46 protein-coding genes (2 of these 46 only partly in view) are annotated in these 57671 nt (G+C 42.5%); 24 read left to right on the forward strand and 22 right to left on the reverse strand.

The annotated features are described in order from the left end of the window. The 4 genes from mdxK to VR862_RS02105 all read right to left on the reverse strand — a co-directional run. Positions 1 to 17, reverse strand: partial view of a maltose phosphorylase MdxK gene (gene mdxK, locus VR862_RS02090; RefSeq protein WP_324719286.1) — the 5' portion only. Its footprint begins 2290 nt before the window's first position; the window shows 17 of its 2307 coding nt (coding positions 1-17); the start codon lies at positions 15 to 17; the stop codon falls past the left edge of the window. 4 nt (positions 18 to 21) lie between these two features. After that, positions 22 to 681 (reverse strand): beta-phosphoglucomutase, encoded by a 660-nt coding sequence (pgmB, locus tag VR862_RS02095; protein ID WP_324719287.1) that lies wholly within the window; start codon positions 679 to 681, stop codon positions 22 to 24. A gap of 4 nt (positions 682 to 685) precedes the next feature. After that, on the reverse strand, positions 686 to 2044 hold the full coding sequence (locus VR862_RS02100) for an MFS transporter (protein WP_324719288.1): 1359 nt from the start codon (positions 2042 to 2044) through the stop codon (positions 686 to 688). Positions 2045 to 2150: 106 nt separating this feature from the next. Further along, entirely contained in the window at positions 2151 to 3188 is a 1038-nt protein-coding gene (locus VR862_RS02105; RefSeq protein ID WP_324719290.1) for a LacI family DNA-binding transcriptional regulator, read from the reverse strand. Between the two features lie 214 nt (positions 3189 to 3402). Between VR862_RS02105 and VR862_RS02110 the strand changes: the two genes are divergently transcribed. From VR862_RS02110 to VR862_RS02125, 4 genes are read left to right on the forward strand one after another with little or no spacing between them, the layout of a single operon-like run. Further along, on the forward strand, positions 3403 to 6327 hold the full coding sequence (locus tag VR862_RS02110) for a SusC/RagA family TonB-linked outer membrane protein (protein WP_324719291.1): 2925 nt from the start codon (positions 3403 to 3405) through the stop codon (positions 6325 to 6327). Positions 6328 to 6345: 18 nt separating this feature from the next. Then, positions 6346 to 7941, forward strand: coding sequence for a RagB/SusD family nutrient uptake outer membrane protein (locus tag VR862_RS02115; protein ID WP_324719292.1), 1596 nt, complete (start codon positions 6346 to 6348; stop codon positions 7939 to 7941). A gap of 18 nt (positions 7942 to 7959) precedes the next feature. Further along, the gene (locus VR862_RS02120) at positions 7960 to 9102 is read left to right on the forward strand and encodes a SusE domain-containing protein (RefSeq protein WP_324719293.1); all 1143 of its coding nucleotides are present in this window, start codon (positions 7960 to 7962) and stop codon (positions 9100 to 9102) included. 60 nt (positions 9103 to 9162) lie between these two features. Beyond that, entirely contained in the window at positions 9163 to 10611 is a 1449-nt protein-coding gene (locus VR862_RS02125) for an alpha-amylase (RefSeq protein ID WP_324719295.1), read from the forward strand. Positions 10612 to 10665: 54 nt separating this feature from the next. Here the strand turns inward: VR862_RS02125 and VR862_RS02130 are convergent, their stop codons facing one another. From VR862_RS02130 to VR862_RS02140, 3 genes are all read right to left on the reverse strand, one after another. Beyond that, a complete protein-coding gene (locus VR862_RS02130) occupies positions 10666 to 13266 on the reverse strand; it encodes a glycoside hydrolase family 5 protein (RefSeq protein WP_324719296.1) in 2601 nt (866 codons plus the stop codon). A gap of 5 nt (positions 13267 to 13271) precedes the next feature. Further along, positions 13272 to 15644, reverse strand: coding sequence for a glycoside hydrolase family 2 protein (locus VR862_RS02135; RefSeq protein ID WP_324719297.1), 2373 nt, complete (start codon positions 15642 to 15644; stop codon positions 13272 to 13274). Positions 15645 to 15726: 82 nt separating this feature from the next. Then, complete coding sequence (locus VR862_RS02140; protein ID WP_324719298.1) at positions 15727 to 16449, reverse strand: NUDIX hydrolase; 723 nt, start codon at positions 16447 to 16449, stop codon at positions 15727 to 15729. A gap of 100 nt (positions 16450 to 16549) precedes the next feature. Between VR862_RS02140 and galK the strand changes: the two genes are divergently transcribed. Next, positions 16550 to 17710, forward strand: a complete 1161-nt coding sequence (gene galK / locus VR862_RS02145) for a galactokinase (protein WP_324719299.1) — start codon at positions 16550 to 16552, stop codon at positions 17708 to 17710. 2 nt (positions 17711 to 17712) lie between these two features. Beyond that, positions 17713 to 18753 (forward strand): UDP-glucose--hexose-1-phosphate uridylyltransferase, encoded by a 1041-nt coding sequence (locus tag VR862_RS02150; RefSeq protein ID WP_324719634.1) that lies wholly within the window; start codon positions 17713 to 17715, stop codon positions 18751 to 18753. A gap of 157 nt (positions 18754 to 18910) precedes the next feature. Here VR862_RS02150 and VR862_RS02155 read toward each other — a convergent pair whose 3' ends face one another. The 8 genes from VR862_RS02155 to VR862_RS02190 form a co-directional block, all read right to left on the reverse strand. Beyond that, on the reverse strand, positions 18911 to 20587 hold the full coding sequence (locus VR862_RS02155; RefSeq protein ID WP_324719300.1) for a sodium/sugar symporter: 1677 nt from the start codon (positions 20585 to 20587) through the stop codon (positions 18911 to 18913). A 114-nt stretch (positions 20588 to 20701) separates the two neighbouring features. Beyond that, on the reverse strand, positions 20702 to 21682 hold the full coding sequence (locus VR862_RS02160; RefSeq protein ID WP_324719301.1) for an aldose epimerase family protein: 981 nt from the start codon (positions 21680 to 21682) through the stop codon (positions 20702 to 20704). After that, complete coding sequence (locus tag VR862_RS02165; RefSeq protein ID WP_324719302.1) at positions 21679 to 23511, reverse strand: DUF885 domain-containing protein; 1833 nt, start codon at positions 23509 to 23511, stop codon at positions 21679 to 21681. Before VR862_RS02165 ends, VR862_RS02160 begins: the two co-directional genes overlap by 4 nt. Before the next feature lie 117 nt (positions 23512 to 23628). Next, complete coding sequence (locus VR862_RS02170; RefSeq protein ID WP_324719303.1) at positions 23629 to 25497, reverse strand: CocE/NonD family hydrolase; 1869 nt, start codon at positions 25495 to 25497, stop codon at positions 23629 to 23631. A gap of 67 nt (positions 25498 to 25564) precedes the next feature. Further along, on the reverse strand, positions 25565 to 27574 hold the full coding sequence (locus tag VR862_RS02175; protein ID WP_324719304.1) for a protein-disulfide reductase DsbD family protein: 2010 nt from the start codon (positions 27572 to 27574) through the stop codon (positions 25565 to 25567). Further along, positions 27571 to 28881: a tRNA lysidine(34) synthetase TilS gene (gene tilS, locus VR862_RS02180; RefSeq protein WP_324719305.1), complete on the reverse strand. Its 1311-nt coding sequence runs from the start codon at positions 28879 to 28881 to the stop codon at positions 27571 to 27573. The genes VR862_RS02175 and tilS overlap by 4 nt, the downstream gene beginning before the upstream one ends. A 253-nt stretch (positions 28882 to 29134) precedes the next feature. Beyond that, positions 29135 to 30439 (reverse strand): anthranilate synthase component I family protein, encoded by a 1305-nt coding sequence (locus VR862_RS02185; RefSeq protein WP_324719306.1) that lies wholly within the window; start codon positions 30437 to 30439, stop codon positions 29135 to 29137. Continuing rightward, on the reverse strand, positions 30439 to 30978 hold the full coding sequence (locus tag VR862_RS02190; RefSeq protein WP_324719307.1) for an NADPH-dependent FMN reductase: 540 nt from the start codon (positions 30976 to 30978) through the stop codon (positions 30439 to 30441). The genes VR862_RS02185 and VR862_RS02190 overlap by 1 nt, the downstream gene beginning before the upstream one ends. Before the next feature lie 126 nt (positions 30979 to 31104). Between VR862_RS02190 and VR862_RS02195 the strand changes: the two genes are divergently transcribed. The 3 genes from VR862_RS02195 to VR862_RS02205 all read left to right on the forward strand — a co-directional run bounded on the left by VR862_RS02195 (position 31105) and on the right by VR862_RS02205 (position 36902). Then, complete coding sequence (locus tag VR862_RS02195; RefSeq protein WP_324719308.1) at positions 31105 to 32454, forward strand: DEAD/DEAH box helicase; 1350 nt, start codon at positions 31105 to 31107, stop codon at positions 32452 to 32454. Between the two features lie 434 nt (positions 32455 to 32888). Then, positions 32889 to 35261: a PAS domain-containing sensor histidine kinase gene (locus VR862_RS02200; RefSeq protein WP_324719309.1), complete on the forward strand. Its 2373-nt coding sequence runs from the start codon at positions 32889 to 32891 to the stop codon at positions 35259 to 35261. A 108-nt stretch (positions 35262 to 35369) separates the two neighbouring features. After that, positions 35370 to 36902, forward strand: a complete 1533-nt coding sequence (locus VR862_RS02205) for a GH3 auxin-responsive promoter family protein (protein WP_324719310.1) — start codon at positions 35370 to 35372, stop codon at positions 36900 to 36902. Here VR862_RS02205 and VR862_RS02210 read toward each other — a convergent pair. Beyond that, entirely contained in the window at positions 36899 to 37462 is a 564-nt protein-coding gene (locus VR862_RS02210) for a TlpA family protein disulfide reductase (RefSeq protein WP_324719311.1), read from the reverse strand. The genes VR862_RS02205 and VR862_RS02210 overlap by 4 nt on opposite strands. A 122-nt stretch (positions 37463 to 37584) precedes the next feature. Here VR862_RS02210 and VR862_RS02215 point away from each other — a divergent pair, with 122 nt between their 5' ends. Continuing rightward, positions 37585 to 39774, forward strand: a complete 2190-nt coding sequence (locus VR862_RS02215; RefSeq protein WP_324719312.1) for a M3 family metallopeptidase — start codon at positions 37585 to 37587, stop codon at positions 39772 to 39774. Between the two features lie 50 nt (positions 39775 to 39824). Here the strand turns inward: VR862_RS02215 and VR862_RS02220 are convergent, their stop codons facing one another. The 4 genes from VR862_RS02220 to VR862_RS02235 form a co-directional block, all read right to left on the reverse strand. Continuing rightward, entirely contained in the window at positions 39825 to 41258 is a 1434-nt protein-coding gene (locus VR862_RS02220) for a phytoene desaturase family protein (protein ID WP_324719635.1), read from the reverse strand. Next, positions 41258 to 42127 carry an SDR family oxidoreductase gene (locus VR862_RS02225; RefSeq protein WP_324719313.1) on the reverse strand — a complete coding sequence of 290 codons (870 nt, stop codon included), beginning with the start codon at positions 42125 to 42127 and terminating at the stop codon, positions 41258 to 41260. The genes VR862_RS02220 and VR862_RS02225 overlap by 1 nt, the downstream gene beginning before the upstream one ends. A 74-nt stretch (positions 42128 to 42201) precedes the next feature. Next, positions 42202 to 42420, reverse strand: coding sequence for a hypothetical protein (locus VR862_RS02230; RefSeq protein ID WP_324719314.1), 219 nt, complete (start codon positions 42418 to 42420; stop codon positions 42202 to 42204). Between the two features lie 197 nt (positions 42421 to 42617). Further along, positions 42618 to 42761: a hypothetical protein gene (locus tag VR862_RS02235; RefSeq protein ID WP_324719315.1), complete on the reverse strand. Its 144-nt coding sequence runs from the start codon at positions 42759 to 42761 to the stop codon at positions 42618 to 42620. 229 nt (positions 42762 to 42990) lie between these two features. On the opposite strand from VR862_RS02235, the gene VR862_RS02240 reads away from it, so the two are divergent. Together VR862_RS02240 and VR862_RS02245 are read left to right on the forward strand one after the other, a co-directional pair. Then, a complete protein-coding gene (locus tag VR862_RS02240) occupies positions 42991 to 44391 on the forward strand; it encodes an MATE family efflux transporter (RefSeq protein ID WP_324719316.1) in 1401 nt (466 codons plus the stop codon). A gap of 115 nt (positions 44392 to 44506) precedes the next feature. Then, entirely contained in the window at positions 44507 to 44794 is a 288-nt protein-coding gene (locus VR862_RS02245; RefSeq protein WP_324719317.1) for a hypothetical protein, read from the forward strand. Positions 44795 to 45126: 332 nt separating this feature from the next. On the opposite strand, the gene lpdA is transcribed toward VR862_RS02245, so the two are convergent. Next, positions 45127 to 46533, reverse strand: coding sequence for a dihydrolipoyl dehydrogenase (gene lpdA / locus VR862_RS02250; protein ID WP_324719318.1), 1407 nt, complete (start codon positions 46531 to 46533; stop codon positions 45127 to 45129). 135 nt (positions 46534 to 46668) lie between these two features. Next, complete coding sequence (locus tag VR862_RS02255; protein ID WP_324719319.1) at positions 46669 to 47127, reverse strand: Lrp/AsnC family transcriptional regulator; 459 nt, start codon at positions 47125 to 47127, stop codon at positions 46669 to 46671. A 158-nt stretch (positions 47128 to 47285) separates the two neighbouring features. On the opposite strand from VR862_RS02255, the gene VR862_RS02260 reads away from it, so the two are divergent. The 12 genes from VR862_RS02260 to VR862_RS02315 all read left to right on the forward strand — a co-directional run. Further along, positions 47286 to 48509 carry an aminotransferase class I/II-fold pyridoxal phosphate-dependent enzyme gene (locus VR862_RS02260; RefSeq protein WP_324719320.1) on the forward strand — a complete coding sequence of 408 codons (1224 nt, stop codon included), beginning with the start codon at positions 47286 to 47288 and terminating at the stop codon, positions 48507 to 48509. Positions 48510 to 48749: 240 nt separating this feature from the next. Beyond that, complete coding sequence (gene deoC, locus VR862_RS02265; RefSeq protein ID WP_324719636.1) at positions 48750 to 49400, forward strand: deoxyribose-phosphate aldolase; 651 nt, start codon at positions 48750 to 48752, stop codon at positions 49398 to 49400. After that, complete coding sequence (gene deoD / locus VR862_RS02270) at positions 49397 to 50095, forward strand: purine-nucleoside phosphorylase (RefSeq protein WP_324719321.1); 699 nt, start codon at positions 49397 to 49399, stop codon at positions 50093 to 50095. The genes deoC and deoD overlap by 4 nt, the downstream gene beginning before the upstream one ends. A gap of 200 nt (positions 50096 to 50295) precedes the next feature. Then, positions 50296 to 51774: a Na+/H+ antiporter NhaC gene (gene nhaC, locus VR862_RS02275; RefSeq protein WP_324719322.1), complete on the forward strand. Its 1479-nt coding sequence runs from the start codon at positions 50296 to 50298 to the stop codon at positions 51772 to 51774. A 145-nt stretch (positions 51775 to 51919) separates the two neighbouring features. Further along, positions 51920 to 52558 (forward strand): peroxiredoxin, encoded by a 639-nt coding sequence (locus VR862_RS02280; protein ID WP_324719323.1) that lies wholly within the window; start codon positions 51920 to 51922, stop codon positions 52556 to 52558. A gap of 12 nt (positions 52559 to 52570) precedes the next feature. Beyond that, entirely contained in the window at positions 52571 to 52882 is a 312-nt protein-coding gene (locus tag VR862_RS02285; protein ID WP_324719324.1) for a thioredoxin family protein, read from the forward strand. Further along, a complete protein-coding gene (locus VR862_RS02290) occupies positions 52863 to 53111 on the forward strand; it encodes a DUF6952 family protein (protein WP_029033525.1) in 249 nt (82 codons plus the stop codon). Before VR862_RS02285 ends, VR862_RS02290 begins: the two co-directional genes overlap by 20 nt. 128 nt (positions 53112 to 53239) lie before the next feature. Next, positions 53240 to 53740 (forward strand): thiol peroxidase, encoded by a 501-nt coding sequence (tpx, locus tag VR862_RS02295; protein ID WP_324719325.1) that lies wholly within the window; start codon positions 53240 to 53242, stop codon positions 53738 to 53740. After that, the gene (locus tag VR862_RS02300; protein WP_324719326.1) at positions 53740 to 54108 is read left to right on the forward strand and encodes a diacylglycerol kinase family protein; all 369 of its coding nucleotides are present in this window, start codon (positions 53740 to 53742) and stop codon (positions 54106 to 54108) included. Before tpx ends, VR862_RS02300 begins: the two co-directional genes overlap by 1 nt. A 105-nt stretch (positions 54109 to 54213) precedes the next feature. After that, positions 54214 to 56583: a DNA translocase FtsK gene (locus VR862_RS02305; RefSeq protein ID WP_324719327.1), complete on the forward strand. Its 2370-nt coding sequence runs from the start codon at positions 54214 to 54216 to the stop codon at positions 56581 to 56583. Positions 56584 to 56598: 15 nt separating this feature from the next. Further along, positions 56599 to 57243: an outer membrane lipoprotein periplasmic chaperone LolA1 gene (lolA1, locus tag VR862_RS02310; protein WP_324719328.1), complete on the forward strand. Its 645-nt coding sequence runs from the start codon at positions 56599 to 56601 to the stop codon at positions 57241 to 57243. Positions 57244 to 57246: 3 nt separating this feature from the next. Next, positions 57247 to 57671, forward strand: partial view of an LptF/LptG family permease gene (locus tag VR862_RS02315; protein WP_324719329.1) — the 5' portion only. The gene runs 1027 nt beyond the window's last position; the window shows 425 of its 1452 coding nt (coding positions 1-425); the start codon lies at positions 57247 to 57249; the stop codon falls past the right edge of the window.

The raw sequence follows: 57671 nt of genomic DNA on the forward strand, positions 1-57671 counted from the left end.
ATATAATCCTGATTCATTTATTTATTTTCTAACTATTTGTTCTAAAAATTTATCATCTATTTCGGTAAAATCGGCAAAATTGTAATCTGCCTCTTTCAGTATTTCCTTGTCTCCTATACCAACGCTTACCATTCCTGCAGCATTTGCCGCCTCAATACCAGCAACAGAATCTTCAAACACTACACATTCCTGCGGCGGAATTCCCAGCTTTTCAGCAGCAATTAAAAAAACCTCGGGATCTGGTTTGGCTTTGGAAACATCATTACCATCGACAATAGCCTTGAACCGCTGTTCGATCTTTAGTCCCTTTAGTATAGGACGAGCATTTTTACTGGCAGATCCCAGGGCAAAAGGCACGTTATTTTGGGTGAGATAATCCAGACTCTTTTTTACACCGGGTAAAAGATCATCGTCATCCATGTGGGCGATTCGGGCCAGGTAATCATCATTCTTGGATGACATGAGTTCTTCAAATTCAGTTTCTGTAACTGTCTTGTTTCCCCAGCCTAATATTTGTTGAAGAGAATTTACGCGGCTTACACCTTTAAGCTTCTCATTTTGCTCTAATGTTATATCAAAACCCAGATCATTGGCCATCTTTCTCCATGCCAAATAATGAAATTTAGCAGTATCCACAATGACCCCGTCCAGGTCGAATATTATTCCTTTTGTTCTATTCATTTTATTAAGAATTTTTTACTACAACCGGTTCATCAACATCATAGATCCTCACACACAAAGCAGCAGCTATAAGAAAGGCCACGCCGCTGGTCACTAATGCATATATGGGATTTCCTCCATATAAGTATTTCACCATAGGGCCACCTATAAGGGCGTTGATAATTTGAGGGATGACAATAAAGAAGTTGAAGATTCCCATGTACACGCCCATCTTCCTTGGAGGAATTGAACCTGCCAGAATAGCATAGGGCATGGCAAGTATACTAGCCCAGCCAATTCCAATTCCAACCATTGAAAGCAATAGCCAGTATTCATTGGGGGCAATATATATGGACAGTAATCCAAGCCCTCCCAGGATCAATGACAACATATGAGTACTTTTCCTTCCAATTTTCAGAGCGATTGCAGGCAAGAAAAAAGCAAAGACAGCAGATACCGCATTATAAACTCCAAAGAGCACCCCTACCCAATCTCCTGCATCCTGGTAGGTTTCACTGCTGTTATCTGTAAGTGGTAACCCATAAATGTGATGGGCAATTGCCGGAGTAGAAAAAACCCACATCCCAAACAGCCCAAACCAGGAGAAGAACTGTACCCATGCCAGTTGGCGCATAGTAAACGGCATGTTTTTAAAGTCGGTAAAAATGTCGAGGAGACTGGACTTCTTTTGATCTTCCAGCGCCTTATCCTCGATATGGTCATCCATTTGGGCAAGTTCCTCGGGAGTATATTCCTTTGTGGTAAGAATCGTCACGAGAATACTTATTACCAGGATCGCAGCTCCAATTACAAAGGAGAGTAACAAGTTCAACGGAACTTCTCCGGCCACAGTCCGGTTACTAATATTGAACCAGTTGGCAAGTACGTACGGCAGCCAGGAACCTACCACAGCTCCAATTCCTATTAATACTGTTTGAACACTAAACCCCAGGGTACGCTGGTCTGATGGTAAATTATCTGCCACCAAAGCCCTGAAAGGTTCCATTGCAATATTAAAGGATGCATCCATTACAAAGAGCATCCCTGCACCTATCCAAAGTGAAGGCAGGATGGCAATGAAGAGATCGGCGTTTGGCATTAGGATCAATCCGGCGGCAGCCATAAGAGCTCCTACCAGGAAGAAAGGCCGTCGCCGTCCTAACCTGGTCCAGGTTCTGTCACTATAATATCCAATGATGGGCTGGACTATAAGCCCGGTAATAGGTGCAACCAGCCAGAACCACGAAAGTTCGTGAACGTCGGCGCCAAATATTTGAAGAATTCTGCTGGCATTGGCATTTTGAAGGGCAAAGCCAAGTTGAATACCCAGAAATCCAAAACTCATGTTCCAGATCTCCCAAAAACTCAAAGTGCGTTTTTGCATTATCGTAGTATTAAATTACGATAAGCTGTTTAGACTTATCAAAACTATTAAAGGGAAGTAGAAATATAAGTTTTGATAAAAATCCTGTCAAATATATAAAATAAAGTTAAACCAGAGACTTTTTTCTTTTCTGGCTGGACTCTCTTTCAACTAAACTTGTTTTGACTACGGCTGTTTGGAAGTTTTCATCTGCTACGGCCTTTTCTATACGATCTATTAGAAGCTCAGCTGCTTTTGCACCCATTTCGGCACCGTGTTGGTTTACTGTGCTAAGACTGGGGATGAACCTTCTGGAGAGTTCTCCGTCAGAAAAACTAAAGACAAGGACATCATTGGGCACAGAGATCCCCTGGTCAAACAAGGCCTTTACTGCACTTGTCGCGAATTGCTCGTTGACTGCAAAAACCCCGTCTATTTCTTTATCCTGTATGAAACCGGCAATTTCTTCCTGACTGTTATCCATATCCTCGATCTTAAGAATAAGGTCTTGATCCACCTCCAGGTCATTATTCCGAAGCGCCCTTAGATAACCCTCTGTACGCAATTTACCTACACTTACGTAATCTACCGTTGTAATGATGGCTATTTTGCGACAGCCATTATCAATTAGCTGTTGAACAGCATTCCTGGCCCCATCGCTGTCATCTATTATCACTTTGTCACAAATAATATCATTTACAACCCGGTCTACCATTACAAGTGGCATCCCCTGGCTTATTACTTCCTCAAGGTGATGATAGTCCTCTTTTTGCTGGGTTTCCTTGGCTACAGAAAGAATAAAACCATCTGTACTGCCATTGGCCAGCATTTCCATGTTAATGACCTCTCTGTCAAAGGAATTGTTCGATAAACAGATGAGAACGTTATACCCTCTTTTATTGGCCACTTCCTCTACCCCGCTAATGACTGTAGCAAAAAAATCATGAACGATCTCGGGAAGTACTAACCCGATAGTACGGGTTTTACGATTCTTTAAACTAAGCGCAATGTTGTTCGGTTTATAGTTATAGAGCTTTGCAAAAGCCTGGATCTTTTGCCTCGTATCGTCACTAATTTCGGGGCTGTCGCGTAAAGCTTTGGAGACCGTGGAAACAGATACATCCAGTTCACGTGCGATTTGCTTAAGGGTGAGTTTTGGCTTCATTAATAAAGGATCAAAATTTTAGACCTGTTAAAAATCGTAAATCTATTATATTTTCATGTTAAATTAGGATTATGATAAAGTTTTCAACACGAAAACGTTTTCGAGCCTCTCCCTACAGAGTTTAATACCTGTAGATCCTTTTAGTTTACCTAATTTTAATCCCGGAAAGTAGAAATATAAGGTTAAAACTAAGTAAAACCTAACATGCAATTTTATGAGAACATTTATTAAAAGCACATTGCTCATGTTATTGATGCCAATGAGCTTTTTTGCTCAATCTACTGTTAGCGGTATTGTCACCGAAAGGGACACCGGGATGCCCATCCCGGGAGCTAACATAGTAATTAGAGGTACCACAACAGGTACCACTACCAATTTTGATGGGGAGTATACCCTTGAAGGAGTTAACCTGGATGACGTTATTGTAGTGTCATATATAGGATTCGCTCCACAGGAGATCCCCTACACCGGGCAGGAAACCATAAACGTACAACTAGCCCCCGATACAGCAATCCTTGAAGAGGTAGTTCTTATTGGTTATGGTTCTACCAGAAGACAGGATGCCACAGGTGCTGTTCAACAGATCTCAACAGAAGATTTTAATGAGGGGTCAATAGTTTCGCCTGAACAATTAATCCAGGGTAAATCTGCCGGAGTTCGAATAACCTCTGGTGACGGTGCTCCGGGTGGTGGATCAGAAATTAGGATCCGTGGTGGTTCTTCTTTATCTGCAAACAACTCTCCTCTTATTGTAGTAGATGGTGTTCCACTTGACCAGCGGGGTGTACAGGGTGTAAGAAACCAGTTAAATGCTATTAACCCAAATGAAATCGATGATTTTGTGGTCCTTAAAGATGCTTCAGCTACCGCTATCTATGGTTCAAGGGCTTCTAACGGGGTGATCCTTATCACCACAAAAAAGGGTAAAAAGAATGCAGATCTTAAATTTGAATATGATCTTAAAACTTCCATAAGCGAAGTGGTTGAAACCGTGGATGTCTTAGATGCAGATGAGTTCAGAAACCTGATTGAAACAACCCCGGGAACCGATCTAAATCTTTTGGGAGATGCGAATACAGACTGGCAGGATGAGATCTATCAAACTGCAGAGGGTGCTATTCACAACTTCACTGTGTCTCAAGGGCTTGACAATTTCTATTACAGGGTAAACCTGAACCATACTTCACAAAAAGGTATTTTAAAAACAGATTTGTACCAGAGAAATGCAATAAATACTGCTCTTAACTGGGACTTATTGGACAATGATTTAAAATTGACTCTTACTGCAAAAGGAAGTATCGATCAAAATGACTTTGCAGACAATGGTGCTATAGGTGCAGCTGTAAATTTTGACCCCACCAAGCCGGTTTACGATCCCAACAGCCGTTATGGCGGATTCTACGAGTGGACCAACAATCAAGGTGTCGCTTTACAACAGGCAACCCGAAACCCTGTTGCTCTTCTTCTACAACGGGTCGATGAGGGAAAAACTGAACGTGTTATCACTAATTTCAACGTTGATTACCGGATTTCTTTGGTTGAAGATCTTAGATTTAACCTTAATGCGGGATTGGATTATTCCGAAAATAGCGGATACAATTCCCGTCCTACCTCATCTGCAGTAGTTCTACAGGACATCCCAGATGAAGAAGTGTACTGGGGAATGAACCGCAACCAGCTTTTGGACTTTTATTTCAATTATAAACCATACTTGGAATCCATAAGTACTAGCGTAGATCTTACTGCAGGACATTCTTACCAGGAGTTCTTTGTTTCAAGTCAGCAGAGATATACAGACCAGGAAGCGGAAGACAACTGGGTGTTAAATCCAATCGTCATTAACCGTAATGCATTGGAGTCATATTTCGCACGGGCAAGTTTTGATATTAATGACAAATATTTGATCTCCGGTAGCTACAGGATGGATGGTTCATCGAGGTTTAGTGAAGACAACCGCTGGAGTTCTTTCCCTGCTGTTTCAGTTGGTTGGAAGATAAACAATGAAGACTTTTTAAAAGATTCTGGTGTGTTATCTGAATTAAAGCTGAGAGCAGGTTACGGGGTAACAGGTAACCAGGAGATTGGTCCTGTTTATGGATATGTGGGTGTGTATACACCAAGCCAGAGAGGTGCTAGCTACCAGTTTGGCAACCAGTTCTATAACACGCTACGTCCCGAGGAGTATGATAAGGATTTGAAATGGGAAGAGTTACAGACCTATAACGTGGGTATGGACTTTGGATTTTTCAATGACCGACTTTCAGGAAGTGTAGATGCTTACCACCGAACTACCGAGAACCTATTGGCTGAAGTACCTGTTCCTGCCGGAGCTAACCTTTCGGACCGTTTGGTTACAAACGTAGGTGAAACAGTGAGCCGGGGATTGGAAATTGGTTTAAACGGAAATCTTGTACAAACAGACAAGGTAAATTGGGATCTTAACTATAACATTACTTTTCAGGATCTCGAGATCACCAAACTCTCTTTGGGAGATGATCCAAACTTTTTCATTCCTCAAGGAGGTATAAGTGGTGGTGTTGGTAATACGATTCAACTTTGGAAAACCGGAATTGATCCAACCACTTTCTTTGTGTACCGCCAGGTATATGATCCTAACGGGCAGCCTATCGAGGGAGCTTACGTAGACGTAAACGGTGACAACACCATTACAGAAATAGATCGCCAAGCTTATAAAAAGGCTTCACCAGATGTTTTTATGGGATTGAGCAACAATTTTAGCTATAAAGATTTCAATTTCAGCTTTACTTGGAGAGGAAGTTTTGGAGGTTATATCTATAACAACATGCAGTCTTCCACCGGGTTTAGAGGAGCAGGTACTGTTACACCGCAACCTTACTATTCTAACTTTAACGCAAACGTTCTTGAAACAGATTTTGATGAAAGTCAGTTCTTTTCAGATTACTACGTGCAAAGTTCAGATTTCGTAAAACTTGACAACATATCTGCAGGATACCTTTTCGCCGGAGACAAAGTGGATTTCAGAACTACTTTTACAGTAAGTAATGTTTTGACCATCACAGACTATGATGGTTTGGACCCTGAGATATTTAGCGGTATAGATAATAATTTCTATCCAAGACCCCGAACCTATACTTTAGGTCTGAATTTGACATTTTAGGCAATAAAAATTATGAATATGAACAATAAAATAAAATCATTCTTTCTCATTTTCCTTAGCTTAAGTATACTGAGCTCCTGTGAAAGTGAATTAGACCTACAACCTGAAGATAATAGGCAGGTGCCGGAACAAGCTCTTCAGGATCCGGCTGCTTACAAGCAGTTCTTAGCAAAACTATATGCCGGGCTGGCGGTAAGCGGCCAGGAAGGACCGGCAGGTGAACCAGATCTTCTGGGTCTCGATGAAGGATTCTCACAATACCTGCGTCTTTACTGGATGCTACAGGAACTTCCAACAGATGAGGCTATCATTGGATGGAACGATGGAACAATTGCCGACCTTCATGGACAGAACTGGACCTCAGGTAACGAATTTATTCGTACCATGTACTCCCGACTATTGTATCAAATTGCCCAGGCCAATGAATTTATTCGCCAGTCGAGTGATGAAAGCCTGAGTGCAAGAGGATTTAATGAGTCTCAAATAGCAGAGATCAAACAATTCAGATCTGAAGCCAGATTCCTTAGAGCCTTGAGCTACTATCATGCAATGGATCTTTTTGGAAATCCACCTTTTATTACCGAAGAAAGCCCCATTGGTGCTTTTCTTCCTGAACAGATCCAGAGAGCAGATCTTTTTGAGTATATAGAGAGCGAGCTACTGGATATTGAAGGCGAGATCGTGGCAGCTAATCAAAACGAATATGGCCGCGCCGACCAGGCTGCTGTTTGGACTCTATTGGCCAAACTCTACCTGAATTCTGAAGTCTATACCGGAACAGAGAGATATGCCGATGTACTTACTTACACTCAAAAAGTAATAGATGCAGGATATACTTTGGTGGATGATTATCAAAAACTTTTCCTTGCAGATAATGATGTAAACGGCGCTCAAAATGAGATCATCTTACCTATTAGGTTTGACGGTATCAATACCAACTCCTATGGAGGTTTAACCTTTGTTATTCATGCCTCTATTGGTGGAGATATGGATCCGGCTGAATTTGGAGTAAATTCCGGTTGGGCGGGATTAAGAACTACTCCGGAATTTGTGAACCTGTTTCCCGGTGGAGCCGACTCTGCAGATGAAAGAGAGATGTTCTATACCGAAGGACAAAGCCTGGAAGTAACCACAATCAGTGATTTTAGAGATGGTTATGCTGTAGGCAAATTCAAGAATGTTGATGTAAATGGAGAACAGGGAAGTGATGCAACCGGAGAACATGTGGATACAGATTTCCCGTTGTTCAGGCTTGGAGATATTTACCTGATGTATGCTGAAGCTGCTTTTAGAACAAATACCAACATGTCACAGGCTGTTAGTTATGTAAATGAACTAAGAGAAAGAGCTTATGGGGCTGGTAATGGCCAGGTTTCTCAAGGCGACATAAACCTTAACTTCTTAATAAATGAAAGAGGAAGGGAATTATACTGGGAAGCGCACCGAAGAACAGATCTTATTCGTTTCAATCAATTTACCGAAAATGGAGTATGGGCATGGAAAGGTGATGTTCCGCAGGGAACTACTACTGCTGCCTTCAGAAACATATACCCAATCCCTGCGTCAGATCTAGGGGTTAATACCAACTTAACACAAAATCCAGGATACAACTAAAATTAAAAAAACAGAACAATGAAAAAACTATCAATATTACTACTAGCTTTTGTTGCTCTAACAGGTTTTAACTCCTGTACGAGTGATGATGATGTGGTATTCATCGCACAACCCGACCCCGAGGGCATTGCTTTCATCAATACTTTTTCCTCACAGTATATCCTAACAACTGCAACTGCAGAAAACACTGTGGAAAGATTTGTTTGGAATGAAATAGATCTTGAGGTACCTACCAACATAAACTATGATGTACTGGCTTCTACTTCTGCAGAAATGGCAGACCCCGTTTTGCTTGGAAGTACAGCAGGAACAAATCTTGCCGTAAAAGTAAAGCAACTTATGAGTTTGGCCGAAGATGCAGGAATAGATAACGATCCCGCGACAGAAGCACCAAATACAGGTACTCTGTATGTTCAGGTAGTAGCTACTGCAGGTACAGGAGGTGAAATGGTTCATGCTTCTGAAGTGCAGGCTTTAAACATTCTTATACCAGAAACAGCAGGAGAAGAAGAGGAAGTATTCCTTAATTTCTTCCTAGTAGGTGATGCTACCGCTGCAGGTTGGAATCCCGATAACAACAATACTCCGTTGTTCAGGGATGGTGAGAATGAAGATCTTTTCCACTTCACCGGAAGATTTGATGGAAGTGGAGATAAGGAAGGATTTAAACTTCTTGAAATACTTGGTCAATGGCAACCACAATGGGGACTTGACAACGGTACCTTAAGTAATAGTACTATTTTGGGCGGCGACCCATCGGCATTCCCTGTTGATGCAGATGGTTACTATACCTTGACAGTGAACGTTGATGATATGACGTATTCTTTCGAAACCTATGATGAAAGCAGCGCTGCAACATACGGTAGCATTGGTTTGATTGGACCTGCACAGGCAGGAGGCTGGGATGCAGATACAGATATGACTCAGCAGGAGTTTGATCCACATATCTGGTTCATCAATGACATCGAATTAGGTGATGGTGAATTCAAGTTCCGCGCAGATGATGATTGGGCCGATAACTGGGGTGCTGCTTCAGATGCACTTAGCGGAAAAGCCAACTATGGTGCCGGTGACAACATGGTGGCGCAGGCAGGAGTTTATGATATTTGGTTCAACGACATTACAGGACGTTACATCCTTATTCCTCAAGGGGAAGAATAAATCTTAAACAGTTTAAAAAGGCTGCTTCAAAGCAGCCTTTTTTGATATAATTTATTTGAAATGAAAAAAGAAAATTTAATCCTATCCTTATTTGTTGCTTTACTCCTCCTGGCAGGATGTACTTCAGATGATGATGCGGTCGAAACAGATCCGGGCGATAATGGGGAGACTCCTCCTCCAACTGCAAATTATGAGCCTCTTGATTTATCGAGCTATGACAATGGCAGCGGGGTTATGATGCAGGGATTTTATTGGGACGTGGAGCCTGCCGGAGAATGGTGGAATACTGTGGCCGAAAAGCTTGATGACTGGGCAGATGCCGGAGTGAACCGGGTATGGCTTCCTCCTGCTTCAAAGGGACAATCTGGTGGATTTTCCATGGGTTACGACCCCTCAGATTATTTTGACCTTGGAGAATATGATCAGCATGGAACAGTAGAAACCCGTTTCGGTTCAAGAGCAGAACTAGAAAATTTAATTGCAACGGCTCACGACAATGGGATAGAAGTAATTGCAGATATAGTACTCAATCATAATTCTGGTGGAGGTCTGGAATTTAACCCATACCGGGGTTATGATACTTATACCCTATTTGAGGAGGAACATGGTAATGCTTCCGGATTGTTCAACCGTAACTACGAGAACTTTTACCCCAACAGTACCAGCCCATATGATCCGGGAAGTCTGTTCTATGAAGAAACCAATCTTGATCATAATCAGGAGTATGTTCAGAACTGGTTATGGGAAGCAGATTATTCAGTAGCAAATTACTATAAGAATGAGATTGGTTTTGACGGCTGGAGATTTGATTATGTTCTAGGTTTTGAGCCCTGGGTTGTAGAGGAATGGATGGATGAAGTTGGCGGATTTGGTGTGGCCGAACTTTGGAATGGAAATCCAACTGCTCTTAGGAACTACATAGAGGAAACAGGAGTAGCAGTCTTTGATTTTTCGACTTTTTATAAGCTGGATGAAGCTTTTGACAGGTACGATGACCTTACCTATCTGACCGATGACATGCTTTGGAAAACTCATCCTGAAAAAGCGGTGACTTTTACAGCAAATCATGATACCGAAAAGGACGACAACGAGGATAACTACATTTCTATGGAAAACAAGCTAAAAGCTTATGCTTTTATTTTGACCCATCCCGGTTATCCAACGATCTTTTATTCCGACTATGAAAATGAAAGCTTTAAGAGTCAGCTCCAACAATTGATCCTCATTAATAACACAATAGCTACAGGTGATGTGGAAGTGCTTTATGTAGATGATGATGAATATATAATGAAGAGAGCCCGCACCCCATCCAATCCGGGGCTAATTCTTTACATAAACACAAATGGTAATGCAAAGATCAAGAACAACATAGATACAGACTGGAATCTGGCTAAAATAATGGATTACACTGGCAATATCGATTACAGTCCTATGACAGATCAAGATGGGAACGTTTCCTTACGTGCACCAGCCAATGGCTATGCAGTATATTCTATTATGAAAGAATAGATCAAGAGGAACTTCAATAGAAAAGCCGGTTAGAAGCCGGCTTTTTTTATTCTCCTATTCCAGCCGCACCGAAACAATCCCTACTCCATGTTGCTCCTGTCTTTCACTCTCAGAAAGACCGGGACCAATAGAGAATTGTAAACTTTCGGCCTCCTCAAGATCAAATGTCTCCTGAATATTATGTTCAAAAAACAACGGCAAAAAAGTAGGATATGGTCGCGGCAAAGTCACTGTTTTGACCGGCTCAAGTGTGGAAAGGTCTATCTCATACTCCTTTAGTTTTGGATCGAGCTCTAAGATTTTACCAAATGAACTGCCATTATTCATTACCAGTGCTACCTGTAGTTTTACAGGTTTACCATTGAGAGCACGTGCTTTCAAAACCAATCTGTCTTTACCTTCCACGGCTTCCCTCCTGCCCTCTATTTTTTTCTTAAAATTATATCTGAAGGAATAATCGTAAACAGGTTGAGCTTTGGTGTTTTCGGGATCTACTTCAAAGAGTTTTTCAATATTTATTTGGAATTCGGCTTCTCCCGGATTTTCTGTCGGCACCAGGTTGTTCGTGGGTAGCCATTTTCGAACTACGTCCTCATGATCCCGGGCAGCATCGAAAAGAAATACAGGAGCTTCGTAATTCACAATACGAACGGAATATGGCTGGTCAGGATCAAAATCCCACTGCCCAGGATTTCCTTGCTTTCCTCCGGGAAAGGTTGTTGTTCCTTCGGGAGTAGTAACTATGATACGATACTCTAAAAAGCCTTTTTTAAGAAGCTCTTCAGGAACTGAAGCTCGATAAGTATAAGCTTTCTCCTCTTGAAGATCCAGGCTCTCATAGGTATTTCCATTCCGCAGCCATGCCTGCACCTGCTCAACAGGCTCATTGGATACTATAGTAGCTTCTATCTTGTAATTCTGCCCGGCAGTCAGAGATGGAGCAGGTTCATGTACAAGATACGTTTTATCCACAGTGGTCTCCGGTGCAAAGAAAGCCTTTAGATCATCTGCCGGCCATCCTTTATAAGAAGCCTTTGCTTTTTTGCCATTTTTGGAGAGTATATATGTCCCGGGTTCTATGCTGAAGCTGTTCCCTGAAGCAGTAAATTCTCTTTCATTTCCACTATTCATCCCGCTAACACTAAAGTTCTTCCCCAGCTCCGGAAGTTGAATATTCATCTCCCACTCTCCATGTTTAATGACTGCAAGAATTTTGTCGAGGCTGCTGTTCCCAAAAGGATTATCTACAAGCACTGCATCGGGCATTATTTCGAGCCTCCATACTCCGTTTTCAAGTTTATCCAGGAAGTAAGCTCCTGTGCCTTCATACTTAACTACCGGGGAATTTCCGTAGCCAGCTATTCGCTTCAGCCTCTTGAGATTTTTTGGTGAGGTTTCGGTTGAATTAGTATAAATGAATTTTTCCGGAGCATTCATTTCAGCCAGATCTTTCTCATAGCTTATGCCGAAGTTTCGAAAGTTTAGATTGGCAGGATATCCCCCCAAATCTTTGTTCATTGGCAATTCGTGAAAGATCTCCCCGCTTATCATTAGCGCCAGCGCCTTTTGAGGAGTATAGACCAGGTTCATGTAATGAGTGTCATACTCTGTATTCCCTGCTGCCATATAAGTAGGATCATAGGCAAAATGAGTCCCTATCTGCATCCCGGCCTGCCTGAAACTTCGCGCCATGGCAGGATACATATATGACTTCATCACATCTGCAGCATCGAATTCGTAGACCAGCTTTGCCAAACCTTTCTTCTCCCACACATCATCAAAAGGAATTTTGTAGTTATTCACATTCGGCAGCAAGTTGCCTTCCAGCTCCTTTCCAAAGCCGAGACCTGTTGGATACCACTGGAAAGTTCCGCCATCAATACCTGCAGCGGCATAAGTTTCGGCCAGCTGGCTGCTATGGGTAACATTATAAAAAATCGGCTTTTTTGTGTCGGTTGATCGCATGGAAGCTATCATCCTTTCAATGAATTCCTGTACCTTTTCGGGTGCTTCCCGGTGATGCGGCTCATTGCTGACCTCGAAGGCGATAACATTAGGCTCGTTCTTATACGCCCTTCCCGTATAAGGATTCACGTGGTTGAGGAACTGTGCCAGATAATTCTCCTGTGCTTCAATTGCCAGAGGATTGACCAAACTTCCCTCCTTGCCAAACTTATTGGAAAATCCCGGAGTATCTTCATCCGGTTCCGGCCAGCCGTTTCCCCAGTAGGCAATAGGAGTAAGCACAAAGTTGATTTCTCTCTTTTTTAACTCGCTGATTAAATAGTCAAAATGATCCAAATGTTCATTCTCTAATAAATTCCCTTCCTCATCACTTATTTCCGTATCCCAGACATGGATCCTGTAAAGATCAAAACCAAGCCTTGAGAAATGATAGACGTCATTTCGCATAGCCTCCTTCAGGTCTACACCAAGTTTTTTACCCGAACGAAATGCATGAGCAAAAGGCACCGAATAATTCACTCCAAAACCTTTTACTTCCTCCTTGTTATGACCCCAGCGCATTACTCCCTTGTCATCAACATAAACATCTCCTTTTTTCTCATTTTTGACATCCTGGGAAAAGACAGGACTAAGTGCGAAAAAAACAGAAGCCAATAGAAACAGGCATTTCAAAGTCTGGAAACGTAGCATAAATTTTATTTTAAAGTAATGGTTGTGACCGGAAGGCCTTCCGCAGATGCTTCAATGCTCAATGCCGAGGTGAATTCACTGGTACGCAGAAGAATGCTTGCAATCCCGGCTTCAGCAGCTATAGGATTCTCTCCAATTAGTTCCGCATTCTCGCCGGAGGTAATTTTAAAACTTACCGGTAAGTCAGCAGTATGAACCAGGGAACCTTTCTCATCAAGAATCCTCGCATAAACAAAGACTATATCTAAAGATTCCCGTGATAGCTCCTTACCGGAAATATCTACTGAAAGTTCTATTTTTGACGCCTTACCGGGAGTATGCACGGTATGGGAGGCAACTTCCTGTCCATCTATGTATCCAACTGCCTTTAATTCACCCGGCACAAACTGCTGAAGTGAGAATCTGTAAGGCGGATACCATAGCTCATCTGAAAATTCTGTTCTTTCAGGCTCCTTTTTTTCAAGCAACTCGCCATTGAGGTATAATGCTACTTCATCAGTATTGCTATAGACGGTGAGGTCTGTAGAGGAATTTGGCTGCCAATAACTTGCGATGTGAACCATGGGAGCGGAAAAATTCCCCTGATAAGGAGGCTTTTGACTCTTATAGAAATAATAGCTAGACTTCGGGATCCTGAAGATATCTGCAATTCCTGAAGCTTCCAGATCATCTGCGTAGCCTCTGTTATAGTCAAACATGAGCCAGTTGGACATTCCAATTGTTTGCTCTCCTTTCAAATTGGAATTAGCAGCTTCCTGAAAATTTAATGCCTGCTGTAAAAGCCTTTTTTCACCTGCACTTCGCAACTGTCGGCTGGTGCGTTCTTCTTCTTTAAGGTCATTAAACGCCTTTTGGTTAAAACCTGCATTCTGCGCGTAATATTCCCAGTCGCCATACTCCGCAATTAATATAGGTCGGTCGTGTTTGTTATACTTATTCCAGTAGAAGGGTGGTTTTGCATGCTGTCGTGCCGGAATAAAGAGATCATAAGCAGGATGATCCATCCAGCCTGCGCTAAAGGTGTCCTCATAAGGCAGTTCTGCATTAAGGACTTCATTGGCTGTCACTATGAATTCATCTGTCATCCCCGACTCGTTCAGAGAATTCTCCCAAAACACAACACTGGGATGGTTTCTGTCCCGCCTGGCCATATCCTTAATATCCTGCAGAGCATTCTCTGCAAATTCTCCCTCGGCATAGAACTGCCATCCGGGAATGGCATTCATTACCAGCAAACCGAGTTCGTCACAGGCCTCTAAAAAAGATGTGGCGTGAGGGTAATGTGAAAGTCGGACAAAATTAAACCCCGCCTCCTTGATCTTATAGGCGTCGCGGTAATTAGCTTCATCAGAGAGCGCATAACCTACGTAAGGATATTCCTGGTGGCGGTTGGTCCCGTTTAGAAATATTTCTTCTCCATTTAAAAGAAAAGCAGTACCTGTTAGCTCTATTTTCCTTATTCCTGTGTTTATTTGCTTAATGTCCACTACCTCTTCGCCCTCCAATACTTCCACTTTGAGCTCATAAAGGTTGGGTTGTGAAGGCCTCCACAGTAACGGGTCTTTAATGGAAACTTCAGCAACTAAATGCCTGTCCTCACCTGAAGCCAATTTTTCAACAGGTGTCAAAAATGTGCTTTTTGAACCCTCTTCTGAAGTAAAAGTAGTTCGCACCTTCACTTCTTTATCATTTTCCGAAGAATTCATCACATGCACTTTCACAAATCCTGAAGCATTTTGTGGCGAAATGCTGTCAAAATGCACCAGAAGACCTCCTCCATTTACTACTTTGGCAAAAACAGCATCTGTGATATGAACCAGACCGGTTTTAATAAGCTGCACGTTTCGATAGATTCCTCCATAGTAATTAAAATCAAGATCGGCCAAAGGTTTTCCGGGGGGGATAGTAGGATCATCAGTATTGATCACCTCTACCTCAATGGTGTTTAGAGATCCATCCTTAAGGTACGGAGTTGCATCAACGGTAAAAGGTAAATATCCACCCTTATGAGTCGTTACAAGAGAATCATTAATCCTCACTCTTGCCTCCTGCATCACCCCTTCAAAATGAAAAAGCCACTTCTCATTCTTCAATTGATCCACAGGAAATATCTTGCGGTAAAACGAAGTTCCCTGCCATTGATCATTTACTACTAAAGGTTCCACCTTTACACTATGGGGCAGGAAGACCTTCTCCCAATTGTTTGCAGGCGTATTTTTATTTCCTAAAGTGCGGAATTGCCAGTCGCTGTTGAAGTTAATGACCTGGCGGGGAGATTTCTGCTGTTCCCCTGCCTTTTCAGCCGGAGGTAGGGACTCACAGCCGAAAAAAGCAAGGATAAAACAGATTGCAATGATGCATTTTAACTGTTGTTTCATACAGCAGTTTATAAATGTAAATATTACAATTAATTCTGAATTACAGAAAGATTTTCAGCAAAATTTAACGCAGTAGTTTTTCTTAGATCTCGAAGTTATAACCTCTCTCTGTTAATCTCTTATACCGGTTGTGGTCAAACTTGTACAAAAAGGCACCTCTCTTTGATGTTGACTTATCTTTTTCCTCCAGTTTTACCAAAACATTATAGGAAAAAACCTTTTTCCGAAAGTTACGGGAATCGAGCTCTTTTTGATATATAGCTTCATAAACACTTTGAAGTTGGGGGATGGTAAATTTCTCGGGCAAAAGTTCAAAACCCAGAGGTTGATAACGGGCTTTTTGTTTTAGCTTTTTAAGTGCATCCTGTACCATTTGATCGTGATCTAAGACTAATGAAGGTAACTCTTTAACATCGTGCCACACCGCCCCATGCTGCTCCACCAGTTCCTTATCGTAATCATTGAGTCTTATCAACGCATACTGCCCTATAGAAATACATCGAAATCCCGGATCCCTGTTAGCAGCTCCATACGTCTTCAACTCTTCCATAAAGACATCCCTGAGACCGGTGATCTCCTCAAGAACCCTTTCGGCCGCAGCCGACACATCCTCGTCAATTTTTACAAAGCTCCCAATAAGCGACCAATCTCCCTGGAACGGGGCCACCCGGCGTTTAAAAAGCAACAGCTTCAGGTTCCCTGCATCAAAACCAAATATGATACAATCTGTAGCCACGTACATCTTGTGATCATGTTGATAAGCGTCTCTAAGCGGAATCGCCGGTTCTCCTTTTTCTTTGTACATTGATGTTCGGATTTATACCTGCAAAAAAACTATTTTTTTCCGGTTTATAAAATGTAAAAAATACATTTATTATCTTTGATTCACCTGAAAAAGAAAAGTTGTGGAAAATCAAAACAAAGAGACCATTCCGGAAAAATTTAAAGATTTTTCGGCAGAATTCACTGTTCATGCTCCGGGCAGGATCAATCTCATTGGAGAACATACAGATTACAATAACGGTTTTGTTTTACCAACAGCGATAGACAAGCGAATAAACATTCATTTTGCAGCCAATTCCACTCCCTATTCCTGTAATATTTACAGTAAGACCTATGGTAAAAACTTCAGTTTTGACCTGCAAAAGATCTCAAGAAGCGAAGAGGATTGGGAAAACTACATTCTGGGCGTCGTAAATGAGATCCAAAAGCGGGGGAAATTTCCCAAAGGTTTTGACTGCATTATTGAGAGCGATCTGCCTGTGGGTGCCGGCATCAGTTCGTCGGCTGCTTTGGAAAGTGGCATAGCATTCGGGTTGAATGAGCTGTTTGACCTGCAGCTTTCCCGTCAAAGTATAGCCGAACTTTCCCGCGACGCCGAACACAATTACGTAGGCACGAAATGCGGAATAATGGATCAATATGCATCGGTACTAAGCAAGGAAGGTCATCTTATCCTGCTGGATTGCCGCAGCCTGGAGGCTGTGTATGTACCGGCCACTTTTGAAAATCATAAACTGTTGCTTTTGAACACCATGGTCTCTCACAGCCTCGCATCGAGTGAATACAATACACGCAGGCAGGAGTGTGAGCAGGCAGTAAATCATATAAAGGAAAGATATCCGGAAGTAAATTCCCTGCGCGAAGTAAATCTCTCCCGGTTAGCGGAATTTAAGAACTCTCTTCCCCAACTGCTTTACAAACGCGCTCATTATGTTGTTTCTGAAAATGATCGCGTGCTAAAAGCGGTAGAAGCAATAAAACAGGGCGATCTTGAGCAATTTGGATCATTGATGTACGATTCCCACAAAGGCTTGCGGGATAACTACGAAGTGAGTTGTGAAGAACTGGACTTTCTCGTGGATCTTACTACCGATTACAAACCGGTAAAAGGCGCGCGCATGATGGGCGGAGGTTTTGGTGGTTGTACCATCAACCTTATTGAAGAAGATCACGTGGAGGAATTCATTAAAGTAGCTTCAGAAGCTTATCGGGAGCAGTTCAATATAACTCCTGAAGCAATTGTTGTCTCCCCGGAACAGGGTACCTATTTAACCAGAAATTAATGATGTCCGAAGATTTTAACACCCGTCCTCACAGAAGGTATAATATTTTGACCGGGGAATGGATCCTCGTTTCCCCTCATCGCACCAAGCGCCCCTGGCAGGGCCGCCTGGAAAAGGTTGTGGGAGAGGAAAGACCATCTTATGATCCCGATTGTTTTCTGTGTCCCGGCAACATTAGAGCCAGTGGTGAGAAAAATCCTGATTATAAAGATCCCTATACTTTTGTGAATGATTTCTCAGCACTTCTTCCTGAAGGTCTTGAGGAAGAATTCAACGATGGCTTATTGAAGGCAAGTTCTGAAACGGGAATATGTCGTGTAGTCTGTTTTTCTCCCGATCACTCCCTTACATTACCTGTCATGGAAACTCAGGATATAGTGAAAGTGATCCAAAAGTGGAAGCAAGAGTATGAAGATCTGGGTTCCCGCTCTGAGATCAATCACGTGATGATCTTTGAGAACAAAGGAGATATGATGGGATGTAGTAATCCCCATCCACATGGGCAGATCTGGTCTCAGCTTTCTATACCTGTAGAGGTTCAGAAAAAGACAGAACATCAAAGGAAATACTGGGACCGCAATAAGAGAAGTTTATTGGGAGACTACCTGGATCAGGAACTTGAGAAAAATGAGCGGATCGTACTAAAAAATGACCATTTTGTAGCTCTTGTTCCCTATTGGGCGGTCTGGCCGTATGAAACCATGATCGTTCCCCGACGGCAAATGCAGCATATAGGTCAGCTAACTTCTGAAGAGGAAGAAGCATACGCTGAAATTCTTAAGCAGCTCACCATAAGATATGATAATCTTTTCCAGACCTCTTTCCCCTATTCCTCCGGAATCCATCAACAACCCACCAACGGGCAGGAATATCCCGAATGGCACTTCCACATGTCCTTCTACCCTCCTCTGTTGAGATCGAAGACCGTAAAAAAATTCATGGTAGGCTATGAACTTTTTGCCAGTCCACAGCGCGATATCACAGCCGAACAGGCTGCCGAAACCCTGAGGGAACTTACAGATGTGCATTACACCAAAGAATAACTTCTCAAAAATGCCATTTTTGGCACCTCATTTTCAATCTCATTATATTATAGAAAAACTGGATTTTACTTTCGGAAAGTACAGAAAACAAAAAGACCGGAGATTTCCGGTCTTTTTCATTCAGTTTTAAATTTTAATTTATGAATTCGGATCCTTTTTACCAGAAGATCGCATATAACATGGCCACGATCAACATGATCACGAAAGCTCCAATATTAAATGCGGGACCGGTCTTGAACAGGTTCTTTGAGATAATGATCGCCTTTGGATGATCTGCTCCTCTGGTCTCGATATAACTAATGGCCATCATGATCAACATGGTAAGGATCCAGGTAATGAACATTTGGTGCATAAATGGCAGCTCCGGAAAGAACCAACTATCGACCCAACTGTTAGTCCCGACTTTAAAGTATAGTGCGATAGGAATTGAAGCCAGCACACCCCATATAGCTGCGCTGTTAGTAGTTTTCTTCCAGAAAAGCCCCAGCATGAACACGGCCAGAATCCCCGGACTCACAACTCCCGTATACTCCTGAATGTACTGGAATACCTGCCCCAGATTTCTCAATTGGGGTGCAAGGAATACTGCAATGATCAATGCTATGGATGCCGAAAGGCGCCCTACTTTTACGAGTTTGTTTTCCGAAGCAGTTTTTTCAATATAAGGTTTGTAAATGTCCATAGTGAAAATGGTAGCTGTAGAGTTAAGCATAGAGGCTATGGAAGACACGATAGCGGCAGCAAGAGCGGCCAGTACAAGACCTTTAAGGCCTATAGGTACAAACTCCCGGATTAGCCACGGGAAAGCATTGTCATTTATGATCCTGCCACCTTCAGCAATAAATGAGGGATCTGTGTACTCTTCAGAAAAAGCACCTCCCGGCCCTACATTCATTACATAAGCAATGATTCCCGGTACCACAACGATCAATGGTATAAGCAACTTTAAAAAACCTGCCAGGATAATACCTTTTTGCGATTCCCTTAAGCTCTTTGCTGCAAGTGTTCTCTGAATGATATACTGGTTGAATCCCCAGTAGTAAAGGTTCGCAACCCACATTCCTCCAAGCAGTACTGCAAGCCCGGGTAGATCCCACCATGCATCTTTTCCGCCCGGAGTCATGATCTCCCCTTTTTCCAGGATCATCGAAAACTTCTCAGGCACCTCTTCATAAATAGTGACCAGGCCATCTATGACATTTCCGCTCTCAGAAACATGAGTCAGTCCTATATAAGTGGTGATAAGCCCACCCAGGATAAGCAGGACTACCTGCACAACATCTGTCCAGGCTACCGCCGCGAGTCCACCGTAAAGGGAATATGCAGCTGCAAAAAGAGCCAGTCCTATAATTGCATAGAGGAAGACTGAACCGTCTCCTGCACCAATTATTGTATCAATTGCAGTCGCACCGAGATAAAGTACAGATGTAAGATTTACGAAAATGAAAAGTGCAATCCAGAAGATCGCCAGAATGGTCTTTAAATTCGTCCCATACCTCACCTCAATAAATTCGGGGATGGTATAGAGCCCTTTTTCAATGAAGATTGGAAGAAAATATTTTCCGACAATGATCAGGGTGATGGCAGCCATCCATTCATAAGAGGCAATGGCAAGTCCAATGGCAAAGCCCGATCCCGACATTCCTATAAATTGTTCAGCAGAAATGTTGGCGGCGATAAGGGAGGTACCAATAGCCCACCACGGCAGGGATTTACTGGCTAGAAAATAATCTTCAGAAGATTTTCCCTTGCCGCGGGAGACCCAGAGTCCAATCCCAATGATCATAAGGGCATAGGCCGCAAAAATTATCTTATCGAGTAATGCAAATTCCATAAGTAAAGTGATTAAGGATCAAATTTCAGTGAAGCACAAAACTGCTCTCAGCTCTAAAAATTTTGTTAAATATACTTGATTAGCACGTAAAAGAAAATGATCTTCATTTAGAAGTTATAAACCGTTTTTGAACTTCCAGCTGGTAATATTTAGATACTTCTCTCGGGGCTGGAGAAGTACAGAAGGAAAATCTTTTTGATGTGGGGCATCAGGAAATTTTTGGGTTTCCAAACAAATAGCTGCCCTCTCCAAGCCAATGCTGGTAGAATAATCCCAGGCCTGCGGTAATTCCTGCGGCACGTAAACCACTACAGCCGGTTGATTCGTCTTTACCTGCATGGAAATACCCGATTGATCACCGTGCAGCTCAATGACCTGCGATGATCCTTTTAAGCTGAAAACAGTATCCAAAGGTACCCCTCCTATCTTCCGGAGTTTTTGAAAATCATAGAGAGTCCCGGCTGATTTAAGAAGCTTTCCGGTCGGGACATTTCTTGGATCGGTTTCTAGAAATTCCGCCGCCGGTATCTGCAAATGATGTTCATTGACCGAACCTGTTCCATTTAGATTGAAATAAGTGTGATTGGTGAGGTTGACCACAGTTTTTTGATCTGATTGGGCCGAATACTCCAGCTTCACTTCATCTTCTTCTGTCAGGGTGTATCTGGCGCGGACTTTCAATTCTCCCGGATAACCTTCCTCTCCGTCCGGAGAAATATATTCCAGCTCTACAAAGGGATCTACCTTTTCATTTACTTCAATAACCTTCCAAAACTTATAGGAAAAGCCATATTGCCCGCCATGTAGATGCACTCCATCCTGTCCAAAAAGGGAAAATTTCTGATCTTCTATTTCAAAACTGTTCGGGGAAATGCGACCTGCATGTCTGCCTACCGTGGCACCAAAGAATTTTCCATGCTTGTGATATGTCTCTGATATGTAATCCTCCGGCCTGGCAGGACCCACCACTACATTTACTCCATCAATTGTAAGACTAAAGATACTTGCTCCAAAATTCAGGATCTTCAGCTCTGTTCCTCTCTTATTCTTTAAGCTGATGAGTTTTAACTCACCTACTCTATCCCAATTTTTCAAGCCTTTTTATCTTGAATCCATTCAACAACCAGCTCTTCAAGAACATTCAATGGAACCGATCCATTCGTTAAAACCACATCATGGAATTCCCGCAAATCAAAATCTTCACCGAGTTCCTTTTTCGCAAGCTCCCGCAGTTCCAGGATCTTATTCATCCCGATCTTGTATGCTGTCGCCTGCCCCGGCATTACTATATGCCGCTCTACCATTTTCACTGCATCACTTTCGGCGTTAGGAGAATTTTCTACATAATAATCTATAGCTTCCTCACGAGTCCATTTTTTGGAATGAATACCTGTATCGACCACCAGTCTAATGGATCTCCAGAGTTCCATTGCGAGCCGCCCGAAATCTGAATATGGATCTTCATAAAAGCCCATCTCTTTCGGTAGCAATTCACTATAAAGGCCCCAGCCTTCAACATAAGCTCCGTATCCCCCAATTTTCCTAAACATTGGTAAACTATCAAGTTCCTGCGCAATGGCTATCTGCATGTGGTGACCGGGAATTCCTTCGTGATACGCAAGAGCCTCCAATTGGTAGGTAGGCATAGCCTCCATATCATACAAATTAGCGTAGTAGGTACCCGGCCTGGAGCCATCCATTGCAGGTTGCTGATAAAAAGCTTTCCCCGCACTTTTTTCCCGAAAAGGTTCTACCGCTTTTACCACGATATCTGCTTCCGGCTTTGTGTTGAACACTTCATCCAGCCGGGCTTTCATTTTATTAATGGCATTTTTGGCTTCACCCAGATATTTCTGTCGGCCCTGCTCATTATTCTCATAGTAGAACTGCTCATCCTCCCTCATAAACTTGAAGAAATCCTGAAGGCTACCCTTAAAACCTACTTTTTTCATGATATCCTCCATCTCCTTGTGGATTCGGGCAACCTCACTTAAGCCAATTTCATGTATCTCTTCGGCAGTAAGATCTGTCGTAGTTGTTCGCCTTAAGGCTGTATTATAGAATTCGTTGCCTTTCGGAAATTTCCACGCACCATGATCGGCTGTAGCGCGCTGCTGCTGGTCTTCCAGTTTGGCTATGAGGTTTTCATAAGCAGGTTTTACCGAAGTAAGCAAAGCTTCCTGGGCCTCGAGGATCAATTCATCTTTTTGAGCCTGAGGAATCTCCAGCTGATCCACTTTCTTACTAAAATCTTCCAGAATTGTACTGGGTTCGGCCGACTTCTCAAAAGGGCGTCCCTTTAACAGGTTTTGAGAAGCTTCAACTGTGTGGGCAAACACAAATGCCGGAGGCATGATCTGGTTCATTTCGCGCAACTCCAGTCCCTTAATCACATCTTCCATAACTTGTGGGATCTTTTGAAGCCTCTCAATATAAGCACGGGCATCACTAACCGAATCGATCTTGTGCATATTGATAAGGAAAGCCGGCAACTGCGTATGTACTCCAAACATCTGGTTGACCGGATAGTCGTACAACCTGAAGTCATAATCCTCAATTTGTTCTTCCAGCTTCTGCCTGTAAAGCTTGTAGCTAAGCGCAGCCTGTCCTTCCAGGGCTTCAGGATTTATTTCGTCCTTGAGGAACTTGAGCCTCCTTTTTGCCTCTTTTAAATCTTCTGCATACTTGAGATGTGAAAAATTGTCCCAGGAATTATAGTCGGTCTTTATTCCCAGCCGGGTCTGTAGCATGGGAGATTCCTCAAGCTCCTTCTGAAATTCCTCTTCAAAAAAGTTGTTTAATTGCGCGGTTTCCTGCTGAATCTCAACTAAAGTGACTGGGTTCTCTTCTGCTTCTTTTTTACAAGCTGACAAACATAAAACCAGCAACAGGCCCAAGAGCTTAACATTTATCTTAGGGGTCATAATCGTTATATTTTACACCTGAATTTAGGTGGAGGAAAAGTAATAAAATTGCCGAAATTCTTCTGCAGCATCTACAGAAAAAAGGTGTCAAAAAAGACATTTTTGACACCTCTTGTTTTATTCCAGAACGCTGAAGATGATCTTTGAGTCGTGGAAGACCTTATGCGTCTGCTTTTGAAAATCTTCCTCATCGGCTTCAAAGATATTCTCTACATAAGTCTGTGGATTCCTGTCGATCAAAGGGAACCATGTGCTTTGAACCTGAATTTGCAGCTTGTGACCTTTTTTAAAGGTATGGTGAATATCCTGAAGCTGCAGGTCTACAGCGGTCTTCTTGTTTGGCTCAAAAGGCTCGGGATCTGAAAAACTATTCCTAAACCGGCCCCTTATCACTTCACTTCGCACCATCATATGATAGTTGCTCATGGAAAGGTAATCCTGAGTTTCCTCATAATCTTCGGCATCGGGAGGATACACATCAATAACTTTTACCACCCAATCGGCTGCTGTTCCTGTAGTCGCTACCTGCAGTTTTGCCAGCACCTCCCCTGCCAGGGTGAGATCTTCTTCTAAAACTTCAGTTTCATAAACCAGCACATCGGGTCTTCGGGCTGCGAACCGCTGATCATCGGTCATATATTTCCTCGGAGTAAAGACCATTTTAATATCTTCAGAATATGGCACCGGTTTATTAGGATCGCTAATAAATTCTTCGGCACCATCGGCAAGAGTGGGAAGATCAAGGGGTGCGCTAATCAATTCCTGCTCATCTCCCAGATAAAAACTCTTCTTTTTTGCCTTTTTTGGAGGCCATGCCACATAACTCTTCCATTCCTTTAAACCTGTGTCAAACATATAAGCTTCGGGAAGAGGCAAAGAGCCATCGGCTTCACCTTTCAAAAAGTGATTAAAGAAGATAGTCTCAATTTCTTTTTGATAGTTTTCGGAAATGTTATCTCCGAAATAAACATTCCCAATTGCCTGCCGTTCCCTGGTGCGGGCCCAATCACCGTGGCTCCAGGGTCCCATGACAAGCATATTAAAATTATTACTGTTCTTCTCGATGGTCTTATAGATATTGAAAGGTCCATAAAGGTCTTCGGCATCAAACAATCCTCCAACCACCATTACTGCCGGCTTTATATCTTTTAAGTGCTGAACGATCCCGCGCTTTTGCCAGAACTCATCATAATTTGGATGTTCCTTAAGCTGCTGCCAGAAAACATTGTCCTCACCATAGTATTTATCGAGGTTCTTTAGAGGTCCGGCATCAAGAAAGAATTGATATTGGTCCTTAGTGCCCAACTCCGGAAAGGAGTACCAGGTAGAATCTGTCGGGTTGGTCTTTTCATAACCAAAAACCGCTGTTGCCCTCCAGTAGCTTAAAAAATAAGCTCCATTGTGGTGAAAATCGTCAAAAAAGAAATCGCCGATAGAAGCCTGCGGGGAAACAGCTTTTATTGCGGGATGATCTGCGAGAAGAGAATAGGTGGCATAAAAACCTGGGTAAGAAATTCCCCAAAGGCCGACCTTCCCGTTGGTATTCTTTACATTTTTAAGTAACCACTCCACCGTATCATAGGTATCGCTTGCCTCATCGAACTGCTTTCCGTTTTTATTGGGAATAAACGCCCTCATGTTGTCGTAAACTCCTTCGCTCATCCATCTTCCTCTTACATCCTGGTAAACAAAGATGTTCCCCTGCTTCATGAGGTATTCATTTGGTCCTATCATGGAACGGAATTTATCTTCTCCATAAGGCCTGGAACTATAGGGGGTTCTGGTCAATAGGATAGGATACTTTTTAGAGGTATCCTTAGGGGAAAAGATAGTTGTGTGGAGATTGATGCCATCCCTCATGGGAATAACTACTTCTCTTTTGTTGTAATGTTCTTCGACTTTGTAGTCGGTTTGAGCATAAGCCAAACCGGGGTTTCCAACCAGAAGGAACAGTACCGGCAGGATAAAGATCTTGGTAAATTTCATCAGTAAGGTTTGTTTTGAAGTCCCTAAAGATAGAAATTCCATTCAGAAACAGAACATTCAGGAAGTTTTACTTCTTGAACTGTTCCACACCTTCTTCCAACCACTCCCTAAATTCATCAGAATCCGGTGTGTATCCCACAGGCTGGTTGAGCATGTTCATATCATGATCGAGGAGGACGTAAAAAGGTTGTGAATTATTCCTGAAGTTCAATGTTTGGAAAGTGGCCCATTTGTCACCAATGGTCTGGATCTCTTTAATTCCGCCACCGGGCTTTTGATAGTTGAACCTTTGATCTTCGGCCAGTTCTTTTCTGTCATCCACATAAAGTGAGATCAAGACGAAGTCATCCTTCATAATATCATAGACTTCAGGATCACTCCAAACCTGTTCTTCCATTTTGCGGCAATTCACACAGGCCCATCCTGTAAAGTCCAGGAGAATAGGCTTATTTTCAGCTTTTGCTGCGGCTACACCTTCATCAAAATCCTTATAGGCTTTTAGGCCCAGAGGTCCTTCAGTTTCTTTTTCATAGATACTGTAAAACAACGGCGGTGGGAATCCGCTCAAAAGTTTAAGATTAGCGTGGGAAGTGTTTGTAAGTCCGGGAACCAGGTACACCACAAATGCGAGAGTAACGATTCCCAGGAACAATCTTCCTTTGCTCAATTTTGTCTTTGGCCCGTCATGAGGAAATCTTAGTACGCCAAAAAGGTAAAGTAGCAATCCAATTCCAACAATGATCCAGATTCCTATGAAGATTTCCCTTTTTAGGAGCCCCCAGTGCTGCACCAGGTCGGCATTTGAAAGGAATTTAAAGGCCAGAGCAAGTTCAATGAAACCCAGTACAACTTTAACCGAATTTAGCCAGCCACCGCTTTTGGGCAGCGAATTGAGCCAGTTTGGGAAAAGTGCAAAAAGTGCAAAAGGAAGTGCCAGCGCAAGTCCAAAACCTCCCATCCCAAAGGATAGCTGAGTTGCACCACCATCTGTGGTCAAAGAACTTCCAAGCAGGGAACCTAAAATAGGCCCGGTACATGAAAAAGAAACCAGCGCCAGAGTCAATGCCATGAAGAATACACCTATGATCCCTCCAAAGCTCGATGCTTTATCATCCATTTTGTTACTCCAGGAACTGGGTAAAGTGATCTCATAATACCCAAAAAATGAAAAGGCAAAAATTATGAAGATCACAAAGAAGATGATATTCAAGGTAGTGTTAGTGGAAATATTATTCAGGATCTCCGGGTCCAAAGAGTCCAGTAAATGGAACGGCAGACTCAACAAAAGGTAGATAAGAAATATAAATACCCCATACATGACGGCATTTACCAACCCTTTACGTCGTGTCCTGGCTCCTTTTGTAAAGAAAGAAACTGTAAGAGGAATCATTGGGAAAACACAGGGCGTAAGGAGCGCGATCAATCCCCCTATGAATCCCAGGAAGAAAATGGTGGTATAACCGTCTCCTTCTTCCTGCACAATTTCAACTCCGCCTACTCCTTTGACGTCAATGTTTAAAGCTTCGGTCAATTTTTGATCCTTATCTGAAACTTCAAGATCTGTAAAGCCTTCAACTACCTCATTGTTGCCAATATCAAAGGAAAACCGCTCTGTATCGGGTGGCAGACATTTTTCATCATCACATACAGAGAAATAAACTTCCGCAGTAATTACCAGATTTGTAGGATCAAGAACTTTTACCCTTTGCTTAAAAACAGCCTCGTCTTCAAAATAGGTAATATCGGCTTCAAAGACTGCATCGTATAGTGCAGCCACATCCGGCTCTGTTGTTGGACCTAGCAGCTCGTATTTTCCGGGCGCTTCAGAATAAGAAAATTCAGTTGGAATTGGTGCGATATCGATTTTCACCTCTTCCTGCGAGTACAGGTGCCAGCCCGGTTCTAGGAACGCCGTAAAAACAAGGTTGTAGATAGAATCATTTTCCTGCTCAACCCTTGCTTCCCACTCGATAGGATCTTCGAGCCCCTGTTGTCCCAAATTATTGGGATCAAAGATCTGGGCTTGGGTGCCAAAAATGCTAAAAATTAAGAGCGTTAAAAATATGGGTAATCTCATGGTGTATAACTTAATCGCAAGATTTCTTTTGTAGTGTCTTCAACGGCAAAGCGGGCGTCGGCACGATGGCCAATGACCCAAATTATGTTCTCTTCGGAACAAAGGAGCCAGCAATTCTCTTTTTGAGGCAAAGATAGCTTCTCATCCTTAAAAAATTTACTGAGCTTCTTTTTTCCCTGCATCCCGAATGGATAAAAATAGTCGCCCTGCCTCCATTTCCTTACAACTAAAGGGTAATGCAGCTTTTCCCGGTCGAGGTAGATGCTCCAGGGATCGGTTTTTAAAATATCTTCTACAACTTCAAATTGAAAGGTCCCCATGGGCAACATCACTACCTCTTCATTTTCCAGGATCTCGTAAGTTTTATCCTCATTCGGTGGTAGCACGGTGAGCAGCAGGTCTTCGCGGTCCCTAATAAGCCGGTGGGTATTGGAAAAGACCATTTTACCGGGCTGGGCATTGAGAAGGCCATGCACATCTTCCCATTCTGTAAAACCGAATGACTTGAAAAGGTTGTACATAACAGCCTTGGTATTCGGAAGGCTTTGCAGCAACTTTACTTTAAAGGAATAACCGAATTCCTCCTCCTTTGCGATCTTCGGAAAAATAGCCGCGATATAATCTTCAATGAGTTGAGAACTTTGCTGAAGGTGGCTCCTGGTCTTGCCAAAGCTCTCCAGCAACTGCGGATTCAATTCCAGTAACTTCGGAATAACTTCCAGTCTCACTTTATTCCGGAAATATTTTAACGATTCATTACTGCTGTCTTCCCGCCACTTAAGTTTTTGCCGGTGAGCATAATTCTCAATATTCTCCCGTGTAAAAGGTAACAGCGGCCGAATAGTGAATTCATTCACATCCGGAATTCCTGTTAGGCCTTCAAGTCCCGTACCTCTAATAAAGTTGATAAGCACTGTTTCGAGGTTGTCATTGGCGTGATGGGCGGTAAAAACGTGATCGAACTGAAGTGTTTCGAGTAATTCTCTAAACCAGTCATAGCGAAGTTCCCGGGCAGCCATTTGGATGGAGATCTTTTTCTCTGAAGCATAAGCCTCAGTTTCAAAGCTCTCGATAAAAACTTCGGCCTCCAGGGCATCTGCAAGTTCCATGACAAAGGCTTCATCTCCATCACTTTCCTCCCCTCTCAGCTGAAAATTGCAGTGAGCCAGGGAGATATCCAGTCCGGCATCCCTGCACAGGTGAGCGAGTACAACACTATCCACCCCACCGCTTACGGCGAGAAGTATCTTTCTTTCCAAGGTCTTAGGAAAATGCTCTTCGAGATGTTTTTTGAACGCTAACAGCATAGGCTCAAAGATATTAAAATTGGAACGGCTTATGTGGATTTTTAAACCGGCTTTTTCCAGACGGGGTTCTTATGACTAAAGACGTTAGTCCTGAGGATCTCAATCTCCTTAGCCACGGATTCACTGATGGTCCCTTGCTGAAATTAAGCTGTCATTTTGAAACTTATTCAGGCAAGGTCACATTGCCCACTGACCACTGAACACTGAACACTGCCCACTGAACACGGAACCACTAAACACTGAACACTGCCCACTAATTTTCCTCCAGCACCTGCCTAAGTGCAGCAGCTTTCAAGAGACATTCTTCATATTCATTTTCCGGAACAGACCTGGCCGTGATAGCCCCACCCACCGAAAATGAGATATATTTCGAGGTGGAATTATACAAGATACTGCGTATTACCACGTTTAAATCAAAATCCCCCGAAGGATCAAAATATCCAACCGCTCCGCTGTAAAGTCCGCGTTTGGTTTCCTCGAGCTCTTCAATGATTTCCATGGCTGAGATCTTGGGAGCACCTGTCATACTTCCCATCGGGAAAGTTGTGCGTAACACTTCCACCGGTGGTATACCTGCTTCCAAAGTAGCCTTAATTGTGGAGACCATTTGATGTACCTGGGGAAAACTGTAGACCTTACATAATTCTGCAACTTCAACACTGCCTTTTTTTGCCGTTTTTGAGAGGTCATTGCGTACCAGGTCTACGATCATCACATTTTCAGATCTTTCTTTAGGATCATTCTCGAGATTTCTAGCCAGTTCACTGTCCTTTTCGGGATTTGAAAGAACTCTGCGCGCTGTTCCTTTTATGGGCTGAGAGATCAAACGGTTTCCCTTCTTCTGAAGGTATCTTTCGGGCGATGCCGATAAAAGGTATTGATCATAATTCCGTAGGAAAGTGGCAAAAGGTGGACTGGAAATGTTATTTAGAGCCACAAATTTCTCAAAAGGATCTATTTCTGCATCTTCAGCATAGAATTCCTGACAAAAATTAGCTTCATAAATATCTCCCCGCTGAATATGAGCCAACATTTCCTCAACTTTTTGCAGGTATTCCAGTTTTGAAATGCGTGGTTGCATTTTTACATCCTTTACATCTCCTGAAAATTCCTCCTGAAAATCCCTTTTTTGAAGGATATTTTCAAGATCTTCTTCCAGCTCATCGTCTACCATGGGCAGATAGTGAAGCTCCATTTCCCCGGCTTTTAAAAAGATGATCTTTTTCGGCTGAAAAAAGAACAACTCCGGAAAATTAAGCCCATCATAATTATTGGAGCTCAAATCTTCCACGTCATTTTTAAGATCGTAGGACAAATATCCAAAGATCCAGTCGGCTGTCGTTTCCTGGTATTCCTTTAACTTGTCGAATGCTTCCGAAGCATCAGTTTGTATGGCTGTAAAAGCATCAACAGCTAAAACGGCCTCATAGTTGGAATAGCGGTCATTATAACCGTTGCTATCAAACCACACTACCTCCTGGAACTGCCGCGCCCATTGCAGCAAAGCCTTCCTGGCCGGAAAATTCTCGTCTAATTTGACGTTTTTGGATACCCGCACTACTCCTTAATTTGTTGAGAAAAAGAGGTAACTACATCTATAATCCCCAGATCAAAGACCTCATTGACAACCAAACCTTTTTCTGAATCAAAGTTTTCATAGAACTGCGGCAGGCTGAAGCTTTCCACCACATTGGCTCCAAATCTCGGGAATTGATTCTTGCAATACTCCAGGGCCGAGGCACCCCCGCGTTTACCCGGGGAAGTGCTCATTAAAAGCACCTTTTTGCCATCAAGGAATTTTCGTTCAACACGGGAAAGCCAGTCAATGATATTCTTAAAGAACCCCGAAACGTTGGCGTTGTATTCATTCACGGCAATAATAAGTGCCGGTGCTTCAAGGATCTTTTCGTAGAGGAACTTTACATTCTGCGGAATCCCTTCCTTTTCCTCGACTATACTGTACATAGGGAATTCGAGCTCATGTAGCTCAAGCACTTCCACGTGATGGTCTGAAATTCGATTGGTAACATTCAGGATCAACTGGTGATTGGTGGAGGTCGGGCTACTGGAGCCGGCAAAGGCAAGGATCTTGGTCATAATTGCAAAATTGGAAGTCAAAAATACAAAATAGGCAGGGAAGAAATCAGGAATATTGGCAGCCATACAAAACTCATAGGCTTTCAACAATTTAAGCTTACCTTTGGCCTTTTAAATTTTTACCACGTGACTTTTCAGGACCTTAATCTTACCACCCCTCTTTTAAATGCCCTTGAAGATCTTAAGATCTCCACTCCTACTCCTATCCAGGAGCAATCTTTACCCGTCATACTTTCGGGAAGGGATATGGTAGGGATTGCCCAAACCGGAACCGGTAAGACCATAGCATACCTCCTGCCTCTCCTTAAAACCCTTAAATATTCTGAACAAAAGAATCCGCGGATCCTCATCCTGGTTCCTACCCGGGAACTGGTGGTACAGGTGGTAGAGGAACTTGAAAAGCTTACCAAATATATCAATACCCGCATCCTCGGAATCTATGGTGGAACGAATATTAATACTCAGAAACAACAAGTAGCGCAGGGAGTGGATATTATTGTTGCCACCCCCGGGAGACTATATGATCTTGCAATTAACCGGGACCTACAGTTAAAATCTATACAAAAGCTGGTCATTGATGAGGTAGATGTGATGCTGGATCTCGGATTTAGATTTCAGCTTACAAATATTCTGGATCTTATACCTGCCAACCGTCAAAATATCATGTTCTCTGCAACAATGACTGCCGATGTGGAAAAACTTATAAAGGAGAATTTTAAAAATCCTGAAACAGTTTCGGTAGCTGCAAGCGGAGCTCCCCTGGAAAATATTCAACAGGAAGGCTTTGAAGTACCTAATTTCTACACCAAAGTAAATCTTCTGAAACACCTTTTAGAAGACAGGGAAGCATTTCACAAGGTGCTCATTTTTGCCGGAAACAAGCGCATTGCCGACCGACTCTTCCAAAATCTTGACCCTCTTTTTCCTGAGGAGTGTACTATTATCCACTCCAATAAGACCCAGAATTATCGTTTAAGGAGCATAAGGCAATTTGGTGACGGTTTCTGCCGCATTCTCGTGGCCACAGATGTTATGGCGCGAGGACTGGATATAGAACAGGTGAGTCATGTTATAAACTTCGATACTCCCGCTTACCCCGAGAATTACATCCATAGAATTGGACGTACTGGTAGGGCAGAAAAACAGGGACATGCCATTCTTTTTACCGCACCTACAGAAAAAGAAGACCTGCAAAAGATAGAGGCTCTCATGGACCTAAAGATCGACTTCCGGGCATTACCTGAAGAAGTTCCGGTTTCTTCTGAACTCATTCCGGAGGAACAGCCAAAGTCCAATGAAATTTATAATCCGGTCAAATTCTCTGATGAAGACAAGCCCGGCCCGGCTTTTCACGAGAAAAAGGAAAAGAACAAAAAGGTTAACCTCGGTGGGTCATATCGAAGAGAGATAAAGAAGAAATACAAAAAGCCGAAGACGCGAGGTGACAAAAATTACAACCAAAAAAAGAAAAAATAGACATAAGAGATTAGCTACTAAACAGTTACATTAAGAATTTATTCACTAAAAATAAAGTTAAGACGAACTGTATGATTTTACCGTCAAATCACATTTCATTTTAGGATTCGATACAACTTTTCTTCATACATTTTATTTCATTCCACTCTTTTGGTACAGCTAAATTGATCTTTTTTAGTCTTTTACCTCCTACTGTACATGCCATTTTTAATGAGATTCAGGAACAAAAGCTCCATTTTTTTAAATTTTTCTTTTGACAGACAATCAGTAACCACGCGCCTTTAGAAATAAATTATTCTCAAATCTTTAAAAAACTGAAAAACTGTTAGTTGGATTTCAAAAATTATATTAAGTTTAACTTTCATACCCCCCTTTGTATTGGAAAGCCTGAACATCAAGAAATCCCCCACCTGTTGTTCAAAAATTTTTTCTTCATGAAAAGTACTTTTATGTTGGATGACTTTACTATAGGTACCGCGCACAGCCTGTTCAATGTCTATGAGGGACATGACAAGCAGGAATTCCTGTTGTTCATTAGTTCTGCTGATGATCTTTCCTTAAGAGCTGTGAATTATCGCTGTTTACAGTATTTTAAAAGAGATTTACCGTTTAGGGAAGGCAATCATAATTTATTTTGTGAGATCATACATCCGGAAGATTATCCACTTATAGTACATCAATTAAATAACCTTCGGGATCTTCAAATAAACGATGATCACGGTGTTGTTATCAGGGTGAGGTCTCCTTTTGGCTACTGGAAAAAATTTCTGTTTCAATGTCGTCCTTACCTGGGATTTGATGGAGAAACTGATGAAGAATATGTCCTGGTCCTGGCAAAACCCCTGGATAGTAATAGATTTCAGGCAAGGAAAGGGATAAATATTGAAACTGAAAAATCCCTGCAGGAAAGCCTCAACAGGTATAGAGTATTGGTCAATTCCCTCGACCAGGGATTTGGGGTGGTAGAAATGATCTTTGACCTTAAGAAAAATCCCGTTGACTACCTGTTTGTAGAGATCAATCCTGCTTTTGAAAAGCATACAGGCCTTAACGAACCGTTGGGGAAAACAATGAGGGAATTTTACCAGCAACATGAAAGCCACTGGTTCAGCACCCTGGGAAAGGTTGCATTTACGGGAGAAGCAGTGCGTTTTGAGGATTATGCGACTGCTCACAATCGTTGGTTTGATGTATACGCCTTCCCGATTGGAAGCGCCAAAAGTAGAAAAGTGGCCTGTCTTTTTTCCGATATCACTCCCCGAAAGGAAGCTGAGGAAAAACTTCAAAAGCTTAATGAAGACCTCGAATTCAAAATAAAAAGTCGAACTCAGGAACTGGAGGAAAACAACGAATTACTCCAGATGGTATTCGATACCGTTAACCAGGGGATCTTTATCATGAAACCTCTGTTTGGTGAAAACTATGATATTGTAGACTTCACCTACGTAAGGGTAAATAAGGTAATCAATCGGTATTACAACAAAAAGCGGATGGTGGGACGTAGCTTTTTAAAGTGCAATCCCAGAGCTACGGAAAAAGGTGTGTTTGAAGCTTTAAAACAAACTATGCTTACAGGAGAATCTGCCGACCTGGAGATCCATGTTGACCGCAACGGAAGACAAAACTGGATTCACCTCACCAGCAGGAGGCAAAAAGGACTTCTTATCTGTTCCCTGGAAAATATTACCCGCGATAAGATCAAAGCTCAAAAGCTCAAGGACAACATTAGATTTAAGAAGCAGCTAATAGAAACCTCGCCAGATATTATCATGATCTTCAACCTCTATGATGAGCAGGTGAGGTATATTAACCGGGATCTTTCCAAAGAAGAAGGCATGACCGTGGAAAGGGTTGTGGGAATGCCATTGCTGGACGTAATCCCGATGATCCATCCACAGGACAGGCAAAAATGCCTTGAGTTCCACACCCGCTTAACGAGAGCTAAGGATGAAGATATCATCGAAGTAGAGTTCAGGTTAAAAGGAGCGGGCAAACACTGGGATTTCTACAATGCCCGCGGAAAAGTCTTTATGAGGAACAAAAAAGGAAATGTGTATGAATACATAGTTCTCTTAAGAAACGTTCAGGCTCAAAAAGCAACTCAGCAGGCCCTGATCTCTGCGGAAAAACTTTCGATCAAAGGAGAGATCGCAAGAACTCTGGCTCACGAATTGAGGAATCCTTTGGCCAGCATTGGCATGTCTGCAGATATTCTGGAAAAGTTGACCAAAGGCCCACAAAAGAAATTGCTGAGCAACTATACAGGAATAATTAAAAGAAGTACAGCAACCTTGAACAACCTGGTTACTGACCTTCTTACAACTTCAAATTATTCTAAACCTAACCTAACAAAATGTTGCCTGGCTAAAACGACAAATAAAGCACTGGCTCATGCCCGGGATCGAATCTATCTCGCAGGAATAACAGTGCAAAAGAAATATCGCGGTTCCTACTTCATATATGCTGATGAAGAAAAACTAAAAATTGCTATTCTCAACATCATAGTAAATGCAAGCGAAGCCATGACTCCAGATGAGGGAGAATTAACGTTAAGTATAAAGAAGAAGAAAAATAGTTTCTCACTGCATATTACCGATAATGGTTGTGGAATGGAGAAGGAGCAGCTGGACAAACTCTTTGAATCTTTCTATACCAAAAAGCCCGGCGGAATGGGAATTGGCCTTAGCTCGGTTAAAAATATCCTCGAAGAACACGGGGCGCAGATCGAAGTGCAGAGTGTTCCCAAAGAAGGTACCACATTTGTTCTCACCTTTCCCTGCCATGAGGATGCTTTAAAAGGAAAATAAACAGCGGCCGCTAGAAAAAACCGATTATTGTGTATCTTCGGCAATTAATTGGAGCAGTATATTTTCCTGATCCTACCGAGTAAATATTACAAAAGTTGATCGCAATTTATGGGGATAATAGATTCCATAGGCAATCTGGTCATGAAGAGCCGGATAGAAGACTTAGAAAATTCCATCAATAATCCTCATGAGACACAGCAAAGAGTCTTAAAAGATCTTTTGTCAACTACCAAAGAAACCTATTACGGGAAAAAATTTCATTTTAAGGACATCCATAACTACCGTCAGTTTCTCGAGCAGGTACCATTAAATAATTACGAAGATCTTTTTCCATACATTGACCTCATTCTTAAAGGGGAACAAAATATCCTGTGGCCTACTCCCATAAAGTGGTTCGCGAAATCATCGGGAACGACTGGTGCCACAAGTAAGATCATCCCCGTTTCGACAGAAGGTTTGGAGCTGTGTCATTACCAGGGCGGCCGGGATATGCTGGCTTTGTACATAAGGAATTACCCCGACGCAAAGTTGTTTTCAGGAAAGAACCTTTCTATAGGCGGAAGCCAGGAATCCAGGTATTCCGAGAATAATGATCATTATATCGCTAATATTTCTGCGATCGTAATGAAAAATCTGCCGTTCTGGGCGCAGTTTGGTCGTACTCCTGGACTAGAGGTGACCATGATGAGTAACTGGGAAGAGAAGATCAAAAAGATCGCTGAAGTCACGTCTCAGCAACGGGTAACGAGCCTCGCAGGTTCGCCAATGTGGATGCTTCTCTTACTTCAGCATATCATCAAGGAACAGAAAATTACTTATATACAGGACGTTTGGCCAGACCTGGAGGTTTTCTTCCATGGCTCGGTTTCTTTTGCGCCTTACAGGCCGCTCTTTGAAGAACTGGATAAGAACAACAGCCTGCGTTACCTCGAAATTTTCAACGCTACAGAAGGGTTCTTCGCGCTTCAGGATCAAAAAGAGGATCCTTCCCTCCTGCTTATGCTCAACTACGGAATCTTTTACGAGTTCATCCCTGAAAAAGAATTCCTTTCAGAAAATCCTAAAGTGATCCCATTGAGCGAAGTGGAAATAGGAAAGAATTATTCCATGGTGATCAGCACCAACTCCGGGTTGTGGCGCTACAAGATTGGAGACACCGTTAAGTTTACAAGCACCAGTCCATACAGGTTCACCATTAGTGGTCGCACCAAGCATTGTATAAACGTGTTTGGAGAAGATCTTTTCGCCGAACATGCCGAAAAAGCAATTTCTCAGGCATGTCGTGAAACTGGTGCCATTCTTCGGGATTTTACGGCAGCTCCTTATTTTTATGACCGTAGTAAAAAGGGATATCACGAATGGCTCATCGAATTTGTAAGGGCTCCGCAAAACCTGCAGGCTTTCACCGATATCCTGGACAGGGAACTGGGAAGATACAATGATGATTACGCTTCCAAGCGAAAAATGGATGTTGCTATTCAGCGCCCTGTAGTTCGGGAAATGCCTGAAGGTACTTTTTATGAATGGTTAAAAAGGAAAAATAAGCTGGGAGGTCAACACAAAGTTCCGCGCTTATCCAACAGTCGTGAATTTGTGGAGGAACTGCTTCTCATTAGAAAATCATTGCAGCCGGAAATTTAATTTTCCATCAGCAACTCATCAAGGAGCTTTTTAAATCCTGAATCATTCCAGTTAGCCGAACCTTTTTTGTTTACGGCTATTTTTCCATCCCTCGAGATCACGAATGTAGTAGGCAGCGTACGCGACTGCAACTTTTGAGGTGCCATATCCAAAGGCTGGTATACCGGAAGACGGTAATCTTTCTTCTTCAGGAATTGCTTCAGTTTTACTGTTTCTTCAGTAGAAATAAAGTAAAAATTCACCTTGCCCCCATACTCGTTGTACAATTTCTGAAAGGATGGCATTTCAGCAATACAGGGAGGACACCAGGTAGCCCAAAGGTTGATCACTGCAACCTCCCCTATACTGCTTTGAAAATTAACGGGTTGTCCCTCCATATTTACCAGGTTCCAGTCGTAATCTTGCAACATCTCCCGGTCCTCCTCGGCTATTTTTGACGGACTAAAAGAAATTATCCGGTTCATGGTCACCTGAATTGGCTTCCGGGTTTGCGGAATAAGCAATAGGACGATAAGGATAATGAACAGGATATTTGACCAGTTCTTCTTTAAAAATTCCATGTCTGTATAAACTGCTTAAAAGTAGTTCTAAAAAATTACCTGTCAAAAATGGCATTTTTTGATCCTCTTAATTTTTTAGATTATTAGTATCTTGGAAATCGAATAATTTTAATGAAAAGAAAATGATCCCCACAAAAAAATTGAGTATTGGTCTAATTACAGCCACAGTCATTGCAGCATGTGGTTCAGGAAATTCTCCTGTTCCCACACCGCAGGATCAACAGGCCGAAACAGTACAAAAATCTACTATGAAAAATGATCTTTTACAGGAATGGACAGGCCCCTATGGCGGGGTCCCTGCATTCGATGAAATGAAACTTGAAGATCTACAGCCGGCGATGGAAACTGCCATGGCTTCGCACTTACAGGAAGTGCTCATGATCTCTGCAAACCCTGCTCCCCCCACTTTTGAAAATACCGTTCTGGCAATGCAAAAATCGGGAGAAGAGTTGGACCGAGTTTTTACCTACTACGGCATTTGGAGCAGCAATATGTCTTCGCCGGAGTTTAGGGAAATTCAGCAGAGATTGGCCCCAAAGATTTCTGAATACTCTTCAAAAATATCTCAAAATAAAGAGCTTTTTGAAAGGGTAAAATCCGTTTATGAAAATTCCCTGAAGAATCCTCTTTCCCCTCAAAAACAGAGAGCTGTACAACTTATGTACGAAGATTTTGCAATGGAAGGTGCAGATCTTAATGAAGCAGACAAAGCCCGCTATGCCGAAATCAACAAGGAGCTATCGCGTCTTTACACCCGGTTTAGCAACAATGTTTTGGCCGAAGAAGAGAATTACGTCGTTTACCTTGAGGAGGACGAACTAAGCGGTCTACCGGAGTCGTACGTGAAAGCTGCTGCAAAAGCCGCGGCCGATCGTGGTGAGGAAGGAAAATATGCGGTACTTAATACCCGCTCCTCTATGGATCCATTCCTTACTTATTCTGATGAAAGAGAATTAAGAAAGCAGGTTTGGAAAAACTATTATTCCCGTGGTGATAACGACGATGAATACGACAACAAAGAGATCATAGAAGAGATCCTGAAGTTGAGAGATGAAAGAGTTGAGTTGCTGGGTTATGATAATTACGCTCAGTGGCGACTCCAAAACAGAATGGCAAAAACTCCCGAAAGAGCCATGGAGCTCATGGAAGCAGTGTGGCCTGCTGCCCTGGCACGGGTTGAAGAAGAGGTAGCCGATATGCAGGCGCTTGCCAAAGCCGAAGGAAAGGATATCGTGATCGCTCCCTGGGATTACAGGTACTATGCAGAAAAAGTTCGGCAGCAAAAATACGACCTGGAATCGGATGAAGTAAAGCAGTACCTGCAATTAAACAAGCTTACTGAAGCATTACTTTACACAGCAGACAGGATATTTAACTATAAATTCACCCCGGTGCCGGAAGGGACAGTTCCCGTTTATCATGAGGATGTAAAAGTCTGGGAGGTGACAGATAAGGACAGTGGCAAACATATTGGCCTTTGGTATCTCGATCCATACGCCCGCAAAGGAAAACGCTCCGGCGCATGGGCTTCACAATACCGAAGCCATACCGAAATGGATGAAAAAGAAGAAACCGTTCTGGCTTCCAATAATTCGAATTTCATAAAACCGGCTCCGGGAGAACCCGTTTTGATCTCCTGGGATGATGCAACTACTTTTTTCCACGAATTCGGTCATGCCCTGCACTTCTTTGCTTCAGAAGTAAAATATCCAATCCTCAACAGCGGGGTGAGGGATTACACCGAGTTCCAGTCACAACTACTCGAGCGCTGGCTATCTACAGATGAAGTGATCAATCGCTTTCTTGTTCACCACGAAACGGGTGAGCCGATTCCGCAGGAACTGGTAGCAAAGATCAAGAAAGCCTCTACTTTCAATCAGGGATTTGCAACCACCGAGTTTCTTGCATCTGCACTAATGGATATGAAGTTGCACACTACAGATCCTGAAGAGATAGACATGGATACCTTTGAAAAGGAGACCCTGGATGAGCTCAATATGCCATCACAGATCGTAATGAGACACAGAACTCCGCACTTTGGCCACGTTTTCTCCGGGGAAGGATATGCTACGGGGTACTACGGTTACCTGTGGGCAGATGTCCTGACATCGGATGCTGCGGAAGCTTTTAGAGAGGCCCCGGGAGGATTCTATGATAAGACTGTAGCCGAAAAACTGGTAAAATACCTATTCGCTCCGCGTAACGCTATGGACCCTGCAGAAGCTTACAGGCTCTTTAGAGGAAGAGATGCCACCATTGATGCTTTGATGAGGGATCGAGGTTTCCCGGTTCCTTCAGAAAATCAGCAGTAATACACCCAAATTAAATATAGAATGGCCGGAAATTTTCCGGCCATTCTTTTTTAAAGCAGTTCTTTAAAATGATCTTTCAAGGCTTTTTGAGCCGCATGGAATCCACACATTCCATGAACCCCACCCCCGGGAGGGGTGGACGATGAACAGATGTAAACCCGGGGATCTGGTGTGGAATAAGGAGATAACCGGGCGACAGGTCGGGTAAAAAGTTGAGTAATGTCCTGCTTTCCACCATTAATATCTCCCCCAATAAGGTTTGGATCAAACTGTTCCATAGCAACTGTGTTCATTGAAGAACGCGCCAGAATAGTATCTTTAAATCCAGGAGCTGCACGTTCAATTTGATCTTCAATAACTTCTGAATAATCGGTAGTACTTCCATTGGGAACATGCACATAGGCCCATGCCGTATGTTTACCTTCAGGAGCCCGGGAAGGATCAAAAGGTGTATGTTGAGCAATCAACACATAAGGAGTTTTTGTCATGTTCTTTTCATGAATCCCTTTTTCAGACTCCTCTATTTCCTGTTGAGAAAAACCAAGATGTACAGTCGCTGCTTTCCGGCATTTTTCGCTGGTGAACGGGATTGGTTCACTTAGAGCCCAATCCATTTTGAAAACTCCGGCACCATATTTATACGACTGCATTCTCTTTCTGTAAAAAGAATTAAAGTTGAGTCCCCTGACCTTCAGCAATTGCTTTGGAGTCAGATCAAAGAGATAAGCGTATGCAGCCGGAAGATCCCGAATATCCTGCACGAAATGACCCGTATGTATCTCTCCTCCCAATGATTCGTAATGTTTTACGAGGGCATTAAAGAATTTCCCGGCTCCACCTTTGGGAAATGGCCAGTTGTACTTGTGGGCACTTGTGGTAAGCACCAGCCCAAAGGAAGCTGATGCGAGGCTCGTCAAAGGCAAGGTAGAATGCGCTGCCGAGCCATAAAAGAACATCCTGGTTTTCTCATTTTTGAAGTACCTGTTGGCTATCATCCGGGCAGAGGGTAAAGCCTTTAATCCAAATTTCATGAATTGTAGAGGATGATCGGGGATTCCCAACGGGCCAAGGAGATCCTTGTTGAGCTTATCCCAGTTATCCAGCAACGGTTTTATGAGATTCAGGTATTCATCCTTATCCTCTCCCAGTTGTGCGGCAGTGGCATGTATATCTTTGTAGCAGGCATGAGCTGTACCGTCTGTAAAGGGATGGGCATAAGCTACTTCAGGAAACACCCACTCAAGCCCATGATCCTGCAGGGGAAGATCCCTGAAAAAAGGGGAAGCAAGCCCTAAAGGCAAAATAGCAGAACCCACATCATGTTTAAAGCCCGGCAGAGTCAACTCCTGAGTCTTGGTAGCACCACCGGGAACAGGTGACTGCTCAAAAATGGCAGTGTTGAGACCTTTTTGCTGTAGCCGTATTGCCGCAGCTATTCCATTACTTCCACATCCAATTACTATAGCATCATATTTTTTGGACATCACGGCAGATCTTTTTCCAGGTCGAGACTTTCAAGATATTCTTCAAAGGTAATATCTCCATGTTTTTCCCCGATCATATCGTTAGTAGTCACAAATTTGAAATATTTTAGTTTGGCAGAAATATTATCATCAACCATTTCGGGCAGAAACATTCCCCATTCGGCCACTTTCTCGGGAACAGGAATAACTTTCCCTCCAATCTTTTCGGCGATCATGTCGGCCATTTCCCGGCGCGTATGTACCAGTGGCCCTCCTACTTCTATTAAATCGGGACCTTCATTTAAATACTTCACAACGACCTTTGCCAGGTCTTTTTGATGAATACTATTTGTGCGGGCATTACCGTCCCCTACTATGGGAATAACTTTTCTTTTTGCCATGATTGCCAGATCGTTCAAGCCCGAAAAAAATCCAACAGGTCTTATGATGGTGTAATCCAGGCCGGAGGCTTCCAGTGCATCCTCCACCATTTTATGAGATTTGGCTACCTCATACTCCAAGGCTTTTTCAGCACCTTTAATTGAAACATAGATAAATCTCTTCACATTGTTCTTTACGGCATCGTCCAGGATATTAGAGTTTGCGTAAAAATCGTTTTCCATAAAAGATTTTCCGCGGTTAGTAAAGAGACTAACACTTTTTCCAAGGGTAGAAATAACTATAGAGATGTCTTTAGTAATGTCTTTAATGACCTCATTGCCTTCACTGGCATCGGCCCGCCATACATCATCGGTAAAGTTCGACACCTTTTCAACTCCGTCTGCAGAATGTACAAGGGCTCTTACCTTTTTCCCCTGTTGATGAAGTAGTTTTAGTACTTCCAGGCCTAGAGCTCCTGAAGCCCCGGCCAATAATATTTTCTCCTCCATGATTATGATCTTTCTTCCTGAAATTACAGGAAATAATCAGAAGAAATTGCGGGAAATCCGGGATTAACAAAAAATTAGAGGGCTGTGTGCTCCATTTTCTCCCGTTGCATTTCGCGCCGGCAAAAGGTCTTTAATTTTTCCTTGGCTTTTGTCACAGACAGGATCCTACGGTGAGCACAAGTCACTTTTTCGGGTTTTCGGCTATTGATCAATTTAGAAAGAGCAGCTTTTTCTGAAGAATTCAACAGATCGAGGTGAGGCTTCATCAATTTGTAGATCGTATTTACATCCATGACTCCATTTTTTCTTAGCAAGAGCTAATTAGTTCTACCTAAAGATATTAAAAATTGAGGGAATGAACAAGAAGCCCAAGCATTAACAGGTTAGTAAGAGAATGATTCGTAAAGAAGAAATTATTTAAGTAAGTAGAGACAATAGAAAGACAGCCCTTGAAAAAAGGCTTAGGTGTTTCACACTTTTAAGGTGTATGTTACTTGGCAATTTCCATAATGACCAATACAATGGCCAGAATCGCGATCAAAAAGATCATACCAAGCACAATAGCAATAATTACCTTCTGGGCAGTGGAAAACTCAACTGTGTAGTTATTCCAGATGTTTGTTAAAACGCTCATGATGTAATAGAGTTTTCAGTAATTTTAGATCATATTCTTACTTAATACATTCAACTCCTTTAATTTACGAAATTTCTTCATGATCAACAACTCCTAATTTTTGGGATAAGATCAATTTGTCCAATTACTTGTTGAACAACGCCGGTTTAGATTTTTCCTGAAGATGTTTCTTACAATTTGTAATTGCATCTCCTTATGCTACCATTGGCGGAATTATTAAAGTTTTAGCATGAATTGGTATTTGGCTGCAGTATTTTTGTTCCAGATGAAGCAAAAAAGGAAATACACTGAAGGTAAAATCTTTAGTTCCCTCTTTAATCTTGCCGTTCCCATAATCCTGGCAAATATTCTTCAAACAGCTTACCAGTTGATCGACACTTTTTGGTTAGGCCGTTTGGGTGCAAACGCAGTAGCTGCGGTGAGCATTAGTTTTCCCCTGTTGTTCCTCGTGCTTTCATTGGGATCTGGCTTGACTCTGGCAGGAACGGTACTGGTTTCCCAGTACTATGGAGCCGAAGATCAAAGAAAGGTAGATTTCAATTCCTCGCAAACCATCTCCCTCATCTTTTTTGTATCTCTAATGCTTTCTGTCCTGAGCTACTTTTCTGCCGCACCCCTCATGAGACTTATTGGAGCCGGACCTGAGATCTTAGGTGATTCTGTAGAATACTTTCAGGTATCCTCAATAGGTTTTGTCTTTCTGTTCATGTTCTTTGCTTTTCAATCTCTCATGCGCGGAATCGGCAATGTAATGCTTCCGGTTTACATAGTTTTGTTTACCGTTTTTCTCAATCTTTTTCTGGATCCGCTTTTTATTTACGGGTATGGACCAATCCCGGGATATGGTGTCGCAGGGGCAGCGGTTGCTAGCATTGTTACACAGGCTCTTTCCGCAGCAATAGGCTTATGGATCCTTTTTAGAGGTAATAGCGGGATTAGGATACGTTTGGATCAAATGCGGCCGCATTTCTTCACCTTAAAGAGGATTGTTAACCTCGGAGTTCCCGCAAGTGTGGAGCAGTCGACACGCGCACTGGGAATGACATTTATGGTAGTACTGGTCACGGGCTTTGGAAGTGAGGTCGTAGCCGCATACGGAATTGGTGCCAGGATCCTGAGTTTTATTGTCATTCCGGCACTAGGATTAGCCATTGCCACGACTTCTCTGGTAGGGCAAAATATTGGAGCCATCAAAATCAAAAGAGCCGAAAAAGTGGCCAACCTCAGTAGTCAGATCGCTTTTTTCGGGCTCACGGGAATGGGTTTGCTTATGTACTTTTTTGCTGAACCTATTACTGCTTTCTTTATACCAAATGACCCCGATGTTATTAAAGATGCATCGCTTTTCATTAAAATAATGGCTCCCAGTTTTGGACTCCTGGGTGTACAGCAGGTTTTAAACGGGGTGTTCAATGGCGCCGGCTTCACCAAAGCATCCATGCTTATCTCCATACTTAACCTCTGGATCATAAGATTTCCCGTTGCTTTTGTACTGTCTCACAGAACCGGTTTAAGCTACGAAGGTATCTGGTGGGCTTTCCCTATATCCAATCTCATCGCAGCCCTCGCTGCATTCATCTACTTCAAAAAAGGATACTGGAAAATTAGAGTATTCAGAAAAAGGAAGTAACTCCACCACCTGATTCACAAGAGCTTAACAGAAATATTCTTTTGCTGTTAAAACTCTTTTTCCTGAATGGCAAAAATTTGAATTTAGAGAGATATTAATTAAAAACTAGTTGACCATGGCAAAATCAGATTCAAAAACCACAAAAGATCACAACACTATAAAAAATTGGACTGAAGCCAGGGATGGTAAACCTGCCGTAGTTGAAAGTACTTCAAAAAGCAGTAAAGGCGGCGGACTCTTACGCATAAATTTCCCCGGCTATGCAGAAGACAATCTAAAAAATATTTCCTGGGAAGAGTTCTTCAGGATCTTTGACGAAAATAACCTGCAATTTCTGTATCAGGAAGAAACGAAAGACGGCGGAGAAAGCCGGTTCTTCAAATTTGTAGGTGACGACAATTAGTTCATATATTAACCATTCTAGAACTAAAAAGGCTGTCCATTGACAGCCTTTACCTTTATCTGTTAAAATTGAATTAGGTTCTGCTTTTCTTTTTTGCGGCTTTTGCAGCACGCTTTTCTTTAAGACTCAGTACCGGCTCTTTTTTGGCTGAGTTCTTTGAAGGCGACTTTTCTTTTGGCATCTTTTTTAAAGAATTGATTTCGATATAAATGTAGTAAAAGAGACAACGCAAAAACGACCCAAAGAAAATTTTTGTTTCCAAATTGAAACAAAAAAATAACCTGCCAAAAAGGACATTTTTGACAGGTCATCATAAACTCTTTGAGAATAGCCTATATATGGATCGGTCGGTTACCGGTCGCTGCGAGGGCAGCTTCCTTCACTGCTTCAGCATAGGTTGGATGGGCATGGCTCATCCTGGAAATATCTTCAGCCGAGGCGCGGAACTCCATGGCAGTTACGGCTTCAGCAATAAGATCGGCTACACGGGCTCCGATCATATGTACTCCCAGCACTTCATCTGTAGCTTCATCGGAAAGAATCTTGACCATTCCATCAATATCTCCACTGGCTCTTGATCTTCCAAGGGCGCGCATTGGGAACTTTCCTTCCTTATATTTAATTCCTTCTTCCTTAAGTTGCTCTTCGGTCTTCCCCACTCCGGCAACTTCAGGCCAGGTATAGACCACTCCGGGAATAAGGTTGTAGTTGATGTGTGGCTTTTGTCCGGCAATAACTTCAGCAACAAGAGTTCCTTCTTCCGAAGCTTTGTGCGCCAGCATAGGACCTTTTATTACATCTCCAATTGCATAAATGTTTTTAACAGAAGTCTGCAAGTGCTCATTTACTTCGATCCTTCCGCGGTCGTCGATCTTCACTCCGGCAGCATCGGCATTGAGACCTTCGGTATAAGGTTTTCTACCCACAGAAACCAGGCAGTAATCTCCCTTAAATTCTACATCTTTATACTTTTTGTCCTTAGCTTTCACCACTACTTCGTCACCGTTTCTCTCTACGGCATTGACCTTGTGAGAAACATAGAACTTCATTCCCTGCTTCTTCAGGCTTTTGGTCAACTCTTTGGCCAAAGCAGAATCCATTGTTGGAATAATACTGTCCATATACTCCACCACAGAAACTTTGGCTCCCAGTCTCATGTAAACCTGCCCAAGCTCCAGTCCTATGACTCCGCCACCAATTACAACCATGTGTTCGGGGATCTCCTTAAGCTCCAATGCTTCGGTAGAAGTGATGATCCTCTCCTTGTCAAGGTTAATGAAAGGCAGACTTGCCGGTTTTGAACCTGTAGCTATAATCGTATTCTTTGCCTCGAGGGTTTCGGTCTCACCATCAGATTTTTTGATGTTTATATGAGTTGCGTCCTTAAAAGAACCTACCCCTTCAAAAACCTCAATTTTGTTCTTGTTCATAAGGAACTTGATCCCATCTACAGTTTGATTCACTACAGACCGTTTTCTCTCGATCATTTTCTCCAGGTTCACCTTTACCTCTCCCGGAATTTCGATCCCGTGCTCTTCAAAATGCTTTATGGCATCATCGTAGTGGTGTGAAGAATCAAGTAAGGCTTTACTTGGGATACATCCCACGTTCAAACAAGTACCTCCAAGGCTGGAGTATTTTTCTATAAGTGCGGTTTTCATTCCCAACTGGGCGCAGCGAATCGCAGCTACATACCCTCCCGGGCCTGATCCTATAACAGCAACATCATATGTGCTCATAAAAATAGTTTTTGTTGATTTTTTAAAAAGAGAAACAAAAGTACAAAAGTTAGTTCGGAGTTGGTAGTCTCTAGTTCCTAGATGTGTCAATATCTCTTCAACCCACAGAAGATCTTGAACTTTTAACCTTACACCTTAAACATTTAGGACGGTAGTATTCTTCACCGGACTAATCACAAAAGTACTTTGGGTGCTTCCTATGTGCTCCAGCGCGGTGAGTTTATTGAGCATAAATTCCCGGTACGCCTCCATATCCTTTACCATGACTTTGAGGATATAATCATATTCCCCGCTCACATGAAATACTTCCATAACTTCGGTGAGCTTAGTTATCTGGCTTTCAAATCCTGTGACATTTTTTTTAGTATGCTGCACAAGTTTGATCTGGCAAAAAGCCGTAAAAGAACGATCTACCTTTTCGGGTTTTACGAGGGCGACGTACTTAGAGATTACTCCTGACCTTTCGAGCTTTCTGATCCTTTCATACACCGCAGTAACAGAAAGACCTAACTTCCCTGCCAGTTCTTTATTGGTCTTTTTAGAATTTTCCTGAAGGAGTCCCAGTAATTTTTTGTCGGTATTGTCTGTCTTCATCTGTAAAATTTTCTCTAAAAGTGGTGATTCAGCAAAGATATCAGAAACATTATCTAAAAATATGATTTTTGACAGGTAATATTTCTATATATGAGCTTTATCATTGATATTCTTTCTGAAGCTTCTTTTCTTTGGAAGGAATATTAAATAGATCCATTATGAAATTTAAACCGGCAGATAAGATCCAGGACTTACAGCATTTTGGAGAATTTGGAGGGGTAAACCCCAGTATTTCGGATTCTTCGACCTACACCTTCCTTTCAGCAAAGACCATGTTTGACACCTTTGAAGGTAATGCTGAAGGTTGCTACCTGTACTCCCGTCACTCCTCTCCATCAAACTTGTATCTTGGAGAAGCCCTTGCGGCTATGGAAGGCACCGAAGCTGCAAACGTCGCGGCCAGCGGAATGGGAGCTATTACCCCCGTACTTTTACAGCTGTGCCGGGCGGGCGACCACGTAATTTCAAGCCGTACAATCTACGGAGGAACCTATGCATTTCTGAAAAATTTTGCACCCCGACTTAATATCAGCACTTCTTTTATTGACATCACGAATCTTCAAAAAGTTGAAGCAGCGATTAACGAAAACACCAAAGTTATTTTTTGCGAAGCAGTAAGTAATCCTCTTCTTGAAATAGCAGATATTAAAGGACTTTCAAAAATTGCAAAAAAGCACGGCCTTAAACTGGTAGTGGACAATACCTTCTCGCCACTGGCGATTTCCCCTGCAACCATGGGAGCAGATGTGGTGATACACAGCCTTACCAAGTTCATCAATGGATCCAGCGATACGGTGGGCGGAGTTGCCTGCGGAACCCAGGAATTCATCAATGAACTTCGAAGCGTCAATGACGGAGCCAGCATGTTGTTAGGCCCCACTATGGATTCCCTTCGTGCAGCATCAATTCTTAAGAACCTTCGTACCCTCCACATCCGGATAAAGCAACATAGCCATAACGCCATGTACCTTGCTCAAAAATTTGAGGAGGACGGACTGAGAACTGTTTATCCCGGACTGAAAAGTCACCCGGGCCACAAGTTGTACTCCAGCATGATGAACGACGAATACGGTTACGGCGGAATGTTGGTGGTTGATGCAGGTTCCCTGGAAAAGGCAAATGCGCTGATGGAACTTATGCAGAACAAGAATCTGGGCTACCTCGCGGTGAGCTTAGGATTTTATAAGACACTTTTCAGTGCTCCCGGCACTTCCACTTCTTCAGAAATTCCCGAGGACGAGCAAAAGGAAATGGGACTTACAGACGGGATCATAAGATTCTCCATTGGTCTGGACAACGATATTGAGCGCACCTATGAAATGATGAGGGAGTGCATGATGGAAATTGGTATCCTTCAGCCTTCAGAAGAAATGACGCAATAGATTTTCTTTCGTCGCCCAGAAGCGAGAAAAAGCTATACTATTGATAATAAGTTTATAAAATAAGAGGTCCAAAAAATGTCATTTTCAGGACCTCTTATTTTTCTAGGATTTATCTTATAAGCGACTTCGAATCTTTATATTTGTGAGGTTTTGCCGGCGAGCAGGTCCTTCCCTACAAATGACCCTCATCATTTTTGACACGGCAAAATCATTACATTTTTGCAAAAACATTTAAACATGATTGAAATTAACAAGTACATAGATCATACTATTCTAAAGGCTACAGCTACAGAAGATGATATCATTGAACTTTGTAAGGAAGCTAAAGAGCACGATTTCTTTTCGGTTTGTGTGAACAGCGGCTATGTTAGCCTTGCCAAAAAGCAACTCGAAGGGTCTAAAGTAAAGGTTTGCACCGTAGTAGGTTTTCCGCTGGGGGCTATGTCAACAGAGGCTAAGGTCTTTGAAACAGAACAGGCGATAAAAGATGGTGCCGAAGAGGTGGACATGGTGATCAATATTGGCGAACTACGGTCAAAGAACTTTAAAAAAGTAGAAGAGGAAATTGCCGCAATAAAAAAAGTTGTTGGCGAAAGGGTTCTCAAGGTGATCCTTGAAACCTGTTATTTGACTCCGCAGGAAATTGTTCTTGCCAGCGAGCTCGCTGTAAAAGGAAAGGCAGATTTTATAAAAACTTCTACAGGCTTTGGAAATGACGGGGCCAGGATGGAAAATATTGAGCTTATGAAAAAGGCAGTAGAAGGCAAGGCAAAGCTCAAGGCATCTGGTGGCGTCAAGAATCTTGATACAGCGCTGTCTTTCATTGAAGCCGGAGTAGAAAGAATAGGAACTTCTTCGGGAGTATCAATAGTAAAGGAATTAAAGAAATGAGCATACACATAGGCGCCAAAAAAGGCGATATAGCAGAGACAGTATTATTACCCGGAGACCCGTTAAGGGCAAAATGGATTGCCGAAACCTACCTGGAGGACATTACCTGCTACAACAAGGTACGTAACATGTTTGGATACACCGGAACCTACAAAGGCCGTAGAATTTCGGTACAGGGAACCGGAATGGGTGTTCCTTCGATCTCCATCTACGCGCATGAGTTGATCAACGAATTCAATGTCAAGAACCTAATAAGGGTAGGAAGTGCCGGGTCCTATCAAAAAAGCGTCAAGATAAGGGACATCGTTATAGCGATGGCAGCATCCTCCACATCGGGGATCAACCAGTACAGGTTTCAGGGAGCCGACTTTGCTCCCACTGCAAGTTTTAAACTTTTTCAGCAGGCTATAGAGAAAGCAAAAGAAAAGGAAATTGAGGTCAAGGCCGGGAACGTACTTACCAGTGACGAATTTTACGCCGATGAATTCGAGTCTTACCAGCTGTGGTCAAAGTTTGGAGTGCTCTGCGTGGAAATGGAATCTTCGGGATTATACACCATTGCAGCTAAACACGGAGTAAATGCCCTGTCCTTATTAACGATTTCAGATTCCCTTGTCACCGGTGAAAAAACAACGACCGAAGAAAGGGAGAAAACCTTTAAAGGAATGGTGGAAATTGCTCTCGAATTGGGTTAGACCATCTTTCAACCATATCAAAAGCGGAAATTCTCAGGTGGAATTTCCGCTTTTTTATTTTGAACAAGACCTGTTTAGAATTCATACAAAACTTGAATTTCTGTTCAAAAAGCCACAACAGCCACAACTAATGCAGCCTCAACTTTTAACTTTTGACTAAAAATCGTAACATTACGGCATCATAATTTAGACCCCCTTTAATGGAAGACGAAAAGTTTATTGAAGACACTAAAATTCACACGAATCGCGAACTGAATATTTGGGAAGCTTTATTCCCTGTTTTTGCTCTTATTGGAATGCTTGCATATAACGTCTTTGTTTATGGAGATGATTCCCTGAGCGGTTCAAACCAATTCATACTTTTACTTGGAGGTGCTGTTGCAGCAATAGTTGGAATATTTAATAAAGTCTCTTTTGACACGATGATAGAAGAGGTGGCGAACAATATCAAGTCCACTACCGGTGCTATCCTCATTCTGCTTATGGTAGGTTCTCTTGCAGGAACCTGGCTCATTAGCGGAATTATCCCCACCATGATCTATTACGGACTCCAGATCCTCAATCCCACTATCTTTCTTGCAGCCACGGTCATTATTTGTTCTGTGATCTCTGTGGCAACCGGAAGTAGCTGGACGACCTCGGCCACTGTAGGTATTGCCCTTATAGGGATAGCTGAAGCCTTAGGTATTTCGGTTGGAATGACTGCGGGAGCTATACTTTCGGGTGCTTATTTTGGGGATAAGATGTCCCCCTTAAGTGACACCACCAACCTCGCTCCTGCCATGGCCGGGACAGATCTTTTCACTCACATTAGGTACATGACCTATACAACGGTTCCTACCATTATTATAACACTTATTGTATTTGCTATCCTGGGTTTCACCATTGAACCGGAAGGTACTGCAGATACCGCCTCCATCCTTGCTTCTATAGAAAATGCCTTTAATATTTCTCCCTGGTTATTCGTGGTGCCGGTTCTTGTCATTGTGCTTATCGTGATGAAAACTTCCCCATTAATCGCCCTTTTGTTGGGAACGTTGCTTGGAGCAGCTGCTGCCGTTATTTTTCAGCCAGAAGTGGTCACGCAGGTCTCAGGCTATGACCATCTTTCCTTTGAAGCTGCATATGTGGGGCTCATGAACTCCATCACAGTGGACACTTCGATTACTACAGATAATGAGCAACTCAATGATCTTTTCTCGGCCGGTGGCATGTCTGGAATGCTCGGTACCATTTGGCTTATCCTTTGCGCAATGGTGTTTGGAGGGATCATGGATGCCATTGGCGCCCTTGCAACTATAAGCAGAGCCCTGCTCAACCTTTTCCATACCACCTTTGGGCTATTCGCCAGTACGGTGTTTAGTTGTGTTACCCTTAACGCTACAGCTTCAGACCAATATCTTGCCATAGTTGTGCCCGGAAAAATGTTTTCCAAAGCTTACCGGGATAAAGGTCTGGCTCCGGAAAATCTTAGCCGCTCGCTCGAAGACTCCGGAACCGTGACCTCTGTACTCATTCCGTGGAATACCTGTGGAGCCTATCACAGCGGAGTATTGGGAGTGCCGGTAGCATCCTATTTCTTCTATGCCATCTTCAATTATTTGAGTCCGTTCATGACTTTGTTTTACGCGGCGTTCAATATTAAGATCAGGCAACTGGGAAGCAAAATCGCAGCTTAAATAAGAATAAATTATGGAATTCTTTTACTGCAATTGACAAAACCTATAATCAAATAAAAAATAAAGATTTGCGGCCTTTTTGAGGCCGCTCTTTGTTTTTATCTTTGCAGCCGAATTGAATAAATAACTATAAACTTGAAATACTATGGCATTAGTAGGAAGAAAATTTCCAAACTTAGAAGTAAACGCTATGAACGAAATGGGGGATACTTTTAAGATCAATGTTTTTGAAGAAGCAAAAAACAACGCTAAGAAAGTTTTACTTTTTTGGTACCCAAAAGATTTCACATTCGTTTGCCCAACAGAACTTCATGCTTTTCAAGAGGCTATGGCCGAATTTGAAAAGAGAAACGTAATGGTGATCGGGGCATCCTGTGATACTCCCGAAGTTCACTTTGCATGGCTTAACACTCCAAAAGACAATGGAGGGATCGAAGGAGTGACTTATCCAATCCTTGCAGACTCTAACAGAAACCTTGCTAACCAGCTTGGGATCCTTGATATCACCAACGAGAACTACAACGAAGAAACAGGAACCTATACTGTTGAAGGTGACAACGTAACCTACCGTGCTACTTACCTTATCGACGAAGAGGGAACTATTTTCCACGAGAGCGTTAACCATATGCCACTTGGAAGAAACGTGAAAGAATTCATCCGTTTGGTTGATGCTTATACTCACGTACAGGAAAAAGGAGAAGTATGTCCTGCAAACTGGGAAGAAGGTAAAGAGGCAATGAATGCCAACCGTCAGGGAGTAGCATCTTACCTGAGCGCAAACTAAAAAAGCCCGAGCATGAGAGAATTGACAAATGATAATTTAGCAGAAGTAGTTTCTGAGAATGACACAGTAGTTGTGCAATACATGGCAGGTTGGTGTGGAAACTGCAGGGTGATGAAGCCCAAGTTCAGGAAGCTTGCTGCTGAAAACGAGAACGCGACTTTTCTCCTGGTAGATGCCGAAAAATTTCCTGAATCAAGAAAGCTGGCCAAAGTAGACAATTTACCAACCTTTGCTACTTTTAAGAATGGGGAATTGGTAAACCAGGTACAGACCAACAAATTTGAACTTTTAAAAGACTTAGTCAATGAAGTTACCAGTAATTAGACATCTGCAAAAAAATAACGATCAGGAAAAACTCGAACACACTCTTGAAGTTTTGGAGTCATTTTGCGACCACAGGTCTGTGAGTGATGAAGAAATGGATGTTGTTGGAGAATTGATCAGTAACATTTGCGGAGCCCTGGAGGTTCAAAAAATGATAGATGAAGGAATGCCCGAAAGAGATGCGGCAAACAACTTCATGAAAAAGGTGCTGAGTTCAATTGATAAATAAACCGCACCAACATTGATTATCAAGGCTGCCTAAGTTTTTTAGGCAGCCTTTTTGTTTTATGACAATTTTAGTAAATAAGAAACCCTAAAATTTTAAATTTAATAATTGAACCACCAAGGAAACAGGATATGTCACAAATCACACATAAAGGAAAGTCGATTACTACCTATGGACACCTTCCCGAAAAGGGAGAAAAGGCTCCGCATTTTGAACTTTTGAGATCTGATCTAAGTGTAGCGACACTTCAGGATTTTAAAGGCAAAAGAGTTATTATGAATATTTTTCCAAGTATTGACACCTTTGTTTGCGCGACCTCCGTAAAGAATTTTAGTGAGAGGGCCAGCGAATTAAATAATGTTGTGGTCTTAAATATTTCACGGGATCTGCCTTTTGCACAGGAAAGGTTTAAAAAAGATAATGAGATTGCCAATTGTGAAAATCTTTCAGATTTCAGAGAACGTAATTTTGGAAAAGATTATGGTTTGGAAATGATAGATGGTGCGTGGGAAGGTCTATTGTCCAGAGTAGTCATTGTGCTCGATGAAAATGGAAAGATCCTTCATACAGAACAAGTAAAGGATATTGACAAGGAACCTGATTACCTGGAGGCACTAAAACCCCTGTTATAATGTATAATTTTATCACCGGCCGTATCAAAGGTGGTGGTTATGCAATAAAAGGTGCCTGGCTGCTGTTGAGACATGAACCCAGCATTCAGGTACAATTTGTTATTTCCATCTTTGTCACCATTGCCGGCTTTTACTTTGATATCACCGCTACAGAATGGATGTTCCAGATCCTATCCATTGGGCTGGTCATGGCCACAGAAGGCGTTAATACAGCAATTGAAAATATTGCCGATTTCGTTCACGCAGATTACCACGTAAAGATTGGCCGTATAAAAGATGTAGCTGCAGGAGCAGTATTTTTTGCAGCTGTAGTAGCTGTAGCTGTGGGTTTGATCATTTACCTTCCCTATATCTTCTACACGTTATAGATCAACTTTAAAACCTGCCGGTAACTTCTTTCAAATAGATTTTTGCTTTTCTTTATATTAGCTGATGCTAATTTGTATTTTTGCCCCCAAACCCTGAGTCTCATTATGGCTAAAAGAAAAGCTGTCAAAAAATCCTCCTCAAAATCCTCTTTTTCAAAGCCATCTATGAAGCTTTCTCCCAAAGGGAAAGTTATTTTAGGGAGTTTTTTGATCTTTTTTGGCCTGGCCCTTTTAATCGCTTTTACTTCCTTCCTCTTTAACTGGCAGGCAGATCAAAGCACTTTAGATCAACTTGGGAATCGCGAGGTAGAAACCCAAAACCTTTTGAGCAAATTTGGAGCTGCCATAAGCAACTTTTTCATTTATGACGGGTTTGGAGTGGCAGCTTTCGCTATTGCGATCCTTACCGTCATTACAGGGATCTATTACTTCTTTAGCCTTAACAAGAACCCGCTTTTCAAATTCTGGTTTTGGGGTATCTTGGTGATGATCTGGTTGTCTGTATTTTTTGGGTTTTTTGCAGAGACTAATGCGCTACTAGGGGGTACCGTTGGTTTTGAAATAAACGATTATCTTCAGGATTACCTCGGCTTTACCGGAACAGTACTTCTTCTTACCTTTTTACTCATTGTTTACCTTGTGGTAAGGCTGAAGCTTACTCCGGAAAAAATTCTTTCAGCATTTAAAAGAACCAAAAAAGACATTTCTGAGGACTTTAGATCTGCTTCAGTTTCTGAAGACATAAAAGTAAAAAGCCCTTCAGAGGAAATAAAAAGTGAACCTGAAGCAAAACCGAAACCCACAACTCCCGAACCTGAAAAACCCAAAGCCCCCATACCCACACCGGCACCGGAAAAGATGGTAATACGTTCGGGGGAAAATCCCGATGATGTTGAAATGGAGGTGGAAACAGCACAGGAGGAGGAAGTTGATGACAGCCTTAGCCGAAAACTGGTAGAGGATTACGGAGAATTTGATCCCACTTTGGAACTTAAAAATTACCAGTTTCCTACCATTGAACTATTAAAGGATTATAATGCCAATGGAGGTGGTATAACCATCAATCAGGAAGAGCTTGAGGAGAACAAGAACAAAATTGTAGACACTCTCAAGAATTACAAAATTGACATCGCCCAGATAAAGGCGACCGTAGGGCCCACAGTTACCCTTTACGAGATCATTCCGGAAGCCGGGATAAGGATCTCCAAGATCAAGAGTCTGGAAGATGATATTGCTCTTTCCCTATCGGCACTGGGAATCAGGATCATTGCACCTATCCCCGGAAAAGGAACTATAGGTATTGAAGTTCCTAACAAGAATTCTACCATGGTTTCCATGAGAAGCGTGATCGCCTCTCCCCGCTTCCAGAATGCCGAAATGGAATTGCCAATGGCCCTTGGTAAGACAATTTCAAATGAAACTTTTGTTGTTGACCTCGCCAAGATGCCTCACCTTCTAATGGCAGGGGCAACAGGACAGGGTAAATCTGTTGGACTAAATGCCATTCTCACTTCTTTGCTCTACAGCAAACATCCGGCAGAAGTAAAATTCATCCTGGTAGATCCAAAAAAGGTAGAATTGACTCTCTTTAATAAGATCGAAAGACATTATCTCGCAAAGCTGCCAGATACCGAAGAAGCAATTATTACCGATAACACCAAAGTCATCAATACCCTTAACTCGCTTTGTATTGAAATGGACAATCGCTATGAGTTGCTCAAGGATGCGATGGTGCGGAATATCAAGGAGTATAATGCCAAGTTCAAGGCAAGAAAATTAAACCCGGAGAACGGTCATAAATTTTTGCCGTATATCGTTCTTGTGGTAGATGAGTTTGCAGATCTGATTATGACGGCCGGGAAGGAAGTTGAAGCTCCAATCGCCCGACTGGCTCAACTTGCCAGGGCAATAGGTATTCACCTTATCATTGCCACGCAGAGGCCTTCTGTAAACGTAATTACCGGGATCATTAAAGCGAATTTCCCTGCCAGGATCGCTTTTAGAGTGACCTCCAAGATCGACTCCCGAACAATCTTAGACAGCCAGGGCGCCGATCAACTTATAGGGAAAGGAGATATGCTGTTTACCCAGGGTAATACTTTACTCAGGTTGCAATGTGCCTTTGTAGATACGCCCGAAGTTGATAAGATCACCGAATTCATTGGCTCACAAAAAGCCTATCCCGATGCTTACCACCTGCCCGAATACAGCGGAGAGGAAAGTGGCACATCTCTTGATATTGATGTTGGCGACAGGGATAACCTCTTTCGGGAAGCCGCCGAAGTTATTGTCATTGCACAACAAGGATCGGCTTCATTACTTCAAAGAAAACTGAAATTGGGCTATAACCGTGCAGGTAGGATCATTGATCAACTTGAAGCAGCCGGTGTTGTGGGGCCTTTTGAAGGCAGCAAGGCGCGACAGGTGCTGGTTCAGGATATTGAAGGTCTTAACCAACTGTTGAATGAGGAATAGAGAAAATAAAAAATAATGAAAAGAATAATTTTAGTAGCAGTAGCTTTTTTAACCTTCACAGGTTCTTATGCCCAGTCTTCCAAAGAGGCTAAGCAGTTGTTGGACGAGGTATCTTCAAAAGTAGAATCGTATGACAACATTATCATAGATTTTAAATACGCATTAGAGAACACAGCAGAAAATGTAAAGCACGAGACCCGGGGAGACGTTAGCCTTGAAGGGGAAAAATACCTGCTGAACATTATGGGTACTACCCGCCTTTTTGATGGGAAAAAACTGTACACGATCATCCCTGAAGATGAGGAAATAAATATTTCCACCTACAATCCTGAAGATGATCAGGAAATCACCCCTTCAAAAATGCTGACATTTTACAATGACGGGTACAAGTCCCAACTGGGGCCGGTACAGGATCTAAAAGGCAGAAAGATCCAATACGTGAAACTGACTCCAATTGACTCAAAAGCTGAGATCAAGGAAATCCATCTTGGAATAGACAAGCAAACGAAGCATATCTATAATCTTATTCAGACGCAGGATAACGGCACAAAGATCACCATTACGGTGAACAGCTTCAAAACCAATCAACCCCTACCCCAATCTCTTTTTCAGTTCAAGGAAAGCAGATACAAGGATTACTATATTAATCGTTTAGATTAGAAATTGAAAATACTCGACAGGTACATACTTACCAGTTACCTAAAAACCTTTTTTTCGGTCTTTGTAATACTCATGTTCATCTTTGTATTACAGACCATTTGGCTGTACATAGGCGAACTGGCAGGTAAGGACCTGGATACGGAGATCATCTTCAAATTCCTGCTGTATTTTAGCCCTAAGCTGGTACCACTGGTACTGCCACTCACTATTCTGCTGACTTCCATCATGACCTTCGGAAATTTTGCAGAGAATTATGAGTTCGCAGCTATGAAATCGGCCGGGATATCTTTGCAGCGGGCAATGAGATCTCTCACTGTTTTTATTTTGCTGGTAAGCGTTACGGCTTTTCTGTTTTCGAACAACGTAATTCCAGCAGCCGAGTACAAATCTATTAATCTTAGAAAGAACATCGCCCAGCTCAAACCGGC

Source organism: Salinimicrobium aquimaris, from assembly GCF_035607535.1.
Classification (GTDB): Bacteria; Bacteroidota; Bacteroidia; order Flavobacteriales; family Flavobacteriaceae; genus Salinimicrobium.

Excerpts from the sequence above, each read along its gene's own strand:
- VR862_RS02240 (WP_324719316.1), top strand. The coding sequence starts at position 42,991 with ATGAATTGGTATTTGGCTGCAGTATTTTTGTTCCAGATGAAGCAAAAA.
- lolA1 (WP_324719328.1), top strand. The coding sequence starts at position 56,599 with ATGAAAAGAATAATTTTAGTAGCAGTAGCTTTTTTAACCTTCACAGGT.
- VR862_RS02200 (WP_324719309.1), top strand. The coding sequence starts at position 32,889 with ATGAAAAGTACTTTTATGTTGGATGACTTTACTATAGGTACCGCGCAC.
- VR862_RS02215 (WP_324719312.1), top strand. The coding sequence starts at position 37,585 with ATGATCCCCACAAAAAAATTGAGTATTGGTCTAATTACAGCCACAGTC.
- deoD (WP_324719321.1), top strand. The coding sequence starts at position 49,397 with ATGAGCATACACATAGGCGCCAAAAAAGGCGATATAGCAGAGACAGTA.
- VR862_RS02120 (WP_324719293.1), top strand. The coding sequence starts at position 7,960 with ATGAAAAAACTATCAATATTACTACTAGCTTTTGTTGCTCTAACAGGT.
- VR862_RS02170 (WP_324719303.1), bottom strand. The coding sequence starts at position 25,497 with ATGAAATTTACCAAGATCTTTATCCTGCCGGTACTGTTCCTTCTGGTT.
- VR862_RS02135 (WP_324719297.1), bottom strand. The coding sequence starts at position 15,644 with ATGAAACAACAGTTAAAATGCATCATTGCAATCTGTTTTATCCTTGCT.
- VR862_RS02205 (WP_324719310.1), top strand. The coding sequence starts at position 35,370 with ATGGGGATAATAGATTCCATAGGCAATCTGGTCATGAAGAGCCGGATA.
- VR862_RS02225 (WP_324719313.1), bottom strand. The coding sequence starts at position 42,127 with ATGGAGGAGAAAATATTATTGGCCGGGGCTTCAGGAGCTCTAGGCCTG.
- VR862_RS02175 (WP_324719304.1), bottom strand. The coding sequence starts at position 27,574 with ATGAGATTACCCATATTTTTAACGCTCTTAATTTTTAGCATTTTTGGC.
- VR862_RS02305 (WP_324719327.1), top strand. The coding sequence starts at position 54,214 with ATGGCTAAAAGAAAAGCTGTCAAAAAATCCTCCTCAAAATCCTCTTTT.
- VR862_RS02210 (WP_324719311.1), bottom strand. The coding sequence starts at position 37,462 with ATGGAATTTTTAAAGAAGAACTGGTCAAATATCCTGTTCATTATCCTT.
- VR862_RS02190 (WP_324719307.1), bottom strand. The coding sequence starts at position 30,978 with ATGACCAAGATCCTTGCCTTTGCCGGCTCCAGTAGCCCGACCTCCACC.
- VR862_RS02105 (WP_324719290.1), bottom strand. The coding sequence starts at position 3,188 with ATGAAGCCAAAACTCACCCTTAAGCAAATCGCACGTGAACTGGATGTA.
- VR862_RS02230 (WP_324719314.1), bottom strand. The coding sequence starts at position 42,420 with ATGGATGTAAATACGATCTACAAATTGATGAAGCCTCACCTCGATCTG.
- VR862_RS02125 (WP_324719295.1), top strand. The coding sequence starts at position 9,163 with ATGAAAAAAGAAAATTTAATCCTATCCTTATTTGTTGCTTTACTCCTC.
- VR862_RS02245 (WP_324719317.1), top strand. The coding sequence starts at position 44,507 with ATGGCAAAATCAGATTCAAAAACCACAAAAGATCACAACACTATAAAA.
- VR862_RS02255 (WP_324719319.1), bottom strand. The coding sequence starts at position 47,127 with ATGAAGACAGACAATACCGACAAAAAATTACTGGGACTCCTTCAGGAA.
- VR862_RS02155 (WP_324719300.1), bottom strand. The coding sequence starts at position 20,587 with ATGGAATTTGCATTACTCGATAAGATAATTTTTGCGGCCTATGCCCTT.
- VR862_RS02260 (WP_324719320.1), top strand. The coding sequence starts at position 47,286 with ATGAAATTTAAACCGGCAGATAAGATCCAGGACTTACAGCATTTTGGA.
- tpx (WP_324719325.1), top strand. The coding sequence starts at position 53,240 with ATGTCACAAATCACACATAAAGGAAAGTCGATTACTACCTATGGACAC.
- VR862_RS02110 (WP_324719291.1), top strand. The coding sequence starts at position 3,403 with ATGAGAACATTTATTAAAAGCACATTGCTCATGTTATTGATGCCAATG.
- pgmB (WP_324719287.1), bottom strand. The coding sequence starts at position 681 with ATGAATAGAACAAAAGGAATAATATTCGACCTGGACGGGGTCATTGTG.
- VR862_RS02100 (WP_324719288.1), bottom strand. The coding sequence starts at position 2,044 with ATGCAAAAACGCACTTTGAGTTTTTGGGAGATCTGGAACATGAGTTTT.
- VR862_RS02235 (WP_324719315.1), bottom strand. The coding sequence starts at position 42,761 with ATGAGCGTTTTAACAAACATCTGGAATAACTACACAGTTGAGTTTTCC.
- lpdA (WP_324719318.1), bottom strand. The coding sequence starts at position 46,533 with ATGAGCACATATGATGTTGCTGTTATAGGATCAGGCCCGGGAGGGTAT.
- nhaC (WP_324719322.1), top strand. The coding sequence starts at position 50,296 with ATGGAAGACGAAAAGTTTATTGAAGACACTAAAATTCACACGAATCGC.
- VR862_RS02280 (WP_324719323.1), top strand. The coding sequence starts at position 51,920 with ATGGCATTAGTAGGAAGAAAATTTCCAAACTTAGAAGTAAACGCTATG.
- tilS (WP_324719305.1), bottom strand. The coding sequence starts at position 28,881 with ATGCTGTTAGCGTTCAAAAAACATCTCGAAGAGCATTTTCCTAAGACC.
- VR862_RS02150 (WP_324719634.1), top strand. The coding sequence starts at position 17,713 with ATGTCCGAAGATTTTAACACCCGTCCTCACAGAAGGTATAATATTTTG.
- VR862_RS02285 (WP_324719324.1), top strand. The coding sequence starts at position 52,571 with ATGAGAGAATTGACAAATGATAATTTAGCAGAAGTAGTTTCTGAGAAT.
- VR862_RS02115 (WP_324719292.1), top strand. The coding sequence starts at position 6,346 with ATGAACAATAAAATAAAATCATTCTTTCTCATTTTCCTTAGCTTAAGT.
- VR862_RS02300 (WP_324719326.1), top strand. The coding sequence starts at position 53,740 with ATGTATAATTTTATCACCGGCCGTATCAAAGGTGGTGGTTATGCAATA.
- VR862_RS02165 (WP_324719302.1), bottom strand. The coding sequence starts at position 23,511 with ATGACCCCTAAGATAAATGTTAAGCTCTTGGGCCTGTTGCTGGTTTTA.
- VR862_RS02130 (WP_324719296.1), bottom strand. The coding sequence starts at position 13,266 with ATGCTACGTTTCCAGACTTTGAAATGCCTGTTTCTATTGGCTTCTGTT.
- VR862_RS02220 (WP_324719635.1), bottom strand. The coding sequence starts at position 41,258 with ATGTCCAAAAAATATGATGCTATAGTAATTGGATGTGGAAGTAATGGA.
- VR862_RS02290 (WP_029033525.1), top strand. The coding sequence starts at position 52,863 with ATGAAGTTACCAGTAATTAGACATCTGCAAAAAAATAACGATCAGGAA.
- VR862_RS02140 (WP_324719298.1), bottom strand. The coding sequence starts at position 16,449 with ATGTACAAAGAAAAAGGAGAACCGGCGATTCCGCTTAGAGACGCTTAT.